A 55,670-nucleotide genomic window follows, 5' to 3' on the forward strand; every position below is an offset into this window, starting at 1 on the left:
TGGTGGGCGCCGCGTCGGCCGCCCTGCTGGTTCGCGACTGGCCATCGATGAACCGCGGCTGGTGCATGATCCGCACGCGGTGGGGCCGCCGCGTGGCCCGAATCCTGCCGGTGCTGGGTCTGGCGGGGCTGGCGACGGCGACGCACTACGCCACCGGTGCCAGCGGCGAATTCCGGCACGGCTTGCTGATCGGCGTCGCGGTGGCCGCCGTGATCGTGATCGCCCCGGTCGCGCTGGAGCAGCGCGGACTCGTCGCGCGGGCACTCGCATTGCGCCCGCTGGTCTGGCTGGGAACCATCTCCTACGGCGTGTACCTGTGGCACTGGCCAATCTTCTTGGCGCTCAACGGCGAACGCACCGGGTGGTCCGGGCTGCCGTTGTTCGCCGCGCGGTGTGGGGCCACGCTGGTGGCGGCCGCGGTGTCGTATTGGCTGCTCGAGCAACCCATTCGGCGCTGGCGACCGGCGCGGGTGCCGTTGCTGCCGCTGGCGGCCGCGACCGTGGCCAGCGCCGCCGCGGTGACGCTGCTGGTGGTTCCCGTGGGCACCGGGCCAGGCCTGCGTGAGGTCGGTCTGCCGCCCGGCGTCTCGGCGGTCGCGGCGGTCTCGCCGTCGCCGCCCGGGGTGAGCCGGCCGCGGGATGCCAACCGGCCGTTCACCGTCTCGGTGTTCGGGGATTCGATCGGCTGGACCTGGATGCACTACCTGCCCCCGACGCCGGGGTTCGCGTTTCTCGATCACACGGTCATCGGATGCAGCCTGGTCCGCGGGACCCCGTACCGCTACATCGGCCAGACGTTGGAGCAACGGTCCGAATGCGACGGCTGGCCGATCCGCTGGTCGCGGCAGGTCAGCCAGGACCAGCCGGACGTCGCGCTGCTGGTCATCGGCCGCTGGGAAACGGTGGACCGGGTGAACGAGGGGCAGTGGACCCACATCGGCGACCCGACCTTCGACGCCTACCTCAACGGCGAGCTCGAGCGGGCGCTGACCATCGTCGGTGCCACCGGTGTCCACGTGGTGGTCGCCACCGTCCCCTACAGCCGGGGCGGTGAAAAACCGGACGGCCGCCTGTATCCCGAGGACCAGCCGGACCGGGTCAACCTGTGGAACACCATGTTGCGCAAGACCGTTAGCCACCACCCGAACGTCGCGATCCTCGATTTGAACAAGAAGCTGTGCCCCGACGGTGTCTATACCGCCAAGGTCGACGGCATCAAGGTGCGCAGCGACGGTGTCCACCTCACCCCCGAAGGGGTGAAGTGGCTGACGCCGTGGCTCGAGGAATCGCTGAGGTAGCCGCTAACCGCTTGTGCGGCAGCTGATCTCCATGCTGTCGCTGTCGCGAACCTGGAAGTTGAAGCTCACATAGCCGTTGTCGGGGTTGCGCACCCGGTCCAGATACGGCTGGGTGTCGGCAGAATTGGTGTTGTCGGCCACGACCAGCACCCCGGGCGACAGCCGCGGCTCGAGCAGCTCGATGATCGGCAGGTACAGGTCTTTCCAGCCGTCGAGCAAGACGAATCCGACCGGCCCCGGCAAATCCGCCAGCGTGGACAGCGCATCGCCTTCGAGGATGGTGATGACGTCGTCCAGGCCGGTCTCGGCGAACGTCTGCTTGGCCGCGGCGATCTTGGTGTCGCTCAGCTCGGTGGTCACCACCCGGCCGGTGCCGTTGTCGCGCACCGCGGCGGCCAGGTGAAGGGCGGAAATGCCGAAAGACATACCGAATTCGACGATGGTGGCCGGTCGGGTGGCCCGGACCAGTGAGTACAGCAACCGGCCGGCTTCCGGTGTCACCGGGATGTAGAACTCGCTCATCGCCTCGGCCCGCTCCTGGGCGGTCATCGGCCGATCGAAAGTTCCGCGCCGCTCGCGCAACAGCGACATCTGGTTCTTCGACTCGGCATACATGCGGTCGAGCACCGACGCGACCCGGGCATCCTGCAACGTTGTGGTCATGGCATTCGAGCCTAGGCGGGCAGCCTGAGCGCGCGCTGGGAGTGCGGCGGTGGGCGTCAGCGATCGGTTATGCGTTTGACGAGGCTGCGACCGCGGTGCCACTATGGACTCCGCAAGCACCTCGGTAGGTGAGGCGTCTGCATGGATACAGGCCACTGACCCCGAACGTCGAGAGACGCCCCGGGTCAGGACAGCTCTTCCCGGACTAAGGGTTGAGCCCAAGTGGCTTCTGGACGGGGAGCGATCCCAAGCGCGGCGAAGCCGAACGCAGCGGGTCGCGACCATCGGTAACGTCCGGATACGCCGTGCAGTGCCGAAGCTCCGACGAGAGGGGTGCGGCGCGCGGTTTATGCCGTGGGTCATTCCTGCCTCTCTCGTTTTTGGTGATGTAGTGACACCCGCGTGTGTCTTGGCCGTGAGGAGGTGAGGGCGAGATGAGTCCCGGCGATAGTCCCTATCCGAAATCCGTCTTGTCCCGATCCGGTTCCGGCATTTCCTTCACCGCCTGACCTCGCCCGGTCCCGCGCGGCTGAACCGCCATGCCGATGCCGATCGGACCCTTCGGCAGGAGAAAATCATGGCTTTTGTTGTTACACACCGTTTTTCCGTCGCTTCCAGGATGCGTGGACGGTCCATGCTTCGTGCTGGCCGGTTGTTGGCCAACAGGTTTCACCTGCGGGCCAGCCTGACTCCCCAGGAGCGGGCCAACCTGTACGTCTCGAGGATGCCGATCGCGGTGGTCACCGCGTCGCTTGGTGGGCACGCCTCGGGCTCGGACAGCAACCACCGTTGAGCCGTTCCGCAGGCCCTCGGCGGCGGACGGTATAGCGTCGTCCGCCGCCGTGGGCGCGTCGAGCGCCGCAACCGCGACCGCCCCCTAACGTCACCGCGGCGTGAGAACCGCTCGAGATAGCGAGGATTCGATGACTTCGATCCAGACCGGCGGCGGCCGCCGGGCACCGGCGCCCAGCCGGACCACTGCCACGCCGGAAAGCGCACCCTCCGGTGCCGAAGACGCGACCGTGCTGGATGGCGCGCACGCCGGCGACATCGTCGGTGCGTTCGGGCGCATCCGGCGCGACGGGACCGTCGCTCACGGGGCGTTCAGCGGACGCTGGCGGCGCCTGCGGACACTGGCGGTCATCACCGGTCCCGGGCTCATCGTCATGGTGGGCGACAACGACGCCGGTGGCGTCGCGACCTACGCGCAGGCCGGCCAGAACTACGGCATGGGCCTGCTGTGGACGCTGGCCCTGCTGATTCCGGTGCTGTACGTCAACCAGGAGATGGTGCTGCGGCTGGGCGCGGTGGCACGGGTTGGCCACGCGCGCTTGATCTTCGAGCGGTTCGGCAAGTTTTGGGGCGCCTTCAGCGTCGGCGATCTGTTGATCCTCAACGCCTTGACCATCGTCACCGAATTCATCGGTGTTTCACTGGCTCTCGGCTTCTTGGGCTGCCCGCGGGCCGTCGCCGTCCCGGCCGCCGCCGTCCTGCTGTTCGCCGTGGTGGCCGGCGGGTCGTTCCGCCGCTGGGAGGGGTTGATGTTCCTCCTGATCGCGGTGAATGTCTTGATCGTCCCGATGGTGGTGCTGGTGCATCCGGCCCCGAAAGCCACCGTCGCCGGCCTGATCCCGCAATTTCCAGGTGGGCTCAACTCGACGGTGCTGTTGCTGGTGGTCGCGATCGTGGGCACCACCGTCGCGCCGTGGCAGCTGTTCTTCCAGCAGTCCAACGTGGTGGACAAGCGCATCACCGCCCGCTGGATCCCCTATGGCCGAGCGGATTTGGTGATCGGGATCGTCGTGGTCATGGTCGGCGCGACGGCGCTGATGGCGGTGGCGGCGTTCGGCTTGGCCGGCACCGCCGACGCGGGTCACTTCACCGACGCGGGCGCGGTCGCCGCCGGGTTGTCCACGCATCCGGGCCGCGCGGTCGGCGTGCTGTTCGCCATCATCCTGCTGGACGCGTCGCTGATCGGCGCCAACGCCGTCGGGCTGGCGACCACCTATGCGGTCGGTGATGCCATGGGCAAGCGGCACTCGTTGCACTGGAAGATCAGCGAGGCCCCCCTGTTCTACGGGGGCTACGCGCTGCTGCTCGGGTGTTCGGCGGCGGTCTCCTTCAGCCCCGATCACATCCTGGGCCTGGTGACCCAGGGCGTGCAGGCCCTCGCCGGTGTGCTGCTTCCCTCGGCGACCGTCTTCCTGGTGCTGCTGTGCAACGATCGGGCGGTGCTGGGACCGTGGGTGAACACGGTGCGGCAGAACATCATTGCGTGGACCATCGTGTGGTGTCTGGTGCTGCTGTCACTGGCATTGACGGCGACCACCTTCTTCCCCGGTCTCGCCACGGGCACCATCGAGGCGGGCCTGGCGGCCGGTGCGGGGGTCGGCATCGTCGGCGGCGCGGTGATGATCGTCGCCGGGCGGCGACACCGGAACCTGACCGAGGCCGAGGCGATCGTGCGCACGCTCGGGGGCGGCCTGGATCCCGGGGAGGTCGACGAGCTCGACGATGCCGCGACGCTGACGCGCGCCGAGCGCCGCGCGATACGCCGCCAGGACCGCGCCGGCTGGCAAACCCCCAACCTCGCGTTGCTCGATCGGCCGGCGATGTCGCCGATGCGCCGGGCGGGGCTGTTCACGCTGCGGGGTTACCTGGTGGTCGCGGTCGCATTCGTCATCATCAAGATCGTGCAGGCCGGCGTCGTCGGCCCGGCCGCCTCATTGTGAGTTGGTCGGCAGCAGAACGATTTTGCCGTGGGTGTGCCGCCGCTCGAGCTCGGCATAGGCGTCGGCGACCCGGTCCAGCGGGTAGGTCGCCGCGATGTCGAACTCGATGGCGCCGGACACGATCAGCTCGGCCATCTCGGCGAGCACCTCGGGTGTCGAGGCCTCCATGCTGCCCTCGGTCTTGGCGCCCACTTCGCCGGCCTTCTGGAAGGAGATGATGGTGTCGATCCGATCGGGCGCCACGCCGAGATCGACGGCCAGTTGGACATAGTCCGGGCCGAACAGGTCGATGAAGGCGTCGATTCCGTCCGGCGCCGCGGCACGCAGCCGCTCGGCGAGCCCGTCACCGTAGGCGATCGGGATAACGCCCCGCGCGCGCAGCCAGTCGGCATTGCCGGGCCCCGCGATGCCGAGCACTCGGGCTTGACGCAGGGCCAGAAGCTGCACGACCAGGCTGCCCACCCCGCCCGCGGCGGCAGACACCGCGATCGTCTCGCCCGGTTGCGGCGCCACCGCACGCACAGCCGCATAGGCCGTCGCGCCGACCACATAAAGCGAACCCGCTGCCTCCCAGCCGAGTTGGGGAGGCTTGCGGATCAATTGGCCCACCGGAACCGCGGCGTGCGTGGCGTGGCTGGACCGGCGCATGCTGAATCCCAACACCTCGTCGCCGACCGAGAACTCGGTGACGCCGGCCCCCACGGCGGTGACGACGCCGGCGAGGTCGCTGCCCTGGCCGGAGGGGAAGGTGGCCGGGAAGATCTCGTGCATCGCCCCGGTCCGGATGCCGGCCTCGCCGGGGTTTATCCCCGCGGCTCGCACTTCGACGACCACCTCACCCGGGCCGGGGGAGGGCATCTCGATGTCCGCCACGTACAACACCTCGCGTCCCCCGTAACGGTCGAACCGTACTGCGCGCGCCGCTACCGCCGTCATACCGATCTCCTTTCGCGCGAGGATCCCGTTGCCCACGCCAGCATAGGCGCGTCAAAGTGCTACCCACCGGGTGGCGAGTGGGCATATGTTCGTAGGAAGCCTGGTGTACATCACCATTTCGCCTGCGGCGTAGGGAGCCGCGGTGAAGGCCGGATACCGATGACACGTGGGAGGGACACGCGTGGGAATTGATCGGATCGGCATCGCCGCCGGTGTCGTTGCCGTCATCGTGGTGGGGGCCGCAAGCGCCGGCTGCGGGGGCGCCGACAAGACCGCACAGCCGTCGTCGAGTTCCTCCGCGTCGACCACTTCGAGCGCGGTCACCGGCCCGCCGTCGGCACAGCCCTCGGATTACGGCTCCTTGTTGATCAAGCAGAACGACGTCGGGGGCGGCCTGACCGCGCCCCAGTCGCCCATGCTCAACCCCAACAACGCCCCGGGAGTCGCGCAGCTGTTCGCCAACGCCGACAGCAGCCGCCGGCTGTGGGACACCATCGTGATTACCGCCGACCCGCCGGCGGCAGCGGCCGAATTGGCCACCACCCAAGGCAGTTACAACGGCAAGGTGAACGGGAACTGGCAACCGCTTGCCGTCGGGGCCAACGGGGTCACCATATCGGGGATCTCGCCGGACAACTCCCAGGCGATGACCGTGTTGATCTTCACCGAAGGCAAGGCGCTGGTCACCCTGGAATTCGACAGCGCACCCAACGACCCGACCGATCCGGCGGTCGCACTCGACATCGGCCGCAAGCAGGATGACGCGATCAAACACGGGCTCCCCGGCTGATTCGGGTGTCGTTACACCAGGCCCAGTAAACCCAGATCCGCGACGTACTTATCGATCAGCGCCGCCGACAGATGCGGAATATCGTGGTCTGCACCGATTTTCGCGGCCCGCACGGCGTCGCGGAACACGTCGGTGGGGGCCGGCGCGCCGCGCAGCGGTATCTCCGGTTTGCGGTAGGCGTCCAACAACGGCAGTACCGAAAGCTGACGCTGCTTGTCCGGCAACGCGCGGATGGCCGTGGTGAATCGGGTCAACCATTCGTCGTAGTCGTCGATGCGGCGGATGTCGTGCCCGGCGGCGATCAGCCAGTCGACGAACACATCGAGGGAGATGCCGTCGTCGTGCGGGTTCATCACGTCGAAGGACCGGTAAACCCCGGAAGTATCAGCGGCCGTGGCGATCTGCTCGCCGAGCGTGGTCACCGCTTCGGCGACGAAGTCGGCGGGCAGCCCGTCATAGTGGGCCACCGCTCGGTTTCCGTGCGGATCGGCCTGGTAGAAGGAGCCCGGTGCGATGCCGGTGATCAACAAGCTGAACAGCAGCCGGGTGAACGCATCCGGCACGTTCAGCTGGCCGGCATACCGGCTGTGCGCCAGGATCATGTCGGACCGGAATACGGCGACCGGCAAGCCGCACAGGTCGTGCGCCTCGCGCAGCAACACCTCCCCGGCCCACTTGCTGTTGGCGTAGCCGTTGGCGTAGCTGTCGTCGACCGGCCGTACTGCGCTGACGGCGCGGATGTCACCGTCCTCGGCGAACGTGGCCGGATCGACCGACAGGGCCACCGCGACGGTCGACATGTACGTGACGGGTTTGATCCGCGTCGTGATGGCCAGGCGAATCAGCTCGGCCGTCCCCACCGCGTTGGGACCGAAGAGTTGGTCGTAGGGCAGCACGTGGTTGACCAGCGCGGCCGGGTGCACGATCAAATCCACACTGTGCGCCAGGCGCTCCCACGTCGGCTGTGCCAGGCCAAGATTGGGCTCGCCGATATCGCCGACGATGACCTCGAGGTGGTCGGCGGCCAGCGCGCGGAACCGCTCCAGCAGTTGCGGATCCCCGCTGTCGAACACAGCCTCGAGCCGTTTGGCGGCGGCCGAGGTGTCCGCGGCGCGGATGACCGCGATGAGAGTTCCGCCGGTTTCGGCCAGCCGTTCGAGCCACTCCAGGAGGAGGAAACGCCCGAGGTAACCATTGGCACCGGTGAGCAGCACGGTATGAGGTGTGCCCGTCGCGCGCGGCAGCGCCGGGGCCTCGGCCAGGGTGGTGGCGTCGATGAACTTGTCTAGCGTGAGGTCCGAGGCGCGGACTTGCGTCCCGCCCTGACCGTGCACCGTGGCGAAGGTAGGCCGCCGGGATTCCGAGTCACGCTCGGCCTCGACGTATTTCGCGAGCTGACCCAGATCGGTTGCCGGTCCGGTGATCATCCCCACCGGTACCTCGACGTCGAAGATGTCCCGCAACAGGTTGGAAAAGGTCAGCGCCGACAGGGAATCACCGCCGAGATCGATGAATAAAGCGTCCGGTGGCGGGGGGCCGCCGGCCAAGCCCAGCAGCGCCTCGGCCGCGCGGGCGAGTGTCACGATCACCGGCCGGTCGGCCGCGCCTTCGCGCAAGGCGCGCAGTTCGGCCACCCGGTTCTCGGCCAGCTCCGCGTACAGCTGTTCGAGCCGAGCGCCGTAGTGCTCCTTGAGCTTTGGCCGCAGCAGCTTGCCCACGCCGGACAGCAGGCCGTTGTCCTCGCTGAACGGCTCGGTCTCGACCAGGAAGTCGACGGGCACCTCGTAGGACTGCAGCTCGGCGAGTTTGGCCGTCTGGCGTAGCGACTCGCCGAGAGCTGCCTTCAGTCCGTCGGCATCGCCGGCGTACCGCTGCGCGGCATCGTCGGTCGGGACGACCACGGCCAGCAGATAGGGCCGTTCGCTGTTGCCGTAGACGAAGATCTGGCGAACCAGAGCCGCGCTGGAGAACACCGATTCCAGGCGCGCCACGGCGACGAACTCACCCTGGGCCAATTTCAGCACGTTGTTGCGGCGGTCGACATAGGCGAGCCGGCCCGGCTCCAGCTCGGCCATGACGTCACCGGTGCGGTAAAAGCCGTCGGCGTCGAACGCGTTGGCGGTGACGTCGGGTCGTTTGAAATATCCGGGCGTCGCGGTCAGCGACTTCACCAGCAATTCGCCTCGCGGATAGGGCTTGTCGGTGCGGAAATACCCCAACTCGGGGACGTCGATGAGCTTGTAGTCCAGCACCGGCGGCTGGGTGATTCGTCCGTCCTTGGTCACCATGCCGACCTCGGTCAGGCCGTAACCGTCGAGAACGTGGACGTCCAAACAGGTCTCGATGAAGGCGCGCATCTCCGCGGCCAGCGGGGCGGTGCCGCAGAACGCGGTCACCACGCGTCCACCGAGGACCTGCTCGCGCAGCTCGGCCTGCGCCTGAGCCTGCGCGTCGCGGGGTTGCACGCCCGACACCTCGAGACGGTCGACCGCGCTCTGGTAGCGCTGGTAGAGCATTTCCGCCACCCGCGGCACCAGCCCCATTTCGGTGGGGCGCACCAGGTTCCAATCGTCGAACAAGGTCGACAGGTCGCTTTCCGGGACGAAATAACTGGTGCCGCCGGCCTGGAAGGCCGTCGACAGCGGTATCCGGCCGCCCAGGTGATTCAACGGCATGAAGTTCACGTTGATCACCGGCGTGTCCGTGAAGTCGGGCATCAGTTCGGTGGTCCACAGCTTGCAGAGCATCCGCTCGGTGTACATGGCGCCTTTGGGCAATCCGGTGCTGCCCGACGTGTACATGATCATGGCCAGCCGCTCATCGGTGTCGCCGGTGAACATCGGCTCCCGGGGCAGGCTACGTCCGCGCTCGATCACCGCTGCGAGCGTCTCGATGGTCACCGGGATGCCGGCGCCGGCCAGCTTCGCCTGCGCGCGTTCGACCGCCTCGCGTTGGTCATCGACCTCGGGCTGGTAGTCGAACACCACCACCCGCCGCAGCGACGAGGTGCCGAGCACGGCTTCGACAGCGAGGTCGAGATAGCCGACACCGGCGGCCAATACGGACGGCTCGACCTCGTCGACGATCGGCTTCAGTCGTGACGCGGTCGTGTTGTGTTGCAGCGGCACGGCCACCAGGCCGAGATAGCCGCAGACGAGATCGATGGTGAGGTATTCGGCGCTCGCGAAACCCACGGTGGCGACGAAGTCCCCGGGCGCCACGGGGTTGGTGGCGTCGCGTCGCCAGGCGGCGGCGATGGCGCGCACGTCGGCCCACAGCTCGCGGTAGGTCATGGTGTCGAACCGGGGCAGCAGTTGCGCGCTGGTGCGGCCGGTGCCGGGGTCGGTCGTCAAGGCGCGGGCCCGCCACCCCAGTACGGGGCGTTCGGCATAGCCCCGGGCAAAGGTTTCCAGGATCTGCGGCAGCCGCAGGCCGGGTTGGCGTGCCGCGCTCTGCAGGGCGGGGTCTGGCTTGGCGCTTCGGAACTCGTCGTCGCGGGCGTCCAATTCGCTGATGCGCTGGGCTACCTGCTGGCGCGCCGCGCTGATCGGGCCTGTGGAGCCGCCGTTCGCTCGCTTCGCTTCATCGGTCATGGCCCGCCTCCCGTTTCGATCCAGTCGTCTACCGGAACGAACCCCCGCGGGCCAGGCTTCCGTTCACCGGTTGTGACGGTTGTCACACCGCGGCCGTGGCGCGCCAATCAACCCCGACGGCGCCGAAATGCGCGCGGTGCGGCTCAGGCCACGACCTGAATGGGGTCCCCGACGTTCACCTCGTTGAAGTACCAGGCGGCGTTGTCGGGACTGAGGTTGATGCAGCCATGGCTGACGTTGGCGTAGCCCTGGGAATCGACCGACCACGGGGCCGAGTGCACGTAGACACCACTCCAGGTGACGCGCACGGCGTAGGAGGCGGTGATCTTGTATCCCTCGGGGGAGCTCAGGGGGATGCCGATGGTCCGCGAGTCCATCACCACGGTGCGCTGCTTTTCCAGCGCGGTGAAGCTGCCGATCGGGGTGGGACGGCTGGGCTTGCCCATCGACGCCGGCATGGTGCGCAGCACCTCTCCGTCCCTGCTCACCGTGAAGGTGTGCTTGGAAATGCTGGCGACGCCCAGCAGCGCTTCACCGGTGTCGAATCCGGTCGTCATGGCCTGAATGCCCACCGAGACGTGGGTGTGGGTGGGCCAGTACTGGTTCGGGACCCATTGCACCACGGTGTCGTGGACCCACTCGAAGTGTCCGGGCGTGCCGCTGGGCGAGGTCACGTGAATGGACCGCTCGGCCGCGGACCGATCGGCCACCGGGGCGGTGAACGTCACCACCACGGGGTGGGCCACGCCGACCACGGCCCCGTTAGCGGGCAAAACCGAGGCGACGTCCGGGGTGGGTTGCGGTACCGGCACGGCGGCGGTGCTGTGACCGACCGGCCCCACCAGCCCCATCGCCGTGATCGCGACCATAACAAACAGATAACGAACGCCTCGACGCATAGCGTCCACCCTTCGAGATGGTGCGATCAACACACGAATATCCTACTGGTTACCCACTGATGGCCGGTTTCAGCAAACAATGACAGCTCGGCCCGCTCGCCACGGTAACGATCCGATCACCGATCGGGTTCAGTTGCGTCAGGGGCGCAGCCGAGGGGTGTGGACCCGTCGCGGCAACCGCTGGGTCGCGGCGCGCGGACCTGCTTGGCCCACCTGCCGGCAACGCGTTAGCCTCAGCGGGATCGGTGCCGAAAATGCCGAGCCCGGATACGAGGGAGTGCGGGTGCTCTTCCGCCAACTGGAGTACTTCGTTGCGGTCGCTTCCGAGCGGCACTTCGCCCGGGCGGCCGAAAAGTGCTTCGTTTCCCAGCCCGCGCTGTCGGCGGCGATCGCCAAGCTGGAACGGGAGTTGAACGTCACGCTGATCAACCGCGGGCACAGCTTCGAGGGCCTCACGCCCGAAGGGGAGCGGTTGGTGGTGTGGGCCAGGCGGATTCTCGCCGAGCACGACGCGTTCAAATCCGAAGTGGACGCCGTGCGCTCCGGCATCACCGGGACGCTGCGGTTGGGTACCGTGCCGACCGCGTCCACGACGGCGTCCCTGGTGCTCTCGGCGTTTTGTTCGGCACACCCGTTGGTGAAGGTGCACATCCTTTCTCGCCTGGCGGCGAGCGAACTGTACCGGCGCCTGCGCGAGTTCGAGCTCGATGCCGCCATCGTGCACGCGGCGCCCGACGAGGCTCATGACGTGAACGTGGTTCCGCTCTACCAGGAGCGCTACGTGCTGCTGGCGCCCGCGGACATGGTGGGATCCGGCGCGGCGACGATGACCTGGGTCCAAGCCGCCCAGTTGCCGTTGGCGTTGCTCACGCCCGACATGCGCGATCGTCAGATCATCGACAAGGCCTTCGCCGACCATTCCATCGCCGTCAGCCCGCAGGTCGAAACCGATTCCGTGGCATCGCTATTCGCTCAGGCGTCGGCGGGCAACTGTGCGTCCATCGTCCCGCACACGTGGCTGTGGACATCGCCGCTCGGGCCCGACATCCGGGCGGTGGAACTGGTCGATCCGGTGCTCAAGGCCGATGTCGCCCTGGCCACCAACGCCACCGGGCCCGGCTCACCGATCGCCCGCGCGCTGGCCGCGTCCGCCGGGCAGCTGGCGCTCAACGAGTTCTTCGACGCGCAGCTGCTCGGAGTTACCCGCCGGCGTTGACCGGCCGCGGTGTCGCCGCGCTGGCCGGGTTCAGGTTGGCCAGGTGCCCGCTTTCCACCCCCGCCGCCGGGTCGAGTTCGCAGTCGATGATCGACGGCCCCGCGGAGCCGATCGCCTCGCTCAGCGCGGCGCGCAGCTCCGACGGGTCGGCGACGTGATATCCCTTGCCGCCGAACGCTTCCGCGAGCAGTTCGTGGCGCGCGCGGGCGTTCAGTACGGTCGGCGCCGGATCCGACGCCGTCGCGGCCGTGCGGGGTGCGGCCTCGTCGCCGCGGTAGACGCCGCCGTTGTTGAGGATGACGACGGTGACCGGCAGGCGGTAGCGGCAGATGGTTTCGATCTCCATGCCGCTGAAGCCGAATGCGCTGTCACCCTCGATCGCGACCACCGGCTTGCCGGTCTCGACGGCCGCGGCGATCGCGTAGCCCATCCCGATGCCCATCACGCCCCAGGTGCCCGTGTCGAGCCGGTGCCGCGGCAGCTCCATGTCGATGACATTGCGGGCCAGGTCGAGCGCGTTGGCCCCTTCGTTGATGATGTACACGTCCCGGTTGTCCTGCAGGACAGAGCGAATCGCACCGAGGGCGTTGTAGAACCGCATGGGGTGCGGATCGTCGGCCAGACGGTCGCGCATCTTGGCGTCGTTGCGGGCGCGGCGCTCGGCCAGCTCGCGCGTCCACTCCGGTGGCGCGGTGATGGGCCGCACGGCCACGCCGTCACACAGTGCGGACAGCACCGAGCCGATGTCGCCGGCCAGCGGCGCATCGATCCGCTGGTTGCTGTCGAACTCGGCGGCGGCGATGTCCACCTGCAAAAATTTGGCGTCTGGGCTCCACTGCGGCGAATCCCCATGACCCAGCAGCCAATTCAGCCGGGCGCCGACCAGTAGGACCGCGTCGGTGCGGGCGATCGCCAGCGAGCGGGCGGCCGCGGCCGACTGGGGGTGTGAATCGGGCAGTAGGCCCTTGGCCATCGACATGGGCAGGAACGGAATCCCCGTCGACTCGACGAACCGACGAATCACGTTGTCGGCCTGGGCATACGCCGCGCCCTTGCCGAGCACGATCAGCGGCCGCTGCGCGTGTGCCAGCACGTCCAGCGCGCGTTCGATCGCCTCGGGCGCCGGCAGCTGCCGGGGCGCGGGGTCCACGACCCGCCAGATCGAGTCCGCCCCCGCGACGGCGTCCATGGCCTGGCCCAGCACCTCGCCGGGGATGTCCAGGTAGACGCCGCCGGGCCGCCCGGAGACCGCGGTGCGAATGGCGCGGGCGATGCCGCGCCCGATGTCCTCGATCCGGCTGATCCGATAGGCGGCCTTCGCGAACGGCTGCGCGGCGTTGAGCTGGTCCAGGTCCTGATAATCGCCGCGCTGCAGATCCACCAGCGCCCGGTTGCTGGAACCGGAAATCTGAATCATCGGAAAGCAATTCGTGGTCGCATTCGCCAGGGCCGGCAGCGCGTTGAGGAAGCCGGGTCCGGACGTCGTGAGGCACACGCCGGGGCGGCGGGTGAGGAATCCGGCTGCGGCGGCGGCATTTCCGGCCGAGGCTTCCTGCCGGAAACCGATGTAGCGGATTCCGGACGCCTGCGCGACGCGGGCGAGGTCGGTGATCGGGATGCCGACGATGCCGTAGATGGTCTCGACACCGTTGGCCTTGAGCGCATCCACCACCAGGTGAAAGCCGTCGGTCAGGCGTGTCGGCTCGGGCGCCGAGCTTCCGGATGCCGAAGCTGTGGACATGTGACGACTCCTCGGATGCGTGCGGTCGGCGGGCTCGACGCGCCGGGCGGGTACTGCTGTAGCCCTCACTGTGGCCCCAGCGCACATCGCGTGTCCAAGACGAAGGCACTATCCGGCGATTCGCGTTGTCTATCGTGCCAGCTCAACGGCCCGTCGTGGCGGTTCGATAGCCGCCGGTTATCGATCGTGAGCGAATCGATATTGGACGGCCCGGAAGCCCGCGCGGCAGGGTGGGCAGCGGTAGAAGAAGTGGAAGGAGCACGGTGATGAGGTCTGAGGCGATTGGCAGCAGCCAGGGCTCGACGGAATCCGCCAGCCCCCGTCTGGCCGACCTGGTCGAGGCGGCGGCACGCCGGTCGCCGCAGGCGCGGGCGTTGGTCGTCACCGCCGAACGCACACCCGTGAACTACCGCGACCTGATCGGGCTGGTCGATGATCTGGCCACCCGGCTGCAGGCCGGCGGCCTGCAGCCGGGGGATCGCGTCGCGCTGCGCGCAGCCAGCAACGCCGAATTCGTCGTCGCACTGCTGGCGGCGTCGCGCGCGAACCTCGTTGCGGTTCCCCTGGATCCGGCTTTGCCCCTCGCCGACCAGCGCGCCCGCAGCGATGCGGTCGGTGCCCGGGTGGTGCTCGTCGACCAACCCGGCGACGCCGACTGTGACCAGGCGGCACCCCCGCGGTGGCCCGTCGCGGTGACGGTCGGGCCTGACGGCACCGCCCCGGCGGTCACCCTGGACGTCACCGCGGCGCCCCGGCCGGACGTCTCGACACCGGAGGGCCTGCGCGACGACGACGCCATGATCATGTTCACCGGCGGGACCACCGGAGTGCCCAAAATGGTTCCGTGGACCCGCCATAACATCGCCGCCTCGGTGGCGGCCATCGTCGCCGGGTACGGGTTGGGTCCGCGCGACGCGACGGTGGCGGTGATGCCGCTCTACCACGGCCACGGACTGCTCGCCGCCCTGCTGGGCACCCTGGTGTCCGGGGGAGCGGTGCTGCTGCCCGCGCGCGGGAAGTTCTCCGCGCATACGTTCTGGGATGACATCGAGGCCGTCGGCGCCACCTGGTACACCGCCGTCCCGACGATCCATCAAATCCTGTTGGAACGCGCGCGATCCGAGCAACCGGACCGCACGCCCGCCCTGCGGTTCATCCGGAGCTGCAGCGCGCCGCTGACCGCCGAGACCGCGCAGGCGCTGCACGACACGTTCTCGGCACCGGTGGTGTGCGCATTCGGGATGACCGAGTCCACCCACCAGGTGGCAACGACGGCCATCGGCGGCGCCGGGCATAGCGAAAACCCCGGTGCCACACCGGGTCTCGTGGGCCGCTCGACCGGTCCGGAAATCCGGATCGTCGGGCCGGACGGTCAGGCGCTGCCCGCGGAGGCCGTCGGCGAAGTCTGGCTGCACGGCCCCACCGTGGTGCGCGGTTACCTCGGCGACCCGTCGATCACCGCCGCCAACTTCACCGAAGGATGGCTGCACACCGGGGACCTGGGCACCCTGTCACCGGCCGGCGATCTCGTCATCCGCGGCCGGATCAAGGAGCTCATCAACCGGGGCGGGGAAAAGATTTCACCGGAGCGCGTCGAGGGTGTCCTGGCCAGCCATCCCGACGTGCTCGAGGTGGGCGTGTTCGGCGTGCCGGACAAGCTCTACGGCGAGGCGGTGGCGGCGGTCATCGTCGCGCGCGGATCGGCGGCGCCGACCCCCGACGAACTGGCGGCGTTCTGCCGCGGCCGGTTGGCCCCCTTCGAGGTGCCGGCCCAGTTCCAGCAGGCCGATGAATTGCCGCACACCGCAAAGGGTTCGCTGGACCGCCGCGCGGTGGCCGCGCGGTTCGGTCGGACGGCCTGACGGGCCAGGGCCCTAGACGGTGGCGTTCACCCTGGCTGCCGCGGATTCCGGCATCGGTTCGTAACGGGCGAACGACCGGGTGAACGACGCCGCGCCGTGCGCCAGCGACCGCAGGTCGATGGCGTACCGGGTCAGTTCCACCTGGGGCACCTCGGCTTTGACCACGGTGCGTTCGTTGCCCGCGGTGTCGGAGCCCAGCACCCGGCCGCGCCGGCTGGACAGGTCACCCATCACCGCGCCGACGTAGTCGTCGGGCACCAGCACCGAGATCTCGTCGATGGGCTCGAGCAGCGCAACCCTGGTTGCCGCCGCGGCCTCCCGCAGCGCCAGCGAGCCGGCCATCTGGAACGCGAAGTCCGACGAGTCGACGCTGTGCGCTTTGCCGTCGAGCAGCGTGACGCGGATGTCGACCACCGGGTAGCCCGCGTGCACGCCCTTCTCCATCTGGGCGCGCACACCCTTCTCCACACTCGGAATGAATTGGCGCGGCACCGCCCCGCCGACCACCTTGTCGACGAACTCGAATCCCGAACCCTCCGGCAGCGGCTCCACCTCGATGTCGCACACGGCGTACTGCCCGTGCCCGCCGGACTGCTTGACGTGGCGGCCATGGCCTTTTGCCTTGCCGCCGAACGTTTCTCGCAGCGGGACCCGCAGTTCCACGGTATCGACGGTGACCCCGTAGCGGTTGGCCAGCGCGTCGAGCACCACGCCGGCGTGCGATTCGCCCATGCACCACAGCACGATCTGATGCGTCTCGGAGTTCTGCTCGATCCGCAGCGTCGGATCTTCGGCGGCCAGCCGTCCCAGCCCCATCGACAGCTTGTCCTCGTCGGTCTTGGCGTGCGCCGCGATGGCGACCGGCAGCAGCGGCTCGGGCATGGTCCAGGGCTTCAAGACCAGGGGTTCGGATTTGTCCGAAAGCGTGTCACCCGTCTCGGCGCGGCTCAGCTTCCCGATCGCGCAGATGTCACCCGCCACCACACTCGCCGCCGGGCGCTGCTGCTTGCCCAGCGGGAAGGACAGCACCCCGATGCGCTCGTCCTCGTCGTGGTCGGGGTGGGCGTGGCCGTTACCGTTGGCGGCGCCGAAGAACGACGCAAAATGGCCCGACACATGGACCGTCGTGTCGGGCCTGATGGTGCCGGAGAACACCCGGACCAGGCTGACCCTGCCCACGTACGGGTCCGACGTCGTCTTCACCACCTCCGCGAGCAACGGCGCGTCCGCATCGCACGTCAGGGTGGCGTGCGGCGCACCGACCGCCGTGAAGACCTCCGGCAGCGGGTGTTCCCGCGGCGACGGGAAGCCGCGCGTGGCGACCTCCAGCAATTCCAGGGTGCCGACGCCGCTGCTGCTGCAGACCGGGATCACCGGAAAGAACGAGGCCCGGGCGACGGCCCGCTCCAGATCCGCGATGAGCACGGATTCGTCGATGGCCTCGCCCCCGAGATAGCGATCCATCAGCGACTCGTCCTCGGACTCCTCGATGATTCCTTCGATCAGGGCGCCGCGCGCTTCCTCGATCTGCTCGGCGTCGGAGGGATTCGGCGCCTGCACGGCCCGCGTGCCGTCGGTGTATTCGTAGCGCTTCTGCGACAGCAGTCCGATCAGGCCGCTGCAGTTGGGCAGGCCGGTGGGCAGATACAGCGGTAAAACTTTGTCGCCGAAGGCATCCTGCGCGGCGGCCAGGGCTTCGGCGTAGTTCGCGCGGGTGTGGTCGAGCTTGGTGATCACCACGGCGCGGGGCATACCGACCTGGTTGCATTCCTGCCACAGCGATTTGGTGGGCTCGTCGACGCCCTCGTTGGCCGCGATCACGAACAGCGCGCAGTCCGCGGCCCGCAGTCCGGCGCGCAACTCGCCGACGAAGTCGGCGTATCCGGGGGTGTCGACCAGGTTGACCTTGACGCCGTCGTGCGACAGCGATGCCACGGCCACACCCACCGACCGTTGCTGGCGGATCTCGGCGTCGTCGTAGTCGCAGACCGTGCTGCCGTCGGCGACCGAGCCGCTTCGGGTCAACACACCGGCGGCGACCAACAGGGCTTCTACGAGTGTGGTTTTGCCGCCCCCGGACGGGCCCACCAGCACCACGTTGCGGATTTGGTCCGGACCGTCGGCGGTGGGGGCGTTCCCCGCGCCTTGGGAAGTATTTGTCCTGTCGGCCATGACTTTCCTCCAGATGCCGGGACGCACCGTTGCTGACCTCGCTAGCACCTAACTAGCTACCATTCACCCAACTTCGGTAGACCACAAGACCGTCGGGCCAGATCGAGTGGTGCGCGCGCCGCGACGGTTCGGGGCCCCGATCAGTAATGCCAGCCGGACCAACGCCGCACCGCCACCGCTATAACCGGTCCGTCCAGTGAAACCGATTGATACTGGGGGTATTTCGCGCGCAGGAGCCGGTAGCCCAGGTCTGCGGCGTCCCCGTCGGTGTGGATCGTGGCGACACCGTCGGCGCGCGCCCACCACAGCTGGGTCCAGTCGTCGGCGTAGTGATCGACCAGCAGGCTCACGCGCGGGTTGCTGTCGATGTTGGCCAGGCGGCGCAGCCGCCGCGTCGTTTTCGGTTTCGCGTCGACGGCCGTGTACACCACGTCGGAGCCGTCCCGGGCGTCGGTGGCGACCGCGAAGACCACCGGCACGACGTGTGGTTGCCCGCCGGGGGCAACCGTGGCCAGTCGGGCCACCGGGGACTCGGTGAAGCGGGCCTTGGGGTCGAATTCGCCCACCGGGCCAGCTTAGGACGAGCGGGAAGTATGCACCGGAAGCCGACGAGCCTCGTCAGACCTGACACATGTCGTGCATAGCTATCTGCATTACGGTTATATACACACAAATGTGCCGCCAAGAGCTTGAGGCCGGGACAGTTTGTTCTCTACCGCAAAGCAGGAGGGTGACACCGATGAGCAAATCGCACCGCCGCGCCGTCCGGTGGTCATGGTTGGTCAGCGCGCTGACCGTGGTCGGGCTGGGCCTCGGCTTGGGAACCGGTGTGGGTCTTGCGCCTGCGGTGGCGTCACCGTCGAACCTGGCGCTGGATCGGTACACCGATCGTCCCCAGGCGCCGCTGGATCCGTCGGCGATGGTGGGTCAGGTCGGGCCGCAGGTGGTCAACATCGACACCAAGTTCGGCTACAACAATGCGGTGGGCGCCGGAACGGGCATCGTCATCGATCCCAACGGCGTGGTCCTGACCAACAACCACGTGATCTCCGGCGCCACCGACATCAGCGCATTCGACGTCGGCAACGGGCAGACCTACGCCGTCGACGTGGTGGGCTATGACCGCACGCAGGACATCGCGGTGCTGCAACTGCGCGGCGCCTCCGGCCTGCCCACCGCCGTGATCGGCGGCGAGGCCACGGTGGGAGAACCCGTCGTCGCGCTCGGCAACGTCAATGGGCAGGGCGGCACGCCCAACGCGGTGACCGGCAAGGTCGTCGCACTGAACCAGAGCGTCTCGGCGACGGACACCCTGACCGGCGCTCAGGAGAGCCTGGGTGGCCTCATCCAGGCGGACGCGCCGATCAAGCCCGGTGACTCCGGCGGGCCGTTGGTGAACAACGCCGGTCAGGTGATCGGCGTGGACACCGCCGCCACCGACAGCTACAAGATGTCCGGCGGTCAGGGCTTCGCCATCCCCATCGGACGCGCGATGGGCGTCGCCGGGCAGATCCGGTCGGGCGCCGGCTCGAACACCGTGCACATCGGTCCCACCGCGTTCCTCGGCCTGGGCGTGATGGACAACAACGGCAACGGCGCGCGGGTGCAGCGGGTGGTGAGCACCGGTCCCGCCGGCGCCGCCGGCATCGCGCCCGGCGACGTCATCACCGGCGTCGACAACGTCGCGATCACCGGCGCGACGTCCATGACCGAGGTGCTCGTTCCGCATCACCCCGGCGACGCGATCACGGTGCACTACCGGTCCAACGACGGCGGTGAGCGCACCGCGAACATCACACTGGCGGAGGGTCCGCCGGCCTGACATCCACGCCGGCGAGACCCCGCGGGGAGTCAATTCATTTGTCACCGGGCGTGTTTCGTCACAAGCGTGTGGGCGTGATTCCGAAAGTCGCGCCTAGGGTACCCGTGGCATCGTGGATTTGATGAACGACGCAAGAGAAGCTGTCGAGCACCATCCCGAGGGGGGCAGTCACGTCCAGGACGGCGTCGTCGAGCACCCCGACGCCGAGGATTTCAACAACGCCGCCGCGCTGCCCACCGACCCCACGTGGTTCAAGCACGCCGTGTTCTACGAGGTGCTGGTGCGGGCCTTCCTGGACGGCAACGCGGACGGGTCCGGTGACCTGCGCGGGCTGCTGCAACGACTGGATTACCTGCAGTGGTTGGGCATCGACTGCATCTGGCTGCCGCCCTTCTACGACTCGCCCCTGCGCGACGGCGGGTATGACATCCGGGACTTCTACAAGGTGCTGCCCGAATTCGGGACGGTCGAGGATTTCGTCGCGCTGCTCAACGCCGCGCACGAGCGCGGGATCCGGGTCATCACCGACCTGGTGATGAACCACACGTCCGACTCCCACCCGTGGTTTCAGGAGTCGCGGCACGACCCCGACGGCCCATACGGCGACTTCTACGTGTGGAGCGACACCAGCGAGCGCTACACCGACGCCCGGATCATCTTCATCGACACCGAAGAGTCGAACTGGACGTTCGACCCGGTGCGCAAGCAGTTCTATTGGCACCGGTTCTTCTCGCATCAGCCGGACCTGAACTACGACAACCCGGCCGTGCAGGAAGCGATGATCGACGTGCTGCGCTTCTGGCTCGAGCTGGGCATCGACGGGTTCCGGCTCGACGCCGTGCCCTACCTGTTCGAACGCGAGGGCACCAACTGCGAGAACCTGCCCGAGACCCACGCCTTCCTCAAGCGCGTGCGCAAGGTCATCGACGACGAATTCCCGGGACGGGTGCTGCTGGCCGAGGCCAACCAGTGGCCGGCCGACGTCGTCGAATACTTCGGCGACGCCACCACCGGCGGTGACGAATGCCACATGGCATTTCATTTCCCGCTGATGCCGCGCATCTTCATGGCGGTGCGCCGCGAATCTCGCTTTCCGATCTCGGAGATCCTCGCCCAGACGCCCGAGATCCCGGACATGGCCCAGTGGGGGATCTTCCTGCGTAACCACGACGAGCTGACGCTGGAAATGGTCACCGACGAAGAGCGCGACTACATGTACTCCGAGTACGCCAAGGATCCGCGGATGAAGGCCAACGTCGGCATCCGCCGCCGGTTGGCGCCGCTGCTGGACAACGACCGCAACCAGATCGAGCTGTTCACCGCGCTGCTGCTGTCGCTGCCCGGCTCGCCGGTCTTGTACTACGGCGACGAGATCGGCATGGGTGACGTGATCTGGCTCGGCGACCGGGACGGCGTGCGCACGCCGATGCAGTGGACGCCGGACCGCAACGCGGGCTTTTCCAAGGCGAATCCCGGGCGGCTCTACCTGCCGCCCAGCCAGGACTCCGTCTACGGCTATCAGGCGGTGAACGTCGAGGCCCAGCGCGACACCAACACGTCGCTGCTGAACTTCACCCGGACGATGCTGGCGGTGCGGCGCCGCCATACGGCCTTCGCGATCGGAACGTTCGAAGAGCTCGGCGGCTCGAACCCGTCGGTGCTGGCGTTCGTGCGGCAGGCATCCGACGACGGCGACACCGTGTTGTGCGTCAACAACCTCTCGCGCTTTCCCCAGCCGATCGAATTGAACCTGCAGCACTGGAGCGGGTGCACGCCGGTCGAGCTGACCGGGCACGTGGAATTCCCGCGCATCGGCCACCTGCCCTACCTGCTGACACTGCCGGGACACGGTTTCTACTGGTTCCAGCTGACCGGATGCGCGGAGGACGCATGACGACCCCGCGCCCCGCGACGAGGCAGACTGATGCGCATAAGGAGGAGTGGCCCAAATGACTCAGCCAGCCAAGCTGCCGTGGTCTGAGTGGCTTCCACAGCAACGTTGGTACGCCGGACGTAACCGGCAACTGTCGCGCGCCGAGTCCAGTGTTGTCGTCCCGCTCGACGACGACCTCGACCTGGTCCTCGTCGACGCCGACTACGCCGACGGTTCACGCCACCGGTACCAGGTGATCGTGCGATGGGATGCCGCACCGGTCTCCGAGTACAGCAGCGTCGCCACCATCGGTTCGGCCGACGACCGGACCGGGTTCGACGCGATGTACGACGCGGAGGCGCCGCGGTTGCTGCTCTCCCTGATCGACTCGTCGGCCGTGCGCGACGCGTCGGGCGCCGAGGTGATCTTCGCCAAAGAGCCGGGCGTAAAGCTCCCGCTGGAGGCGATGCCGCACGTCTCCGACGCCGAGCAGTCCAATACCAGCGTCATCTTCGACCGCGACGCCATCTTCAAGGTGTTCCGCCGCGTCAGCAGCGGCATCAACCCCGACATCGAGCTGAACCGCGTCCTCGGCCGGGCCGGCAACCCGCACGTCGCGCGGCTGCTGGGGACCTACGAGATGACCGGCCGCGACGGCGGCGCCGACGCGGCGTGGCCGTTGGGCATGGTCACCGAATTCGCGGCCAACTCAGCGGAGGGCTGGGCGATGGCCACCGCCAGCGTTCGTGACCTGTTCGCCGAGGGCGACCTGTACGCGTACGAGGTCGGCGGCGACTTCGCCGGAGAGTCCTACCGGCTTGGCGAGGCCGTGGCTTCCGTGCACGCCACCCTGGCCGAGACCCTCGGCACCTCGCAGGCCGTATTTCCGGTGGACAACGTGCTGGCGCGGCTGTCCGCGACCGCGGCCCTGGTACCCGAGCTCGAGGAGCACGCGGCGACGATCGAGGAGCGGTTCGCCAAGCTGGTCACCGAGACGATCACCGTCCAGCGCGTCCACGGCGATCTGCACCTGGGCCAGGTGCTGCGCACGCCGGAGCGCTGGCTGCTCATCGATTTCGAGGGCGAGCCGGGGCAGCCGCTCGAGGAACGCCGCGCACCCGACTCGGCGCTGCGCGACGTGGCCGGCGTGCTGCGCTCGTTCGAGTACGCCGCATACGGGCCACTGGTCGACCAGGCCGACGACAAGCAGTTGGCGGCCCGGGCCCGCGAGTGGGTCGAGCGCAACCGCACCGCGTTCTGCGACGGCTACGCGGCCGCCTCCGGCACGGATCCGCGCGATTCGGCGCAGCTGCTGGCGGCCTACGAGCTCGACAAGGCGGTCTACGAGGCCGGTTACGAAGCGCGGCACCGGCCGGCCTGGCTGCCGATTCCGTTGCGCTCCATCGCCCGTCTCACCGCCGCCTAGCGCGTCGCCGTCTCTGGCCCGGCCTCGCGCGCGCTGCGCGGGCCGCGACGGTCTGACAGCATGTGCGTGTGCCGAACGAGATCAACAACAGTGAAACACGGTTGTCGTGGGTCCTGGCCGTGCTGGCCGGGATATTGGGGGCGACCGCCTATACGCATTCCGCCGGATACTTTGTGACCTTCATGACAGGCAACGCCCAGCGGGCGGCGCTCGGGTTCTTCCGCGGCGACGTGGTGCTGTCGATCTCGGCGGGTGTGTTGATCGTGTGCTTCGTCGCGGGCGTGATCATCGCGTCGGTATGCCGGCGGCATTTCTGGGTGGCGCACCCGCACGGGCCGACGGTGCTGACGACGTTCAGTTTGGCGGCGGCGACCGCGGTCGACGTCGTCGACGAGGGCTGGACCGAGAACCTGCTCGATTTCGCGCCGATCATGTTGGTGGCGTTCGGGATTGGGGCCTTGAACACGTCGTTCGTCAAGGACGGTGAGGTGTCGGTTCCGCTGAGCTATGTCACCGGCACGCTGGTGAAGATGGGTCAGGGCATCGAACGCCACATCGCGGGTGGGACGGCCGCGGATTGGCTGGGCTACTTTCTGCTGTTCGCCAGCCTGGTGCTGGGCGCCGCCGCGGGTGGCTTCATCAGCCTGTTCGTCAACGGAACGTGGATGCTGGTGGTGGCCACCGTGGTGTGCGCGCTGACCACCGGCTACACGTACTTCCACTCCGACCGCCGGGCCCTGCTCAAGGAGGCCTGAGGAAATAGCATCGGCAGTAGCGCTGACCGGTGCGCTACTGCCGATGCTGGCTTTTTGGCCTCAGGCCGCGGGAGGGCTAGCGGCGGGGGCGCTAACCGGTGCGGCGTTGACCGTGTTGAGGGTTTGCAGGATGTCGGGCTTCATCGCGACCAACTGCTGGTTCCAGTAGGGCCACGAGTGCGTCCCGTTGGCCGGGAAGTTGAACACACCGTTGCGTCCGCCCGCGGCCACGTAGTTGTTCTGGAACTGCTCGTTGGTGCGTAGCGTCATGCCTTCCAAGAACTTGGCCGGCATGTTGTCGCCGCCGAGGTCGCTGGGCGTGCCGTTACCGCAGTAGACCCAGATGCGGGTGTTGTTAGCGACCAGTCGCGGAATCTGGACCATCGGGTCGTTGCGCTTCCACGCCGGGTCGCTGGACGGCCCCCACATGCTGTTGGCGTTGTAACCGCCCGCGTCGTTCATCGCCAGCCCGATCAGGGTTGGCCACCAGCCCTCGGACGGGTTGAGGAAGCCCGACAGTGCCGCGGCGTAGGGGAACTGCTGCGGGTAGTAGGCCGCCAGGATCAGCGCGGAGCCGCCCGACATCGACAGCCCGACCGCGGCGTTGCCGGCCGGCGAGACCTGCTTGTTCGCCTGCATCCACAGCGGCATCTCCTGGGTCAGGAAGGTCTCCCACTTGTAGGTGTAGTTCTGCCCGTTGCCCGAGGACGGCTGGTACCAGTTGCTGTAGAAGCTGGACTGGCCGCCGACCGGCATGATCACCGACAGGCCGGACTGGTAGAACTCCTCGAAGGCGGGGGTGTTGATGTCCCAGCCGTTGTAATCGTCCTGCGCGCGCAGGCCGTCGAGCAGGTAAACGGCGTGCGGTCCGCCGCCCTGGAACTGGACCTTGATGTTGCGGCCCATCGACGGCGACGGCACCTCGAGGTATTCAACCGGAAGCCCCGCCTTGGAGAAGGCTCCCGCGACGGGGGAGCCGCCAGAGGCAACGGCAAGGCCGGACAGCAGGGAGGCCCCCATAGCCGCGATCGCCAGTCGGCGCGGCATGGTAGCCGCTGCGCCACGCAACTTTTCGAAGAACGACATAGCTCTCTACCCATCCCAACTTTCATCTGCCGCAGGGTGCGGTCGAATCTGTTCTCGGGGAGTCAAACACAGCGGGAGGGCCGAATTCGTTTGTCGCGGCCGGGATGTCAGATCGCGGTTAGCTAACGATTGGGCCTCGCGCGGAAATCGTCACGGTCGGGTCACGATCGGCTTTCGGAATCATGCGCCCACCTTGCGGTCCGGTAGCGCGTGCGCTATCGCCTTCCGGCGGATCAGGCCACCAAGCGACGCAAAAGCGTTGACGCCGTGACGATTCCGAGCACCGCGGCCACCACCAGCACCAGAATGTCCGCGGGGTTGAAGGGGGTGCCGATCAACAGCGCGCGCAGCGCGTTCACCTCGTAACTGAGCGGGTTGACCTTGCTCAGCACGTGCAGCCACGCCGGCATCACGTCGACCGGATACAGGGCGTTGGAGGCGAAGAACAAGGGCATCGTGATCGCTTGCCCGATCCCCATCAGGCGGTCACGGCTGCGGACCAACCCGGCCAGCGTCATGGACAGACAGGCGAAAAAGGCGGCGCCGAGCATGACGATGGCCATCGCCGCCACGATCCGCAACGGATTGACCGTCAGGCCGACACCCATCACGTACGCCAGCGCCAGCACGCCCACCACCTGGGCCACCGAACGGACCCCGGCCGCAAACGCCTTGCCGGTGATCAGCGCCGAGGCCGGCGCGGGCGTCACCATGAGCTTGGCCAGCACGCCGGCGTCGCGGTCCCAAATGATCTGTATCCCATAGAAAATGGAGATGAACAGCGCCGACTGGGCGATGATCCCCGGTGCCAGGAACGCCAGATACGACACCGATCCGGTGGGGATCACATGGAGGTGGCTGAACGTCGTCCCGAAGATCAACAGCCACAGCGCGGGCTGCACCATCCGGGTGAGAAGTTCGGTCCGGTCGTGCTGCAGCTTCTGCAGTTCGACGATCGCGAACGCTCCGATGCGGCTGGCCAACGCGCCGGCCCGTTGCCATCCGTGCGGTGCGCGAAGCAGTGTTGCGGCCCCGGCGTTATCAACCGACACGGCGCGCCACCTTTCTGCTGGAACGAATTTCACGAATCGACCCGTTGGCTTCCGCGGGGTCCGCCTCATCGGCCAGACCCGACGCCGCGTAATGACGGAACACATCCTCGAGCGTGGCGTTGGCAGACACCTTGGCCTTCAACCTGTCGGGCGTGCCGACGGCGCGCAGTTGACCGCGGTGCATCAGCGCGACCCGATCACACAACGCGTCGGCTTCCTCCATGTAGTGCGTGGTCAGCAGCACCGTCATGCCGAACTGGGACTGCATCTTCTGCACTTGTTCCCACACGCCGTCCCGCGCGATGGGATCGAGCCCGACAGTCGGCTCGTCGAGCACCAGCAGCGACGGGCGGTTGACCAACGCCTGCGCCACCTCGAGGCGCCGGACCATGCCGCCGGAGTAGGACGACGCCAGCCGGTCGGCCACGTCGATGAGATCCATGGCGACCAGCGCCTGGTCGACGCGGTCGGCACGCTCGGCGCGCGGCACCCCGTACAGCCGCGCGAACCACGCCACGTTCTGCTTGCCGGTCAATGCGGGCTCGATCGAAAGCTGTTGGGGCACATAGCCGATATTGCTTCTGATGTCGGTGGTTTGACGGCGGGCGTCCATCCCGAAAATGCGCAGTTCGCCATGCTGGACCGGGGTCAGCGTGGTCAGCATCCGGACCATGGTCGTCTTGCCGGCGCCGTTGGGCCCCAGCAGGCCCATGGTTTCACCGGGCCGTACCTGCAGTGTCACGTCATCGACGGCGGTGAACTGGCCGTACCGGTAGGTCACGTTCCTGGCGTCGACCGCCATCGGCAGCGATCCGCTCATGGTCGCCGCTCTCTCATTGTCCGGGTCATCGTGTCGAGGACCTCCAATCCTTTTGTCAAAGCCTCGATTTGGTCGTCGTCAAGCTCGTCGATCACCTCGGACAGCAATGCCCGCCGGGTGGCGCGGGATGCGTCGACGACCTGCTGAGCGGGCTCGGCGAGCCGCAGCTGGCACACCCGGCGATCGCTGTCGCCGGCCGTCCGCACCAGCAGACCGCTCGACACCAGCTTGGTGACCAGGGTGGAGGCGGTGTTGGGCACCAACCCCAGCTCGGCGGCCGCGGCGCTGACCGAGATCCCCGGCCGCCGGCCGACCAGCCACAACAGCTCCGACTGCGACTCGGACAGCCGTGACGAATCGAACCCGCGACCGGCCGACCGGCGGAGTTGACGGCGGAACCTGCCGACCACGCCGAACAGCTCGCCCGCCACATCGGTGCGTGATTTCATATGCACCCATAATACCTCTGTAGCCGAGCTATCTATGTGGGGAAGCTATGTAGCAGGTATGTACCCGTTACCTGGGCAGACGATGCAGCTCGACGTCGGTCAGCGCGCCGGCGTCGACGCGGGCCGTCATGTAGGTGCAGAACGGCTGGCGGCGGCGGTCCGTCGGCGACCCGGGATTGAGCAGTCGCAACCCGGTTTCGGTGGTGGTGTCCCACGGGATGTGGCTGTGCCCGAAGACCAGCACCTCGGTGTCGGGATAGAGCCGCGACATGCGCGTCTCGCGTCCGGTGGTGGCGCCGGTCTCGTGCACGACCGTCAACCGCACCCCGGCCAGGGTCACATCGGCGCGTTCGGGCAGTCGCGCCCGTATCGCCGGGCCGTCGTTGTTGCCCCAGCACCCGACCAGCCTGGCCGCTCGGGCCTCGAGCTCATCGAGGAATTCCGGCGCTATCCAGTCGCCCGCGTGCACGACGACGTCGGCCGCGGCCACCGCGTCCCACACCGGCGCCGGCAGGTCGCGGGCGCGCTTGGGGATGTGGGTGTCGGCAATCAGCAGGAGCCTCACAGCACCATCCTGCGCCTGCGATCATCACCTCCGTGACGGAGCCAGGGCCCCACCGGGTTCGCCATATGCCCCGTCCGGCGCCTCACCCAGTAGAAGCGACCGAACGAGGCGACGCGGACCGAAGGGCCGGAGCATGGAGCTGGCGGGCCGCAACCGCACCCGCATCGGCCACCAGAACCAGCGCCCGAGCAGGGCCGCGATCGACGGTGTCATCAGCGAGCGCACAATCAGCGTGTCGAAAAGCAGCCCGAGACCAATCGTGCTGCCGGCCTGGCCGATCGAGCGCAGATCGCTGGCGACCATCGACATCATCGTGAAGGCGAACACCAGGCCCGCCGACGTGACGACTCCACCAGTTTCGCCCATCGAGCGGATGATGCCGGTCTTCACGCCCGCGCCGATCTCTTCCTGGAACCGCGAGACCAGCAGCAGGTTGTAATCGGATCCGACCGCCAGCAGGATGATCAACCCGAACACCGGCGCGATCCAATTCAATTCGAGGCCGAAGAGGTGTTGCCACACCAGGACAGAGAGACCGAAGGCAGCGCCCAGCGACAGCAGCACCGTGCCGACGATCACCAGGGAGGCGACTAATGCGCGGGTGATGATCAGCATCACGACGAAGATCAGCGTCAGCGCCGCTAGCCCCACGATCAGCAGGTCGTAATGGGAGCCCGATTGGATGTCGCGGTAGATGGCCGCGGTCCCGGCGAGGTAGAACTTGGCGCCGGTCAGGGTGGTCCCCTTCACCGCTTGATGCGCGGCGGTCAGCTCCGGCATGACCGCGGAGATGCCAGCCGGTGTCGCAGGATCCACCTCGTGGGTGATGATGAAGCGCGCGGCCTTCCCATCGGGCGACAGGAAAAGTTTAAGACCGCGCTGAAAGTCGGGATTCTGGAATGCTTCCGGCGGCAGGTAGAAGTAGTCGCCACTGCGGGAGGCGTCGAAGGCCTGTCCCATCGCGCTCGCCATGTCGGTCATCTGCTCCATTTGCGTGATCAGGCCGGAGAAGCTGCTGTGCATCGTAAGTAGCGTCCCCTGCATCGATTGGGCGACGGCGATGATCGGCGGAAACTCGGTCAGCATCTCGGGCAGTATGGCGTCGACGTTGTTCACGTCCTTGATCAGCGTGGTCATGTTCTCGCTGAATTTGTCCACGCCGTCGATCGCTTCGAAGACCGATCTCGAGGCCCAGCACACCGGGATGTTGAAGCAATGCTGCTCCCAATACAGATAGTTGCGGAACGGTCGCGCGAAATCATCGAAGTCCGCCAGATGATCGCGCATCTCGTTCAGCGTGGTCTGCATCTCGTGCATATCGCCGACCATCTGATGCGTCGTGCCGCCCATCTGTCCGAGCAGGCCCTGCATCCGCCGCATCGAGACGATCATGGCGCCGAGGTCATCACCCATCTTCTGCATGTCATCGGTGCGGTCCTTCATGAACTGAATGTTCTGCCGGATCGGAATCGCTTGCGCGCTGACCTGAAACGGGATGGACGTATGCTCGATCGGACCGCCTAACGGCCGGGTGATGCTCTGCACCATCGCGATTCCAGGTGATGCGAAGACGTTCTTGGCGATCCGGTCCAGCATGATCATGTCGCCGCTGTTACGCATGTCGTGATCGCTTTCGACCATCAGGATGTCGGGATTCATGGTGGCGGCGCTGAAATGGCGCTCGGCCGCGGCATATCCGACGTTCGACGGCAGGCCACGCGGTATGTAGAAGCGATCGTTGTAGCTGACCTTCATGCTCGGCATGATCAGGATGCCGACGATGGCTATGACGAGCGAGGTCGCGAACACCGCACCGGGCCAGCGAACAGAGGCGGTGCCGATCCGCCGCCAGCCGCGCGTCTTGATCATGCGTCGGGGGTCGAGCAAGCCGAATCGGGTGGCCACCGCGACGACTGCGGGCGCCGCCGTCATCGCCCCCGCCACAACGACAAGCAGGCCCAGCGCTGACGGGATGCCGAGCGCCTTGAAATACGCGAGGCGTGCCAAGTACAGGCAGAACGTAGCACCGGCGATCGTCAACCCCGAGCCCAAGATGATGTGGTAGGTCCCGCGAAGCATCGTGTAGTAGGCGGTTTCTCGATCTTCACCGGCCTGACGCGCCTCTTGATAGCGCCCGACGAGAAAGATCGCGTAATCGGTTCCCGCCGCGATCGCCAACGAAGACAACATCGCAACGACGAACGTCGAGAAGCCCAGTAGGCCGGAGTTCCCGAGGAGCGCGACCAGCCCTCTGGCCGTGCCCATTTCGAAACCAACCATGACGAGAACCAGAAGCACCGTGCTGATCGAACGATAGGCGATGAACAGCATGATCATGATGACCAGGCCGGTCACGCCCATCATCTTGAACATGCTTTTATCGGCGGCTTCGTTCATGTCGGTGGTCAGCGCCGCGGGTCCCGTGACGTATACCTTGAGCCCCTTGGGCGGATTTGAGCTGTCGACGATCTCGCGGACGGCTTTCACGGATTCGTTGCCTGCGGTGCTGCCCTGATTGCCCGCCAGGTTGAGCTGGACGTAGGCGGCTTTGCCGTCCCGGCTCTGGACGCCGGCGGCGGTAAGTGGGTCCCCCCATACGTTTTGGACATGCTGCACGTGTTTGGGATCGGCCTGCAGTTTCTTCACCAGGCCGTCGTAGAAGCGACGCGCCTCGTCGCCGAGTGGACTGCTGTTCTCCAGGACGATCATCGCGATGCTGTCAGAGTCCGACTCGTGAAACGTTGCGCCGATGTGTTTGGCGGCGATCATTGCGGGCGCATCTTGCGGCGACATGGTCACCGCGTGGTTTCGTGCGACCGACTCGATCGGCGGCACGAACACGTTGAGGGCCACCGTCAGGAGCAGCCATCCCAGCAGGATGGGGACGGCGAACCTGCGGACGAACCGCATGAATTTCGGATGATTGTCGTTGTTGGTGTTCATGCGGCCTTCACCAGACAGGAGGTTTGGGCATGACGCCCGGCCGAGGATCGCTCGTCCTTGAGCTCGCCGTTGACGGTGATGCGGCACCCGATGTCAATGCCGCTGCCCTGCGCCACCAGGCTGGCGATCACTGCGGGCACGGTGGTGGTGATGGTGAGCGTCCACGGCAGCGCGGTGAAGTCGACCTGCTTCGGCTGTGCGTTGTTGTCGAGGTAGTTCACGCTTCCGGTTGTGCCGCTGGGCCCGTAGACCTCATAGGTCACCCGCTTGACGTGCGTGGCTTCGAGCGGCTCGGCGCTGGTGCCGGTCGTGGTGAAGATCGCCTCGGAGCCGAAAACACCGCGGAGCCGGTCGACGGCGATGCCGCCGAGGGCAACCGCCGCTACGACGACAAGCGGCACCCATGCCCGTTTGACAAGCGTGGACATTGACGTTTCCTTCCCTTCGCGACCTGGTCTTTCTGGTAGGAAGTCTCGACCTGGGGCACCACACGCGACAGAGCCATTTGGCCCGCGCCTGGTCGGCGGCGCCTATGCATCGCGCTTGGTCGCGTGATCGGGTAACCGCAGTCTGGTTTGGAACCTAATCAAGTAATACCATACCCCCTAGGGTATCAGCCACGGCGTGGATATACCCCTCGGGGTATGGTATGAAGAAACTATGGCAAACGAAGTTCAAGGCGGTTCTCCGCTGGACCGCGACATCGCCAGACATAACCAGGGCGACATCGATGCCGTCCTCGCCCGGTTGCGTCGGGCGCAGGGACAGCTCGGCGGCGTCATCTCGATGATCGAGCAGGGACGCAGCTGCAAAGACGTCGTCACCCAGTTGGCCGCGGTATCCAAAGCCCTGGACCGCGCGGGTTTCAAGATCATCGCGTCCGGACTGCGGGACTGCATCACGACGTCGCAGGAACGGCCGGCCCTGTCGATCGACGAACTGGAGAAGCTGTTTTTGAGCCTGGCGTGATCGCCCGGCCACGACGAACGGAGGGAAAATGTCTGCGGCACAGAGCGACTCGACCGCACCGGGGGTGACCCTGTGGCTCGACCCGGTGTGTCCCTTCACGTGGAACACCGCACGGTGGCTGCGCTCCGCCGCCGAGAAGCACGGGCTGGCCGTCGATTGGCGGCTGATGAACTTGGCCGTCCTCAACGAGGGCCGCGAAATGTCGCCCGCGCACCAGGACCGGATGCGTGACTCGCAGCAGCTCGGCCGGCTGATGGCCGCCATCGCCCGCGAGCACGGCAGCGCCGGGTTCACCGCCGCGTATTTCGCCTTCGGCGAGCGATACTTCGACCGTTCGCAACCCCTTACCGACTCGCTGATAGCCGACGTGTTGAGCGCGGCGAACCTTCGTGACGTCGCGCCGGCCGCCGTTTCCGATGCGGCACTGGACGACATCGTCAGGAGCGCACACCAGGAGGGGCAGGATGCACTGGGTGAAACCGGCGGCAGCCCGATCCTGCGCATCGGCGAGCACACGTTCTTCGGGCCGGTCCTGACAGGGCTGCCCGACGCCGACGCCGCGGTCGCGCTGTTCGACGCGCTGGCCGCCCTGGCCGCCATTCCGCAGTTCACCCAGCTGCAGCGGCCACGCACCGAGGCCTAGCCGGCAGCGGTGAACTTCTAGGCAGTGGCGCAACGCCGGAAAGAGGAGGAACACATGACGTCAGGATTGAGCACTACGCTGCACACCTCGTTCGAGGACGCGGTGGATCGGACGACGAAGGCACTGGCCGATCAGGGTTTCGGCGTGCTGACCACGATCGACGTGAAGGCCACGCTGAAACAGAAGCTCGGGGAGGACATGGAGAACTACCTGATCCTCGGTGCCTGCAACCCGGTGCTGGCGCATCGCGCGCTGGGCATCCACCGCCAGATCGGCCAGTTGCTGCCGTGCAACGTGGTGGTGCGATCCGACCCCGACGGCGACGCCGTCCTGGTCGAGGCGATGGATCCCCAACTCATGGTCAAGGTGACGGGCGAGGCCGGGGCCTTGCAGGACGTCGCCGACCAGGCCACGGCCAAGCTGCAGGCGGCGATCGGTGCGCTCGGCTAGCCGACTGCCAAGCGCCACCGCTATGGCCGATCGAGTGCGGCGCTAGCCGTCTTGGCTGCGGGCTTCGGCGCCCGACTCGCCGGCGTCGAAAGAATCGTCGGAGCCCGCCGCGCCCACGTACGAGCCATCTTCCTCGCCCGCGGCGGCGCGGGACTGAGTCTGGTGGGTCTCAGCGTCCACGTCTTCCTCGGCCTTGTGGCCCTTGTGATCTGGCATGGTGGCTTCCTTTTCTGTGGAGGCGGAGTTGGCAGGGGGGTTCCCCGGACGGCTCGGATGAAACGGCGACCGTCTGGCGCCGGCATCGGGCCCCGGCGCTATTGTTGGCAGCCGAAATAAAGGAGAACCCGCCAATGCGCACCTTCGAATCAGTCAGCGAACTCGCCGCCGCCGCGGGCGAAGCCCTCGGTCACAGCGACTGGGTCACCGTCACCCAGGAAGACGTCAACCTGTTCGCCGATGCGACCGGCGATCACCAGTGGATCCACGTCGACCCGGAACGGGCCGCGGCGGGTCCGTTCGGCACGACCATCGCCCACGGCTTCATGACCTTGGCTCTGCTGCCGCGGCTGCAGCACCAGATCTACACCGTCAACGGCATCAAGCTCGCAATCAACTACGGCCTCAACAAGGTTCGCTTTCCCGCGCCGGTCCCGGTCGGCTCCCGGGTGCGCGCCCAGAGTTCGTTGGTCAGCGTCGACGACGTGGGTAACGGCGCCGTGCAGGCGACCATCTCGACCACCGTCGAGATCGAAGGGTCGCCCAAGCCGGCGTGCGTGGCCGAAAGCGTCGTGCGGTTCGTCGCCTGAAGCGTTGGGCGTCTTAGAACTCGGCGACGGCGTGTTCGAGCCGCTCGGCCAGGCGCGCCTGCGCTTCGGCCCGTCGGGTCGGTATGTGAGCTGACGGGAAAGGCGTTGTCACCGGCTCGTATTCGCGCAGGGTCCGGCGGGCGACCGTCATCTTGTGCAGTTCGGTGGCGCCGTCGGCGATACCCAGCGACTCGGCGGCCACCAGCATCTTGACGAACGGCATCTCATCGGAGACGCCGAGCGCGCCGTGCAGATGCATGGCCCGCTGCGCGACGTCGTGCAGCACCTGGGGCATGGCCACTTTCACCGCCGCGATGTCGCGGCGCACCTTCTGGTAGTCGTGGTGCTTGTCGATCAACCACGCGGTGCGCAGCACCAGTAGACGGAACTGCTCGATCTGGATCCAGCTGTCGGCGATCTTCTCCTGGGTCATCTGGAAATCGGCCAGCCGGCCGTGCCGGGTCTTGCGTGACACCGCACGCTCACACATCATGTCAAAGGCGCTGCGGGCCAAGGCAATCGTCCGCATGGCGTGGTGGATCCGCCCGCCACCCAGACGGGTCTGCGCGATCATGAACGCCTGCCCCTCGCCGCCGAGCACATGATCGGCGGGCACCCGGACGTCGTTGTAGCGGACGTAGCCGTGGGTGGCCCGCTGTGAAGATTCGGCTCCGACACCGACATTGCGCACGATCTCGATGCCGGGCGTTTCGGCCGGAACGATGAACAGCGACATCTTGTCGTAGGTGCGGGCCTCGGCATTCGTGACCGCCATGACGATGAAGAACGACGCGTGCTTGGCGTTGGTGGAGAACCACTTCTCCCCGTTGATCACCCAGTAGTCGCCGTCTCGGATTGCGGCGGTGACGAATTGGCCTGGGTCAGAACCGCCTTGCGGTTCGGTCATCGAGTAGCAGGAGGTGATTTCGCCGTCCAGCAACGGCTGCAGGTAGCGGGCCTTCTGCTCGTCGGTGCCGAACAGGGCGAGGATCTCGGCGTTTCCGGAATCCGGTGCCTGACAGCCGAACACCGACGGAGCCCAGCGTGAGCGGCCCAGGATTTCGTTGAGCAGCGCCAGCTTGACCTGGCCGAAGCCCTGGCCGCCCAACTCCGGACGCAGGTGTGCGGCCCACAACCCCTGGTCCTTCACCTGCTGCTGCAGGGGCCGCAGGATGGCCATCATCTCGGCGTTCTTCTTGTCGTACGGGTCGAGCGCGACCAGGTCGAGCGGTTCCAGCTCTTCGGCCATGAATTTTTCGACCCAGTCCAGCTTTGCCTGGTATTCGGGGTCTGTTTCGAAGTCCCACACCGTGGCCAACCAATCCCCGGCGCAACGCCGCGCCGGCCTCGTTGATGAAGCCACCCCATCCTAGAGCGAGGCGGCGGAGGTTCAGTCGGCGCTGCGGGTATTGATCACGCGCTGCGCGACATCGATGAGTTTGGTCTGGCTTTCCTGGGAAAGCCGGCGCAGCAACTCGAAAGCCCGCACATCGTCGACGCCGTAGCGCTCCATGATGATGCCCTTGGCCTGGCCGATGCGGTCTCGTGTGGACAGGGCCGATTGCATCTGCCGGCCGTGCCGTCCGGCCATGATCGCCGAGGCGGCATGGGCGGCGAACACGGATCCGATGGTCTCGGCTTCGGTGTCCCACACATTGGCCCGGAAACTGAACAGGTTGAGGGCGCCGGCGGTGCGCTCGGCGGTGTACAGCTTGAACGAGAGGCTGCTGAGCACCCCGTGATCCACGGCGGCCGGCGCGTAGCGAGGCCAGCGCGGTTCGTCACGGAGGTCGTCGGTGCGCACGATCGTTTCTTTGAGGGCGGCGTCGTGACAGGGGCCCTCGCCGAAGTCGTTCTGGAGCTTGTCGAGCTGCGCCACCAAACTGTCGGTGTCCGCGACCGATTCGAACTCGCCGCCCCCCTTGAGCAGCAGCACTCCCGCGATGTCCGTGGCCGGTATCAGCTCCACCGCCGCGGTGGTCACATCGGCGAGGACCCGGTCGAGCGAGCGTGGCGTGGCGATCTCACGGGCGAGCTGGGCCATGCGCGTAGCCAGCTCGTGCCGTGAGGTTGGGTCTAAAGACTCCATAGGGGCGCATTCTGCACGATGTCATCGAAGCCGTCACCCTCGCGGCCCAGAAATTTGCTGTCCCCCGAGTTTGGCGCAAAAGGCCCCGGGTATCCGGCGTCGACAACCCGATCTCGACCCCCCAAGGGAGACACCAGTGTTTGTGCACAACAAAGATCTTCAATTCGAGGTTCGTGTCGATCGACCCGATCCTCGGTTCGCGTCGCTGCTGATGGACCAGTTCGGCGGAGCCAACGGCGAACTCACCGCGGCGCTGCAGTACTTCACCCAGGCGTTCGTGCTGCGGCAGAAAAACCCGAAAATGTATGACCTGTTCATGGATATCGCGACCGAGGAGCTCAGCCACCTCGAAATGGTCGGATCGATGATCACGATGTTGCTCGACGGGCTCAACGACAACCTCAAGATTGCCAATGAAAAATGCGACTGGATGCCGGCGGTGGCGGCAAATGGTGGCGGCCGGGACGGCCTCATCCACTCGGTTGCGGTCAATCCGTTGTTTCTCGTGCTCAGCGGCGGTGGCCCGGATGTCAAGGACTCCGGGGGAAACAACTGGACCGGCGCCTACATCGATGCCAACGGCGACCCGACCGTGGATCTGCGCAACAACGTCGCGGCGGAATCGCGCGCCAAGATCGTCTACGAATACCTCAAGCAGTTCACCGACGACCCCGGCGTGCAGGACACCTTGACGTTCCTGATGACACGCGAGGTGGCGCACTATCAGCAGTTCACAGCGGCGCTCAATGAGCTCCCGGTGAACTTCCCGCCGGGGCAGCTGCCGGGCGACCCGCGGTTCCAGAACGTGGCGTTCAACATGTCCAACGGCGGTGGCGAGTCCATCCGCGGCCCGTGGAACCAAGGGCAGGGCCCCTGGCCCGAGGGCACGGAATGGGAGTACGTCGAAAAGCCCGAAGAACAATGGCTGGGCGGCACCACCCGCAAGAACACCGGCGCCAAGGTGAACCCGCAGGGCTCGCCGGCGGTCAACGCCGAGAAGCCCTTCACCCACGAACAACACGTTCCCACCGGCTAATTGGACATGGGAAGGGCCGGGCCCTGCTTGCCTGGCGCCCGGCCCTTCCCATGTTGTCAGTGCATCTGCGGATCCGGCGGGTTGTCCTCGCCGCGGCCGGTCACGGCGTCGCGGAGGTGGTCGACGATTGCAGCCCCCATGCCCATCGTTTTCAGTACGGCCGGGTTGGGTGGGGTATCGGGGTGCGGCCGGGTAGGGGCGATCTTCTTCGCCGCCTCCAGCTTTTCGCCGATCTTCTCCAAATCCTCACGGCTGAGCACGCTTTCGACCTGCGGCCAGACCTCGTCCTGCTCGTAGGCGATGTGCTCCCGACCCGCCTTGACGAACTCTTGCAACGCTTCGTGGTAATCCGGATCACCCGGCTTACCGTCCTCGAGGCGCTGCAGCAGCTTCTTTCCGGCCTGCTCCTGCTCGAGGGCCTTGTCGACGAGGCCGTCGCCGATCGCGTCGCGCACCGCGGGCCAAAAGAACTGCTCTTCAATGGCTTCGTGCTGCGATTCGGCGATGACGAGGTTGTTCACCATCGTTTCCAGACCGCTCGCCTGGGCGCCCTCGCCCGACGGCGCGCCGTCGAGCGTCTCCAACAAACCGAGCACGCTCTTGTGGTCCTGACGAAGAAAAGTGATTGCATCCATGCGTTGCCTTCCGGGTGGGGCTGCTAGTCGAAGTTGCGTGCGGATACCCGGGGCGGCGGCGCCGAAACGGTGGGCGGCCCGGGTCCGGTCAGCGCAACTTCGGCAAGACGTTGGCGCGGTAGAACTCGATAGCCACACCGGGATCGTCTTGCGGAAAGTGCAGAAACGGGACCGCGCCGGCGTCGAGGATCCCCTGGACGGCCTCGATGTGGCGAGCCGGGTCGGTGCCGACGGTCCAGCCCGCCAGCACCTTGTCGATGGGGTTTGACTCGGCCGCGCGCTGGATCTCGACGGGATTGGGCTGATCGACGGCCCCGGCGGTGAAACGCCACAGCGTGGCGGCCCTGGCCGCGACGGCGTTGTCGCCGACGACCGCGAACAGTTCGGCGCGTTTGCCGAGGGTGGCCACGTCACGACCGACGGCCTGGGCGCCCGCACCGAAGGCGGCCAACAGTTTTGGATTCGTAATATCGTTCGCCTGCGTGATCCAGCCGTCACCGTACTGTCCGGCCAGTTTCGCGCTCTTCGGGCCGGCGGCCGCGACGAAGATCGGTGGGGGCGTCGGCGGAACATCGTAGAGTTTCAGCGAATTCATCTGAAAATACCGGCCGGCGAAGGAGATTCGCGAACCGCTCCACAGTTGGCGGATCAGCTGTACCGCTTCGGCCAGCCTGTCGTGACGCTCGGCGTAGTTGCCGTAGGTGTTCGTGGTGGCCTGTTCGTTGAGCCGTTCACCGGTGCCCACACCCAGAAACACCCTGCCGGGATAAAGGATCGCCAGCGACGCGAACGCGTGCGCCACCGTCGCGGGGTGGTAGCGGTAGGTCGGACAGGTCACCCCGGTGCCGAACGACACGTGGCTGGTGGCGCTGCCGACTAGGGCCAGTGTCAGCCACGGAAACATGGCGTGGCCTTCGTTGTCCTGCCACGGCTGGATGTGGTCGCTGGCCCATACGTGTTGGAAGCCGGCGTGTTCGGCCGCCTGAGCCTGTGCCACCAGCTGGTCGGTGCGGAACTGCTCGTGGGAGAGGACGAAGCCCACGCCCTTGCCCGGCGAAGGCGGCGGTCCGCTGGACTGGCCGTGCTCGGTAGCCGGTTCCGCGCAGCCCTGCGCCCACCCGACGGAACCGAGCACGCCGGCGCCGGCCGCCATCCGTCCCAACGCTCGACGCGAGATGCCGGTCACCGGTTCGGCATACCCGTCACGCCGGGCCTCACACGCACTAGCGTGATGCAGATGACCCCGCAGGTCCGCCCGGCAGTCAAAGCCGATGTCCGCAAGCTGTCACGCACGCTGGCCCGCGCGTTCTACGACGACCCGGTGATGATCTGGCTGATTCCCGATCAGGACAAGCGGATCGCGCACCTGTCGCGGTTGTTCGCGACGATGACCCGCCATCACCACCTTTCCCGCGGTGGCGTCGAGGTGGCCGGCGCGCAGGCGGATATCGGCGCGGCGGCGCTGTGGGATCCGCCCGATCAGTGGCAGGAGACGCCCCGCGGTCAACTGGCGATGACACCGACGTTCATCCGGGTGTTCGGGCTGCGCTCGATGCGGGGGCGTGCGGTACAGGAATTGATGAAAAGCGTGCACCCCGAGGAACCGCACTGGTATCTGGCCGTGATCGGCAGCGACCCGTCGGTCCGCGGCACGGGGTTCGGGCAGGCGCTGATGCGGTCGCGGCTGGACCGCTGCGACGCCGAGTACTGCCCGGCCTATCTCGAGTCGAGCAAGCCCGAAAATGTGCCGTACTACGAGCGTTTCGGCTTCAGCGTCACCCGTGAGATCGTGCTGCCCGACGACGGCCCGAGCCTGTGGGCCATGTGGCGCCCGCCACGGTAGTGACGCGGCCCAATGGCCCGCCGCCCGCGTTTAGGCCCCCCGACACCGCGGGCAACCGGGTGGGCATGAGCGATAACCCGCAGGCCGACGTGGACCCCGCGGACTTCCCCGAAGAGGGCGGCCCGGGTGACACCTTGAACCCGAGTGAAGGCACCGACTCGGACGAATTGCGCAACGACGACGGGGACATCGTGGTCGACCCGCCTGAGGGCTGGAGCGAGGCCGACCGGTTCGGCATGACGGCCCGAGAAGAACGCGAGGGCGAATCCCTCGACGCCCGACTGGCGGCCGAGGAGCCCGACGTGCCCGACGCCGTCGAGCCGGTCGACGACGGTCCCCGGCGCGCGCACCGGGGTCAGATCGACGGCACCCCGGAGGACGGTGACTCGCTCTACGACGTCGTCGACGAGTAAGTCAGTGCTCGGCTGTTTACTCCAGCCGGGCGAATCAGGGCGTGCTTCGCCAACCGGCGATGCCGGTCGCGATCATCCGCAACTGCTTGACCGCGAGCCGGCGGATGTCCTCGGTCGCCTCGGCGCTCTGCGAATCCTCGATGGCCTCCGCGATGACGATCATGGCGTTGACGAACAGGGTGGCCAGCACGTTGAGATCCTCGGTGGTCCACTTGTTCAGGCCGGGGAATCGGGCAAGGTCGGTGGCCAGCTCGGACGTGATCAGCCGGATCTCGGTGCGGATGGCGTAGCGCAGCACCGACAGGCCGCTGTTGCGCTCCCGGCCGATGAGGCGCCAGTGTTCGCGCCTGTCGGCGACGCTGGCGACCAGGATCTCGACGGATGACTCGATCACCCGATTCGGGTCGAGCTTGCCGGCACGGGCGTCGCGCAGGGTGTCGCGCAAGCTCCGGAACGACTCGTCGATCAGGACCAGGCCCAGGGCCTCCATCGATTCGAAGTGCCGGTAGAACGCCGCCGGAACGATCCCGACCTCACGGGTCACCTCGCGCAGGCTCAAGCTGGAGAAACTGCGGTCCTGCAGGAGCTTGAGTGCCGCGGCGATGATGGCCCGGCGCGTCGCCTCCTTGCGCTCCTCGCGCGACTGGCTTTCGCGCGCACGCTCGCGCCCTGAGCCCCGTCCCCGTGAGCTAGGAGTACGGCTGTTCACTGTGTGAACCCTACCACAGCCAGGCATTAAACCCTTGACTGGATGGCCGTCGTGGCCGCACGGTGTACATATGTTCACTCAAACCGCTCAAGTTTCTGGCCGGGTCCTCGCGCGGACGCTTCGGCAGCGCGTGTTGGGTTCAGAGCTCCTAGACCTGCTGACCGGTCCGCACGGCGTCGACCGCTACACCGAACTGGTGGCGCCGACCTGGACGCTGGGCGAAGCCCGCGCCAAGGTGACCGACGTGCGCCGGACCACACCCCGCAGCGTCACCCTGACCCTGACCCCCAACGACACCTTCCTGTCGGCCCACACCCTCAAAGCCGGGCAGTACGTCAACCTCGCCGTGGAGATCGACGGCCGGCGCCACACCCGGTGCTATTCGCCCGCCACCGCCGAAGGCGCCCCCACCCTCGAGTTGACCATCGGCCGCCACGACGGCGGCCTGGTCTCGAACTATCTGTACGAACACGCCCACCGCGGCATGGTGGTCGGTCTGACCGGCACCGGCGGCGACTTCACGTTGCCGGCGCCAGGACCGCGCAGCCCGAGGCGAATCCTCTTCGTCTCCGGGGGAAGCGGCATCACCCCGGTGATGTCGATGCTGCGGACGCTGGTCGCCCGGGGCCACGACGGCGACATCGCATTCGTCCACTACGCGCGCACGCCGGCCGAGGCCTGCTATCGCGACGAGCTGAGCGCCATGCCCGGAGTGCGGGTGCTGCACGGCTACACCCGCTCCGAGGGCGGCGACCTCGCCGGACGCTTCGGCGCGGAGCACCTGGCCGCCGCGATGACGTCCCCCGACGCGGTATTCGTCTGCGGCCCAGCGCCTTTGGTCGATGCCGTGCGGTCGCACTGCGACAACGTCTACACCGAGAGCTTCGTGCCGCCGGCACTCGATGTGCCGGCCAATCCGTCGGGTGGACGAGTCACGTTCTCCGACAGCGGTGTTGACATCGTCGACGACGGACGCTCGCTGTTGGAGCAGGCCGAGTCGGCCGGGCTGTCGCCCGAAAACGGATGCCGGATGGGCATCTGCCACACCTGCACGCGGCGTAAGACCGCCGGCACCGTGCGCAACCTGGTCACCGGTGCGGTCTCGACCGCTCCCGACGAGGACGTGCAGATCTGCGTGTCCGTTCCGGTCGGTGACGTGGACCTGTCGCTGTAGCGGCAGGCCATTCCAGCCCCTGAAAACCTCTGGAGGACAGACAATGTCGAACGCCAAGATTGCCCTGACACCCGAACAGGCCGACGCATTCGGCCGCGAACTCGACGCCATCAAGGAACGCGTGATGGCAGAACTCGGCGAGCAGGACGCCGACTACATCCGCCGCGTCATCAAGGCGCAGCGTGCGCTGGAAGTCGGTGGCCGGGCGCTGTTGTTCGCCGGGTTCCTGCCCCCGGCATGGCTCGCCGGCACCGCGATGCTGGGACTGTCGAAGATCCTGGACAACATGGAGATCGGCCACAACATCATGCACGGTCAGTACGACTGGATGCGTGACCCGGCCATCTCCGGTCGCACCTTCGAGTGGGACACGGCATGCCCCGCCGACCAATGGCGGCACTCGCACAACTACATGCATCACACTCACACCAACATCGTGGGAATGGACCGCGACATCGGCTACGGAATTCTGCGGATGAGCGAAGACCAGCGCTGGCAGCCGTACTTCCTCGGCAACCCGATCTACGCATTCCTGCTGATGGTGTTGTTCCAGTACGGCGTTGCGCTGCACGAGCTCGAAACCGAGCGCATCCGCTCCGGTGAAATCCGGCTCGAGGACAAGCGCGAAGTCCTGCGGGCCATCTGGCGCAAGACCCGCCGCCAGACCCTGAAGGACTACGTCGCCTTCCCGCTGCTGGCCGGACCCTTCGCGCCGTTCGTCTTCACCGGCAACCTCACCGCCAACCTGATGCGCAACGTGTGGTCGTACATGATCATCTTCTGCGGCCACTTCCCGGACGGGACGCAGGAATTCACCGTCGAGGAAACCAAGGACGAGTCACGCGGCATGTGGTACTTCCGCCAGATCCTCGGCTCGGCAAACCTGACGGGCGGCAAGATCTTTCACCTGCTGTCGGGCAACCTCTCGCACCAGATCGAGCACCACCTGTTCCCCGACATGCCCGCGCGCCGCTACGCCGACATCGCGCCCGAGGTGCAGGCGATCTGCGAACGCTACGGCATCCCGTACAACCGCGGTCCGCTGCTGCGCCAGTTCGGCACCGTCGTCCGCAAGATCGTCCGGCTGAGCGTCCCGGACTCGTGGGTGCACAAGTCCGGCGCCGAGAAGTCTCCCGAGCCCGAGCCGATCGCCGCATAAGTCCGCGGTCCGGGCGTTGCCTCGGGCCGGGACAGGGGCACAATGAGGTCCGTGGAATGGACCGGCGCGCGTTACGCGGACACCCCGACCGTGGAGGCCTCGACGTGGATCGACGCCGATCCGGCACGGGTGTGGAGCCTGGTCTCCGACATCGCGCTGATGCCGGCGTTCAGCAGTGAACTCAAGGCCGTGGAATGGGCCGAGGGATCGGACGGTCCGCGGGTCGGCGCGCGGTTCGTCGGACACAACGAGCACGATGCGTTCGGGCAGTGGACCAGCACCTCGCATATCGTGGCCTGCGATGAACCACGTGAATTCGCTTGGGCGGTCGGTGACTACGACGATCCCGCCGCGAAGTGGCGATTCCGGCTGACGCCGCGCGATGGCGGCACCGAGCTGAACTACTGGATGCAGATGGGGCCGGGACGCTCGGGCCTGTCGGTGGCCATCGAATCGATGCCCGACAAGGAACAGAAAATCGTGTTCGTGCGGCTGCGCGAGTTCGAGGGCGCGATCGGGAAAACCCTCGCGGCGATCAAGCGGTTGGCCGAACACGGAGTGCATTGATGCGGACCGCCACGACGGTCGAGTTGTCGGGCACCGGGAGCCAAACCGCCGAGGTCGTGGCCTTCGTCGCCGAGGCGGAGAAACTGGGTCTCGACGTCTGCTGGGTGGCCGAGGCGTGGGGCGCGGATGCGCCGTCGGCGCTGGGCTACTTGGCGGCGCGGACCGAGCGGATGCTGCTCGGTTCCGGCGTGCTGCAGGTCGGCACCCGATCGCCGGTCCTGGTCGCCCAGACCGCGGTCACGCTGTCCAATCTGTCGAACGGACGATTCCTGCTCGGTTTGGGCGCCTCCGGTCCCCAGGTGATCGAGGGCCTGCACGGTGTCTCGTTCAGCCGGCCGCTGGCTCGCATCTCCGAAACGGTCGACATCGTGCGGCAGGTCTTCGCGGGCGGGAAGATCTCCTATGCGGGAAGGGAATTCGAGATCCCCCGGCCCGGCGGTGAGGCGGTGCCGATGCGCTTGTCGACCCGCGCCGAGCACGCCATTCCGGTCTATCTGGCCGCGCTGTCACCGGCGATGCTGCGGTTGACCGGGCGGGTTGCCGACGGCTGGCTGGGCACCAGCTTCGTTCCCGAAGGAGCCGGCGACGCCTACTTCGCCCACCTCGACGAGGGGCTGGCCGCCGCGAACCGCGCCCGCGCCGACATCGACATCTGCCAGGGCGCCGAAGTCGCTTTCGCCGCAGACGAAGACGAGCTGAAGGGCATGGTCGCGGGCCGCAAGAAAGAGCTGGCCTTCAGCCTCGGCGGCATGGGATCGTCGGGGACGAATTTCTACAACCAGGCCTACAGCCGGCAGGGCTGGGCGGACGTCGCCGCCGAGGTGCGGGAGCGCTGGCAGCGCGGCGACCGCGACGGGGCGGCCGGTGTGGTGACCGACGAGATGGTGCTGGCCACCACGCTGATCGGGACAGAGGCGATGGTCTCCGCGCGCCTGACGGTGTGGCGAGACGCCGGCGTGAACACGGTGCGGCTGTATCCCGCGGGCGACACCCTGGACGCGAAACTGGAGACGCTGGGCCGCGCGATCGAGCTGGTCCGCGAGGTCGCCTAGCTACCGCCGAACGTGCACTGGCGGCGGGATTTTCGCCGCTTTTCGCCCTCATTGCACGCTCGGCGAAACCGGAGCATCAGTGCGTGCCGGTCGGGGCGTCGGCGGCCTTGACGAGTCGCACCTCGGGCCGCTGCGGCACGCCGTCGGCCAGGAACCAGCGAAACGCCAGATTGCCACGCGGATAACCCAGCGTGGTAAGCGAATTGGGGTGCTTCGTCGCGCTGTTCGACAAGACGACCGTCACCGAGCCGTCGCTGTTGGTGACGGCGCTGTGGCCGTTGAGGGAGCACCGGGCGTCCTGCGCGCCGAAGGTCGCCATGAACTGGTTCCACACCACCAGGTTCCAGAACCTGCACGACGGCGGCCGGTGCGTGATCACCAGCGCCTCGTCGTCGTCGAGCACGAAGCTGCCGTAGGAGTAGCAGGCGTCACGCGCCGACCAACCGAAGTTGGCGTCCGGCACCTGATAGGGATCGGCGAATGCGTTGGCAGCATGGGCGGTTTCGTGCCCGAGCGCGTGCTGTTCGTCGACCCGGTCTCCGACCGCCAGCGGCACGATCGCGAACATGGTCCGCAGCCAGGTGGCGGCGGCGCGCAGGCTCGCCGCGGTCTCGGCGTCGCCGTGCCGGATGGGATCGGCCTCGTCGAGCGCCTCGATGTGCCACGTCACCGGGCGGCCGGTCAGGGGGTCGGCCTGGTAGTCGCGGGTCATCAGCACGGCCGCGTCCGGCGTGGCGGGAAATTCGAAGGCGAAGTTCCCGTCGGCGTCGACATCGAGATCGGTGTCGCGGACGATCGCGACCACCCGGTCCGACCACGCGCCCGGGGTTGGCTCGTTGTAGGCGGTCACCGAAAAGTACACGCTGTCACCCTTGTTCCCGCTGATCCGGTACCGGCGCGCGGGATCGATGGGGCAGATGAAGTAGTAGGCGTCGGTGTTGTCGCCGCCCCAGCGGCGGTCGCGGCGGAACGGCGTGTTGACCGCGACGAACTGTGGCCGGCCCGGTTCGGGAAAGAGGTAGGTGTCCAGGGCCACGCCCAGAGTGGCGGCGAGCATCCGGTAGCCGTCGGCGACGTGGCGGTCGTCGGTGACCGCACGGTCACCTTGGAGGAATGAGTGACCCAGTTCGCCAAGGGTTTTCAGCAGTTCCTGCCACGCCTCGGTCGATTGGTGCGTCATGCGGTGATTCCTTTCAGGAGCAACCTGGTGGTGCGCTCGACCCACGCATCGTCGAGTTCGGTGGCGCGGGTGAGCAGGGCCACCAGCGTGATGCCGGCGATGGTTTCGGCCAGCTCGGCCGCGGTGACGTCCGGCCGCACGTCGCCGCGTGCCGCGGCCGCCGCCAGCCAGTCGGCGAGGCCGCCGCCGATGACACCGGCGAAGCGCTCCAGCAGCGCCGAATGCAGCGTCGGGTCCGCGGCCAGCTCGCCGATGAGCCCCGGCAGGGCCGCCCTGGCGGCCGGCGTGGTCAGGAAAGCCATTGTGCGGCGGACCATCTCGCGCAGGCCGTCGGCCGTCGACGTGGTATCGGGGATGGCGGTTCCGGCGCCGATCGGGAACACCGCCTCGTGCACCAGGTGCGCCTTGCTGGGCCAGCGACGGTAGATGGCGGGCTTGCTGGTGCCGGCGCGTTCGGCAATGGCGGAGACCAGCAACCCGGGATAGCCGGTCTCGGCCAGCAGTTCGACCGTCGCGCGAAGCACCGCGGCGTCGATCCGGGGGTCACGGGGTCTGCCAAAATCCACTACCATTACGAAACTCAGAGTAACATAAGTCGCCGTGACCGTTCGCCTCGATGACCTCGACCGACCGCGCTTCAGCGCCGAGGGCCAGCAGATCCTGGACATGATGGCCTCGATGGCCGCCCAGTGCCCGTTGGATGCCGACGCGCTGCACGCTCAGGCCAGCGCCGACACCGGCCTGCACGACTTCGGGCCCGACGACTACCGCGAGCGCCTCGAGGTCTACCTCGCCGCACTGCGCGAGATCGACGGGCTGCACGACGCGGGCGTGGTGAACTTCTATGGGCAGCTACTGCAAATCCTCAAGAACCGGTTGTTGTTGACCGACTTGCTGACTCGCCATCCCGAGATCCACGAGATCGAACTGCGTTCACCGGTGGTCATCGCGGGCCTACCCCGCACCGGCACCACCCACCTGCACAATCTGCTCGCCGCGGCGCCGACCTTCCGCACCATGCCGTACTGGGAAAGCAGCGAGCCGTTCCCGATGCCGAATGAGGTTGGTGCCGAGCCGGATCCACGCCGAACCCGGATGGATGTCGCGGTCGGGGTGATCAACATGGTGATGCCGCATTTCGCGCTGATGCACGAGATGACCACCGATCACGTCCACGAAGAGATCCAGCTGCTGGCCAACGACGTGTCCACGATGCTGCTGGAGACGCTCGCCGACGTGCCCCGCTGGCGCGACTACTACCAGGCTCACGATCAGACACCGCACTACGAGTACTTGGCCACCCAGCTCCGGGCGATGCAGTTTCTGCGCGGTGGGCGGCGCTGGCTGCTCAAATCGCCCCAGCATCTCGAACAGGTCCCGGTCCTGGACCGGGTCTTTCCCGACAGCATCGTCGTGTTCACCCATCGCGACCCGGTCCCGGTGGCGCTGTCGATGATCGCGATGATCACCTACTCCGCCCGCATGCACCGCTCGCCGGTGCCGGTGGAGCAGATCGCCAACTCCTGGATCGACCGTCTGGATCAGATGCTGACCGCGCTCGTGCGCGACCGCGACACCATCGGCCCGGACCGCTCGATCGACATCCGCTTCGACGACTTCATGGCCGACGAGCTCGGCGTGGCCGAGCGGGTGTACGCCCTGGCCGGCGAACCGTTCACCGACGAGGTGCGCAGGGCCGTCGGCGACTACCTCGCGGGCCACCGGCGCGGGCGACTGGGCAACGTCGAGACGTCCTACGAAATGTTCGGGCTGAACGAGGGGTGCCTGCGTGAGCGCTTCGCACCGTACGTCGAGCGGTTCCTGAAATAGGCGCAGTGCGCTAGCTTTTCAAGGCATGGTCACCATGCCCGCGCTGGACGGCGTCGAACACAGGTACGTCGAGGTGGGAAGCGGCGTCACCATCCACGTCGCGGACGCCGGTCCGGCCGACGGACCGGCCGTCATGCTGGTGCACGGCTTCCCGGAGAACTGGTGGGAGTGGCACGAGCTGATCGGTCCGCTGGCCGCCGACGGATACCGGGTGTTGTGTCCCGACCTGCGGGGTGCGGGCTGGAGTTCGGCGCCCCGCTCGCGGTATCTGAAGGCGGAGATGGCTGAGGACCTGGCAGGCGTGCTCGACGACCTGCGGATCGCGAACGTGAAGCTGGTCGCCCACGACTGGGGTGGGCCCGCCGCCTTCATCATGATGTTGCACCATCCGGAGAAGGTGACCGGCTTTTTCGGGCTGAACACCGTGGCGCCCTGGGCGAAGTTCGATTTGGCGGCGGTCCGCGACCTGTGGCGGTTCTGGTATCAGGTTCCGATGTTGCTGCCCGTGATCGGGCCCCGGGTGCTCAGCGATCCCCACTGGCGGTTTCTGCGGCTGCTGGGTTCGTGGGTCGGGGGAGGGTTTCCGCTGCCCGAGGAAAGCGTGCGGTTGTACGCCGAGTGCATGCGCCAGCCCGGGCACGCGGAGGCCGGATCACGGTGGTATCGCAGCTTCCAGACCACGGAGATGCGCAGCTGGCTCAGCGGTGAGTACGACGATCGTCGAGTCGACGTACCGGTCCGCTGGTTGAGCGGGACTGACGATCCGGTGATCACTCCGCGGCTTTTGGACGGATACGCCGACCACATAAGCGATTTCGAGGTGGAGCTGGTCGACGGAGTCGGTCACTGGATCGTCGCGCAGCGACCAGATTTGGTTCTGGATCGGTTGCGCGCGTTCATGAAACTCTGAGTCAGTCGACGCCGATGGTGACTTCTGTCGACTTGATGAACACGGTCGCTTTCTGACCGACCTTGAGCCCGAGGTCGGCCGCGGCATCCTTGGTGACCGACGACGTGATGACCTGGTCGCCGCCGTCGAGCGTCACCTTGACCACCGCCATCACCGCGCCGAGGTCGACCTCGGTGATGGTCCCTTTGAGCTGATTTCGGGTTGACAGCCGCATCGCTAGGTCCTCCGTTTCCGCAAAAGCCATTCCGGCGATGAGCCTAGGCCCCGAAAACCGTTCGCGCGACGGCTTTCCGCGTTGTCAGTGCCGGGGACCCAGCAGAGCGACGGATGCATCCACGGCCGGCTCGACGATCTCACGGACGGCCCGACCGTCTTCGACCGCAAGGGCGGTGAGTTCACGCAGACCGCCCAACAGAACCACGGCCAGCGGCGTGGTCAACGGCGGCAGCTGGGCTCGGCGGAATCCCGGACTTGCGCTGAGGTCGATCAGCAGGGTGGACAGCACCTGCAGGCCGCGGCGCTGGACCGGGCGAGCGGCGTCGCCCAGTGACGGCAGTTCCCGGATCAAGCTCAAGGTGATGGCCGGCCGGGATTCGATGTGGGCGACGTAGGCCTCGACGGCCTGGCGTATCTGCTGGTGCCAGTCGGCTTCGGGATCGACGGCGGACTCGATGCGCTGGCCGAGGATTTCGATGTCGACGCCCAACAGTTCCAGGAAACACTCCTGTTTGCCGGCGAAGTGGTCGTAGAACGTGCGCTTGGACGTGCGCGCGTAGCGGACGACGTCGGCGACGGTGCTGGCGCGGTAACCGCGCTCGCTGATCGAGGCGGCGAGGCCGTCGAGCAGCCGCTGCCGAAACGGATCGCCGCCGACGGCCTCATCGGCCGTCGCTGCCACCGCTGATGTCACGCAGGCGCCCCTTTCGGTGAGTGCGGCACCTTGTCAGGCTTGGTACTTCAGAGTACCGTACCCTGGAGATGCCGCGGTACATCGGCGTACCGCGCCGGTGCCGGGGCGGATGTTGGGAGAAGCCATCGTCATGAGCCAGCAAGTCGCGACGCCAACGGCCACCGTCAAATTGCCCCCGGCGGCCCGAATTCCCAAGGTGCTGCAGGGTCTCGGCTTCGCGATGTCGCGGCGCTGGATGATCCAACAGCTGGCGCGCCGGCACGGCGACGTGTTCACCCTGAACCTGCCGATGTATGGGCGGGTGATCGCCGTGGGTGACCCGCAGCTGGCCAAGCAGATCTTCACCACCAGCCCCGACGAGCTCGGCAACATCCAGCCCAACCTGGGCAGGCTGTTCGGTACCGGTTCGGTGTTCGCGCTCGAGGGCGACGAGCATCGGCAACGGCGCCGGCTGTTGGCCCCGCCGTTCCACGGCAAGAGCATGAAGAAGTACGAGAGCATCATCGAAGAAGAGACGCTGCGCGAAATCGCCGACTGGCCCGAGGGCAAGCCCTTCCCCACACTGCCGCCGATGATGCGGATCACCCTAAATGCCATTCTGCGTGCGGTTTTCGGCGCCGAAGGCGCCGAACTCGACGAATTGCGCGAGCTGATTCCGCCGTGGGTCACGCTGGGCTCGCGACTGGCGTCGGTGCCGATGCCCAAACGCGACTATGGCCGGTACAGCCCGTGGGGCCGGCTGGCCGAATGGCGGCGCCGGTATGACCGAGTCATCGACAAGCTGATCGACGACGAGCGGGCCGATTCGAACTTCGCCGAGCGGACCGATGTCCTCGCGATGCTGCTGCGCACCACCTACGAAGACGGTTCGGCCATGTCGCGCAAGGACATTGGGGATGAGCTGCTCACCTTGTTGGCGGCCGGGCACGAAACCACCGCGTCCACGCTGGGCTGGGCGTTTGAACGGATCAGCCGCCACCCCGACCTGCTGTCCGCGCTCGTCGAGGAGGCGGACAACGGCGGCAGCGAACTGCGCCAGGCCACCATCCTGGAGGTGCAGCGGGCCAGAACCGTCATCGATCTCGCCGGCCGCCACGTCTACCCCGAGGTTTACCACCTCGGCGAGTGGGCCATTCCCCGCGGCGATTCGATCATCGTGGGCATCGGGCAGATTCACAGCAACCCGGACGTCTTCCCCGATCCCGACCGTTTCGACCCGCAGCGCTACATCGGAACCAAACCGTCGGCGTTGTCGTGGATTCCCTTCGGCGGCGGCACCCGCCGTTGCGTGGGAGCGGCGTTCGCCAACATGGAAATGGACGTCGTGCTGCGAACGGTGTTGCGCCGCTTGACCATTGAGACCACGGACGCTCCCGGCGAGCGCTGGCACTGCCGCGGGGTCGCGTTCACCCCGAAGGACGGCGGCCGAATTACGGTGCGGCGGCGCTGATCGCGGTTACTGACCGGCCGTCGCGCGCCGCGGCAGTTTCCAGCCCGGACGGATGAAGTGGCAGGTGTACCCGTTGGGATAGTGCTGCAGGTAGTCCTGGTGTTCGGGTTCGGCTTCCCAGAAGTCGCCGGCCGGGCTGACCTCGGTCACCACCTTGCCGGGCCATAACCCGGACGCCTCCACGTCGGCGATGGTGTCCAGCGCGATCCGCTTCTGCTCGTCGTCCAGATAGAAGATGGCCGACCGGTAACTCGTGCCGCGGTCGTTGCCCTGCCGGTCTTTCGTTGTCGGATCGTGGATCTGGAAGAAGAATTCCAGGATCGTGCGGTAGTCGGTGACCGCCGGGTCGTAGACGATTTCGATCGCTTCGGCGTGGGTGCCGTGATTGCGGTAGGTGGCATTGGGGACGTCACCGCCGGTGTAACCGACCCGCGTCGACACCACGCCCGGCTGCTTGCGGATCAGTTCCTGCATCCCCCAAAAGCAACCGCCGGCGAGAATGGCTTTCTGGTTGGTCATGCTTCGTCCTCCTAACCGGCAATAATGACGCCAGGCTACACTCCGCCGATGAGCTGCAATGGTGCCGCGAAATCATGAGCACGCCGAAGTTCTCCCGTAGCGAACTGGCCGCCGCGTTCGAGAAATTCGAAGCGACCGTCGACGCGGCGGCGCAGTCAAAGGACTGGGACGCCTGGGTCCAGCACTATACGCCCGACGTCGTCTACATCGAACACGCGGCGGGCACCATGCACGGCCGCGACGAGGTCCGCGAGTGGATCAGCCGGACGATGGGCAGTTTTCCCGGCAGCCACATGGTCGCGTTCCCGTCGCTGTGGTCGGTGATCGACGAGCCCACGGGTCGCATCATCATGGAGCTCGACAACCCGATGCGCGATCCCGGCGACGGAACCGTCATCGGCGCGACGAACATCTCGATCATCACCTACGCCGGTGATGGCCTGTGGCGTCAGCAGGAAGACATCTACAACCCGCTGCGCTTCGTGCGGGCCACGTTGAAGTGGTGCCGCAAGGCGCAGGAGCTCGGCACCCTCGACGAGGACGCCGCGCGGTTCATGGACCAGTACGGAGGGGCGCAGTGACCACCAAACCCAAGCTCGTCATCGGCGCCAACGGCTTCCTGGGATCGCACGTGACCCGCCAGCTCGTCGCCGACGGCTTCGACGTCCGTGCCATGGTGCGGCCGAACGCCAACACCCGTTCCATCGACGACTTGGACGTCACCCGGTTTCACGGCGACGTGTTCGACGCCGGCGTGCTGCGCGAGGCGATGGACGGCGTCGATGACGTCTACTACTGCGTCGTCGACACCCGCGCCTGGCTGCGCGACACCGCCCCGCTGTTTCGCACCAACGTCGAAGGCCTGCGCAACGTTCTCGATGTCGCCGTCACGCAACCGGACCTGCGCCGGTTCGTGTTCACCAGCACCTACGCGACGGTGGGCCGGCGCCACGGGCATGTCGCGACCGAAGACGACGTCGTGGGCACCCGCGGACTGTCGGACTACGTCAAGTCCCGGGTCCAGGCCGAGAACCTGGTAATGCGCTACGTGGCCGAGGCCGGGCTGCCGGCGGTGGCGATGTGCGTGTCGACGACGTACGGCGACGGCGACTGGGGCCGCACCCCGCACGGCGCCTTCATCGCCGGCGCGGTCTTCGGCAAGCTGCCCTTCACGATGGAGGGCATCGCGCTGGAAGTCGTCGGCGTCACCGACGCCGCCCGGGCCATGATCCTGGCCGCCGAGCGCGGGCGCATCGGCGAGCGATATCTGATCTTCGAACGGATGATCGCGTTGAAAGAGGTGGTCCGGATCGCGGCCGACGAGGCCGGGGTACCGGCGCCGCGGCGCTCGATCTCCGTCCCGATGCTGTACGCGCTCGGGGCGCTGGGCAACCTGCGCGCACGGCTCACCGGCAAGGACGCCGAACTCAGCCTCGCGTCGGTGCGCATGATGCGCGCCGAAGCACCCCTCGACCACAGCAAGGCCGTGCGCGAATTGGGTTGGCAACCGCGGCCGGTCGAGGAATCCATCCGCGAGGCGGCCCGCTTCTGGGCGGCGATGCGAAATGCCAAGGGTAAGACAACGACTCCCGGCTGAACACCACGCCGAGCGGCGTTCAGGGCGCGGCGCGCCGCCTCGCGGACAACTAGCCTCGAGCGGTATGACGACCGCGCGAGTGCCCGTCGATCTCAGCGGCGCACCCCAGACCATGCTGGCGACGCTCTACGCCAAGGCGCTGGACGCCGACTTCGAACACCCGATCCTGCGCGATCGGTACGCGAAGGAGATCGTCGAGCGCATCGACTACGACTGGAAGAAGACGACCATCACCGCGCGGCGGGCGCCGTCGGTGACCACACGGTCGGCGCACTTCGACGAGTGGACGCGCAAATTCCTTGCAGCGCACCCGCATTCGGTCGTGCTGCACCTGGGCTGCGGGCTGGACAGCCGGGTTTTCCGCCTGCAGCCCGGCCCGGGCGTCCAGTGGTACGACGTCGACTACCCCGAGGTTGCGGCGCTGCGCACCCAGCTCTACCCGAGCCGCGACCACTACCGCGTCATCGCCGCCTCGGTCACCGACCCCGCCTGGCTGGCGGACATCCCCGCCGACCGCCCCACCCTGATGATCGCGGAGGGGCTGACCATGTACCTCACCGAGCAGGACGGCACCGCGCTGCTGCGCCGGGTGGTCGACCGGTTCGGTTCGGGTGAGCTGCAGTTCGACGTGTTCAATTGGCTAGGGATCAGGTCGCAATGGCTCAACACGGTGGTGCGGCGGTCGGGAGCCACGCTGCACTGGGCGATCGACGGGCCCGACGACATCCTCAACGCGGTGCCGGCGGCCCGGCTGCTGTCCTGGGAACGATGGTTCGAGTCGGACACCTTCGCGCGGTTGCCGCGGTCGGCTCGAGTCCTCGGCAAGCTCATGTCGCGGGTGCAGGCGATGGCGAACATGTCGCAATACCACCGCTACGCATTCGGCCCGACCGGACGGGAAGGCTTGACCGCGGACGCGCGTTAACGTACTGACAGGCGCCTGAAGGAGGAACCATCATGGCCCACCCGGAAATCAAAGAACCCAACGCGGGGCACCCGATCACCATCGAGCCCACCAAGGGGCGAGTGCAGGTGCGCGTCAACGGCGAACTCGTCGCCGACACCACCGCCGCGTTGGAACTGCGCGAAGCCACTTTGCCTGCGGTGCAATACATCCCGATCGCCGACGTGGTGCAGGATCGGCTCACCCGGACCGACACCAGCACGTACTGCCCGTTCAAGGGTGACGCCAGCTACTACAGCGTGACCACCTCGGCCGGTGACACCGTCGACGACGTGATCTGGACGTACGAGCAGCCGTATCCCGCGGTCGCGGCGATCGCCGGGCATGTCGCGTTCTACCCGAACAAGGCCGACATCAGCGTCTCGGCTCAGTAGGGGACCCAGCCGGGAAGGGCGGTCGCCACCGCGCGGGTCTCGCCGTAGAGGCGCATCGAGACGATCAGCCCGTCACGGGTGTCGAAGATGCACACGAACGGGCTGTCGTACTCGACCCCGGCGGACGTGGTGCCGGTCGCCTGCGCCTCGACCACCACGCTCTCTCCCTCGTTGACACAGCGCACCAGGTCGATGGTCACTTCGAGTTCTCGTTTGCGTCGCTCGATCCCGCGCCGAAACGCCTCCTTGTCGCAGGACGTGCGCGTGTAGAGCGTCCAGTAGGTGAAGTCGTCGCTGAGCAGGGCGAAGCCCTCGTCCAGATCACCGTCGTCGCTGGTGCTCTGCAGGAACATCCAGGCCAGTTCGCCCTGAGGGTCATCGAACGGCGTCATCACAACGCAATATTGACGTGGCACGCAGTTCACGGTCAATCACGGAACGGGGAGTCATCAGGTGCAGAGCGCGCGCACGGTCGTGTTTCCCGGGGCCGTCAGCTTCGGGCACACGTTGGCGCCCCTTCGTCGCGGCCTGGGGGACCCGTGCTTCCGGACCCCCGGTGACGGCTCGATCTGGCGCACCAGCCTGCTGCCCACCGGCCCGGTCACGGCCCGGATCAGCCGCGTCGCCCCCAATGCCGCGCACGCCGTGGCGTGGGGCAGCGGCGCGGAGGAGTTCGCCGAGATGCTGCCCGCCATGCTCGGTCTCGAGGACGACGACTCGGACTTCGTGCCGGGACATCCGACGGTCGCCGCCGCCTACCAGCGGGTTCCACACCTGCGCCTGGGACGAACCGGCCTGGTACTGGAGGCTCTGATCCCGGCGATCATCGAGCAGCGGGTGCCCGGAGCCGACGCGTTTCGCTCCTGGCGGGTGCTGGTGTCGAAGTACGGCACGCCGGCGCCGGGGCCGGCGCCGCACGGCATGCGGGTCATGCCGGACGCGCAGGTCTGGAGACACATCCCGTCGTGGGAGTTCCATCGCGCCAACGTCGACCCGAGGCGCGCGCAGACGGTGGTCACCTGTGCGCGCCGGGCCCCCTCGCTGGAGCGGCTGGTGACGCGGCCGGCCGTGCAGGCGCGCGCGGCGCTCACGTCGCTGCCGGGCGTGGGGGAGTGGACCGCCGCCGAGACGGCACAACGCGCCTTCGGCGACGCCGACGCCGTGTCGGTGGGCGACTATCACATCCCCAAAATGATCGGCTGGACGTTGCTGGGACGGCCCGTCGATGACGCGGGCATGCTCGAACTGCTCGAGCCGATGCGACCGCACCGCCAGCGGGTGGTCCGACTCCTCGAGGCCAGCGGACTGGCGTACGAACCACGCCGGGGTCCGCGGCTGCCGGTGCAGCAAATCCACTCACTTTGATCCGTAGCGTTTTTCACTAGGGCCACCGGGTACCCAACCGGGGCAGTAACCGTGTGTGAACCCCATGGAAGGAAGCTAGGAAACAACCGATGACTCAGTTCACGATTCCGGGATTGACCGACAAGCAGGCGGCGCGGCTCACCGAACTGCTGCAGAAGCAACTGAGCACCTACAACGACCTGCACCTCACGCTGAAGCACATCCACTGGAACGTGGTGGGCCCGAACTTCATCGGCGTGCACGAGATGATCGACCCGCAGGTCGAGGCGGTCCGCGGATTTGCCGACGATGTCGCCGAACGCATTGCGGCCCTTGGTGCTTCGCCGCAGGGCA

56 protein-coding genes and 1 riboswitch (2 of these 57 only partly in view) are annotated in these 55,670 nt (G+C 67.2%); of the genes, 30 read left to right on the forward strand and 26 right to left on the reverse strand.

The genetic code is table 11. The features are described from left to right. Positions 1-1,298, forward strand: the 3' portion of a protein-coding gene (locus tag AC5Y5B_RS16025; RefSeq protein WP_112632030.1) for an acyltransferase family protein. It extends 697 nt beyond the left edge of the window; only the last 1,298 of its 1,995 coding nucleotides appear in the window; its start codon lies off the left edge, out of view; it ends in the stop codon at positions 1,296-1,298. Between the two features lie 3 nt (positions 1,299-1,301). On the opposite strand, the gene AC5Y5B_RS16030 is transcribed toward AC5Y5B_RS16025, so the two are convergent. Next, positions 1,302-1,961 carry an O-methyltransferase gene (locus tag AC5Y5B_RS16030; protein WP_112632031.1) on the reverse strand — a complete coding sequence of 220 codons (660 nt, stop codon included), beginning with the start codon at positions 1,959-1,961 and terminating at the stop codon, positions 1,302-1,304. 113 nt (positions 1,962-2,074) lie between these two features. Continuing rightward, positions 2,075-2,301, forward strand: a riboswitch (M-box (ykoK) riboswitch). Positions 2,302-2,595: 294 nt separating this feature from the next. On the opposite strand from AC5Y5B_RS16030, the gene AC5Y5B_RS16035 reads away from it, so the two are divergent. Beyond that, positions 2,596-2,754 (forward strand): hypothetical protein, encoded by a 159-nt coding sequence (locus AC5Y5B_RS16035; RefSeq protein WP_165821752.1) that lies wholly within the window; start codon positions 2,596-2,598, stop codon positions 2,752-2,754. 130 nt (positions 2,755-2,884) lie between these two features. Next, positions 2,885-4,693, forward strand: a complete 1,809-nt coding sequence (locus tag AC5Y5B_RS16040) for an NRAMP family divalent metal transporter (protein ID WP_500005921.1) — start codon at positions 2,885-2,887, stop codon at positions 4,691-4,693. Here AC5Y5B_RS16040 and AC5Y5B_RS16045 read toward each other — a convergent pair. After that, a complete protein-coding gene (locus tag AC5Y5B_RS16045; protein WP_112632117.1) occupies positions 4,685-5,629 on the reverse strand; it encodes an NADP-dependent oxidoreductase in 945 nt (314 codons plus the stop codon). The genes AC5Y5B_RS16040 and AC5Y5B_RS16045 overlap by 9 nt on opposite strands. Before the next feature lie 181 nt (positions 5,630-5,810). On the opposite strand from AC5Y5B_RS16045, the gene AC5Y5B_RS16050 reads away from it, so the two are divergent. Next, positions 5,811-6,419 carry a hypothetical protein gene (locus AC5Y5B_RS16050; protein ID WP_500005922.1) on the forward strand — a complete coding sequence of 203 codons (609 nt, stop codon included), beginning with the start codon at positions 5,811-5,813 and terminating at the stop codon, positions 6,417-6,419. A gap of 11 nt (positions 6,420-6,430) precedes the next feature. Here AC5Y5B_RS16050 and car read toward each other — a convergent pair whose 3' ends face one another. Together car and AC5Y5B_RS16060 are read right to left on the reverse strand one after the other, a co-directional pair. Then, positions 6,431-10,012, reverse strand: coding sequence for a carboxylic acid reductase (gene car / locus AC5Y5B_RS16055; RefSeq protein WP_500005924.1), 3,582 nt, complete (start codon positions 10,010-10,012; stop codon positions 6,431-6,433). A gap of 143 nt (positions 10,013-10,155) precedes the next feature. Beyond that, positions 10,156-10,911 carry a L,D-transpeptidase gene (locus tag AC5Y5B_RS16060; protein WP_112632034.1) on the reverse strand — a complete coding sequence of 252 codons (756 nt, stop codon included), beginning with the start codon at positions 10,909-10,911 and terminating at the stop codon, positions 10,156-10,158. Positions 10,912-11,194: 283 nt separating this feature from the next. Between AC5Y5B_RS16060 and AC5Y5B_RS16065 the strand changes: the two genes are divergently transcribed. Beyond that, on the forward strand, positions 11,195-12,127 hold the full coding sequence (locus AC5Y5B_RS16065) for a LysR family transcriptional regulator (protein WP_112632119.1): 933 nt from the start codon (positions 11,195-11,197) through the stop codon (positions 12,125-12,127). Here the strand turns inward: AC5Y5B_RS16065 and oxc are convergent. Beyond that, positions 12,111-13,868 carry an oxalyl-CoA decarboxylase gene (gene oxc / locus AC5Y5B_RS16070; RefSeq protein ID WP_500005927.1) on the reverse strand — a complete coding sequence of 586 codons (1,758 nt, stop codon included), beginning with the start codon at positions 13,866-13,868 and terminating at the stop codon, positions 12,111-12,113. The two genes, AC5Y5B_RS16065 and oxc, sit on opposite strands and share 17 nt — an antisense overlap. A 266-nt stretch (positions 13,869-14,134) precedes the next feature. Here oxc and AC5Y5B_RS16075 point away from each other — a divergent pair, with 266 nt between their 5' ends. Then, positions 14,135-15,730, forward strand: a complete 1,596-nt coding sequence (locus AC5Y5B_RS16075; protein WP_500005929.1) for a FadD7 family fatty acid--CoA ligase — start codon at positions 14,135-14,137, stop codon at positions 15,728-15,730. A gap of 12 nt (positions 15,731-15,742) precedes the next feature. On the opposite strand, the gene AC5Y5B_RS16080 is transcribed toward AC5Y5B_RS16075, so the two are convergent. Continuing rightward, complete coding sequence (locus AC5Y5B_RS16080) at positions 15,743-17,902, reverse strand: elongation factor G-like protein EF-G2 (RefSeq protein WP_500005931.1); 2,160 nt, start codon at positions 17,900-17,902, stop codon at positions 15,743-15,745. 140 nt (positions 17,903-18,042) lie between these two features. Continuing rightward, complete coding sequence (locus AC5Y5B_RS16085; RefSeq protein ID WP_500005933.1) at positions 18,043-18,468, reverse strand: TIGR03668 family PPOX class F420-dependent oxidoreductase; 426 nt, start codon at positions 18,466-18,468, stop codon at positions 18,043-18,045. A gap of 173 nt (positions 18,469-18,641) precedes the next feature. Here AC5Y5B_RS16085 and AC5Y5B_RS16090 point away from each other — a divergent pair, with 173 nt between their 5' ends. The 4 genes from AC5Y5B_RS16090 to AC5Y5B_RS16105 all read left to right on the forward strand — a co-directional run bounded on the left by AC5Y5B_RS16090 (position 18,642) and on the right by AC5Y5B_RS16105 (position 23,778). Further along, on the forward strand, positions 18,642-19,724 hold the full coding sequence (locus tag AC5Y5B_RS16090) for a S1C family serine protease (RefSeq protein WP_500005935.1): 1,083 nt from the start codon (positions 18,642-18,644) through the stop codon (positions 19,722-19,724). A 121-nt stretch (positions 19,725-19,845) separates the two neighbouring features. Continuing rightward, positions 19,846-21,618 carry a maltose alpha-D-glucosyltransferase gene (treS, locus tag AC5Y5B_RS16095; protein WP_500005937.1) on the forward strand — a complete coding sequence of 591 codons (1,773 nt, stop codon included), beginning with the start codon at positions 19,846-19,848 and terminating at the stop codon, positions 21,616-21,618. Between the two features lie 55 nt (positions 21,619-21,673). Then, positions 21,674-23,023, forward strand: a complete 1,350-nt coding sequence (locus AC5Y5B_RS16100; protein ID WP_112632040.1) for a maltokinase N-terminal cap-like domain-containing protein — start codon at positions 21,674-21,676, stop codon at positions 23,021-23,023. Between the two features lie 68 nt (positions 23,024-23,091). After that, positions 23,092-23,778 (forward strand): YoaK family protein, encoded by a 687-nt coding sequence (locus AC5Y5B_RS16105; protein ID WP_500005939.1) that lies wholly within the window; start codon positions 23,092-23,094, stop codon positions 23,776-23,778. Between the two features lie 60 nt (positions 23,779-23,838). Here the strand turns inward: AC5Y5B_RS16105 and ag85C are convergent, their stop codons facing one another. From ag85C to AC5Y5B_RS16140, 7 genes are all read right to left on the reverse strand, one after another. Next, the gene (gene ag85C, locus AC5Y5B_RS16110) at positions 23,839-24,864 is read right to left on the reverse strand and encodes a diacylglycerol acyltransferase/mycolyltransferase Ag85C (protein ID WP_112632042.1); all 1,026 of its coding nucleotides are present in this window, start codon (positions 24,862-24,864) and stop codon (positions 23,839-23,841) included. A 233-nt stretch (positions 24,865-25,097) separates the two neighbouring features. Then, positions 25,098-25,916 (reverse strand): ABC transporter permease, encoded by an 819-nt coding sequence (locus tag AC5Y5B_RS16115; protein WP_112632043.1) that lies wholly within the window; start codon positions 25,914-25,916, stop codon positions 25,098-25,100. Further along, complete coding sequence (locus tag AC5Y5B_RS16120; protein ID WP_500005942.1) at positions 25,906-26,736, reverse strand: ATP-binding cassette domain-containing protein; 831 nt, start codon at positions 26,734-26,736, stop codon at positions 25,906-25,908. Before AC5Y5B_RS16120 ends, AC5Y5B_RS16115 begins: the two co-directional genes overlap by 11 nt. Further along, positions 26,733-27,185 carry a MarR family winged helix-turn-helix transcriptional regulator gene (locus AC5Y5B_RS16125; protein ID WP_500005944.1) on the reverse strand — a complete coding sequence of 151 codons (453 nt, stop codon included), beginning with the start codon at positions 27,183-27,185 and terminating at the stop codon, positions 26,733-26,735. The genes AC5Y5B_RS16120 and AC5Y5B_RS16125 overlap by 4 nt, the downstream gene beginning before the upstream one ends. Before the next feature lie 67 nt (positions 27,186-27,252). After that, positions 27,253-27,750 carry a metallophosphoesterase family protein gene (locus AC5Y5B_RS16130; RefSeq protein ID WP_112632046.1) on the reverse strand — a complete coding sequence of 166 codons (498 nt, stop codon included), beginning with the start codon at positions 27,748-27,750 and terminating at the stop codon, positions 27,253-27,255. Positions 27,751-27,774: 24 nt separating this feature from the next. Continuing rightward, a complete protein-coding gene (locus tag AC5Y5B_RS16135; protein ID WP_500005946.1) occupies positions 27,775-30,693 on the reverse strand; it encodes an MMPL/RND family transporter in 2,919 nt (972 codons plus the stop codon). Further along, positions 30,690-31,121, reverse strand: a complete 432-nt coding sequence (locus AC5Y5B_RS16140) for an MmpS family transport accessory protein (protein ID WP_500005947.1) — start codon at positions 31,119-31,121, stop codon at positions 30,690-30,692. The genes AC5Y5B_RS16135 and AC5Y5B_RS16140 overlap by 4 nt, the downstream gene beginning before the upstream one ends. Positions 31,122-31,353: 232 nt before the next feature. Between AC5Y5B_RS16140 and AC5Y5B_RS16145 the strand changes: the two genes are divergently transcribed. From AC5Y5B_RS16145 to AC5Y5B_RS16155, 3 genes are read left to right on the forward strand one after another with little or no spacing between them, the layout of a single operon-like run. Continuing rightward, positions 31,354-31,662: a metal-sensitive transcriptional regulator gene (locus AC5Y5B_RS16145; RefSeq protein ID WP_500005948.1), complete on the forward strand. Its 309-nt coding sequence runs from the start codon at positions 31,354-31,356 to the stop codon at positions 31,660-31,662. Between the two features lie 28 nt (positions 31,663-31,690). After that, entirely contained in the window at positions 31,691-32,305 is a 615-nt protein-coding gene (locus AC5Y5B_RS16150) for a mycothiol-dependent nitroreductase Rv2466c family protein (RefSeq protein WP_500005949.1), read from the forward strand. Positions 32,306-32,359: 54 nt separating this feature from the next. Then, entirely contained in the window at positions 32,360-32,755 is a 396-nt protein-coding gene (locus tag AC5Y5B_RS16155) for a DUF302 domain-containing protein (RefSeq protein ID WP_112632051.1), read from the forward strand. A gap of 42 nt (positions 32,756-32,797) precedes the next feature. Here the strand turns inward: AC5Y5B_RS16155 and AC5Y5B_RS16160 are convergent, their stop codons facing one another. Beyond that, complete coding sequence (locus AC5Y5B_RS16160) at positions 32,798-32,971, reverse strand: hypothetical protein (protein ID WP_165821753.1); 174 nt, start codon at positions 32,969-32,971, stop codon at positions 32,798-32,800. A 134-nt stretch (positions 32,972-33,105) separates the two neighbouring features. On the opposite strand from AC5Y5B_RS16160, the gene AC5Y5B_RS16165 reads away from it, so the two are divergent. Further along, the gene (locus AC5Y5B_RS16165) at positions 33,106-33,561 is read left to right on the forward strand and encodes a MaoC family dehydratase (RefSeq protein WP_112632052.1); all 456 of its coding nucleotides are present in this window, start codon (positions 33,106-33,108) and stop codon (positions 33,559-33,561) included. Positions 33,562-33,574: 13 nt separating this feature from the next. Here the strand turns inward: AC5Y5B_RS16165 and AC5Y5B_RS16170 are convergent, their stop codons facing one another. Next, on the reverse strand, positions 33,575-34,870 hold the full coding sequence (locus AC5Y5B_RS16170) for an acyl-CoA dehydrogenase family protein (RefSeq protein WP_500005976.1): 1,296 nt from the start codon (positions 34,868-34,870) through the stop codon (positions 33,575-33,577). A gap of 81 nt (positions 34,871-34,951) precedes the next feature. Beyond that, positions 34,952-35,650, reverse strand: a complete 699-nt coding sequence (locus AC5Y5B_RS16175) for a GAF and ANTAR domain-containing protein (RefSeq protein ID WP_500005950.1) — start codon at positions 35,648-35,650, stop codon at positions 34,952-34,954. A 136-nt stretch (positions 35,651-35,786) separates the two neighbouring features. On the opposite strand from AC5Y5B_RS16175, the gene AC5Y5B_RS16180 reads away from it, so the two are divergent. Continuing rightward, complete coding sequence (locus AC5Y5B_RS16180; protein ID WP_112632055.1) at positions 35,787-36,686, forward strand: manganese catalase family protein; 900 nt, start codon at positions 35,787-35,789, stop codon at positions 36,684-36,686. A 56-nt stretch (positions 36,687-36,742) separates the two neighbouring features. Here the strand turns inward: AC5Y5B_RS16180 and AC5Y5B_RS16185 are convergent, their stop codons facing one another. Both AC5Y5B_RS16185 and AC5Y5B_RS16190 read right to left on the reverse strand, forming a co-directional pair. Continuing rightward, on the reverse strand, positions 36,743-37,321 hold the full coding sequence (locus AC5Y5B_RS16185) for a hemerythrin domain-containing protein (RefSeq protein ID WP_112632056.1): 579 nt from the start codon (positions 37,319-37,321) through the stop codon (positions 36,743-36,745). 88 nt (positions 37,322-37,409) lie between these two features. Beyond that, the gene (locus AC5Y5B_RS16190) at positions 37,410-38,507 is read right to left on the reverse strand and encodes a F420-dependent hydroxymycolic acid dehydrogenase (protein ID WP_112632057.1); all 1,098 of its coding nucleotides are present in this window, start codon (positions 38,505-38,507) and stop codon (positions 37,410-37,412) included. A 51-nt stretch (positions 38,508-38,558) separates the two neighbouring features. On the opposite strand from AC5Y5B_RS16190, the gene AC5Y5B_RS16195 reads away from it, so the two are divergent. Beyond that, the gene (locus AC5Y5B_RS16195; protein ID WP_112632121.1) at positions 38,559-39,164 is read left to right on the forward strand and encodes a GNAT family N-acetyltransferase; all 606 of its coding nucleotides are present in this window, start codon (positions 38,559-38,561) and stop codon (positions 39,162-39,164) included. A gap of 65 nt (positions 39,165-39,229) precedes the next feature. Continuing rightward, entirely contained in the window at positions 39,230-39,577 is a 348-nt protein-coding gene (locus AC5Y5B_RS16200) for a hypothetical protein (protein WP_112632058.1), read from the forward strand. A gap of 34 nt (positions 39,578-39,611) precedes the next feature. On the opposite strand, the gene AC5Y5B_RS16205 is transcribed toward AC5Y5B_RS16200, so the two are convergent. Next, positions 39,612-40,313 (reverse strand): TetR family transcriptional regulator, encoded by a 702-nt coding sequence (locus tag AC5Y5B_RS16205; protein ID WP_205869050.1) that lies wholly within the window; start codon positions 40,311-40,313, stop codon positions 39,612-39,614. Between the two features lie 43 nt (positions 40,314-40,356). Between AC5Y5B_RS16205 and AC5Y5B_RS16210 the strand changes: the two genes are divergently transcribed. The 4 genes from AC5Y5B_RS16210 to AC5Y5B_RS16225 are packed head-to-tail and all read left to right on the forward strand — an operon-like array spanning position 40,357 to position 44,238. After that, the gene (locus AC5Y5B_RS16210; RefSeq protein ID WP_500005951.1) at positions 40,357-41,460 is read left to right on the forward strand and encodes a ferredoxin reductase; all 1,104 of its coding nucleotides are present in this window, start codon (positions 40,357-40,359) and stop codon (positions 41,458-41,460) included. Positions 41,461-41,503: 43 nt separating this feature from the next. Next, positions 41,504-42,619: a fatty acid desaturase family protein gene (locus tag AC5Y5B_RS16215; RefSeq protein WP_112632061.1), complete on the forward strand. Its 1,116-nt coding sequence runs from the start codon at positions 41,504-41,506 to the stop codon at positions 42,617-42,619. Between the two features lie 42 nt (positions 42,620-42,661). Then, positions 42,662-43,186, forward strand: a complete 525-nt coding sequence (locus AC5Y5B_RS16220; RefSeq protein ID WP_205869051.1) for an SRPBCC family protein — start codon at positions 42,662-42,664, stop codon at positions 43,184-43,186. Continuing rightward, positions 43,186-44,238 (forward strand): LLM class flavin-dependent oxidoreductase, encoded by a 1,053-nt coding sequence (locus AC5Y5B_RS16225; RefSeq protein WP_500005952.1) that lies wholly within the window; start codon positions 43,186-43,188, stop codon positions 44,236-44,238. Before AC5Y5B_RS16220 ends, AC5Y5B_RS16225 begins: the two co-directional genes overlap by 1 nt. Positions 44,239-44,314: 76 nt before the next feature. Here AC5Y5B_RS16225 and AC5Y5B_RS16230 read toward each other — a convergent pair whose 3' ends face one another. Together AC5Y5B_RS16230 and AC5Y5B_RS16235 are read right to left on the reverse strand one after the other, a co-directional pair. Further along, a complete protein-coding gene (locus AC5Y5B_RS16230) occupies positions 44,315-45,418 on the reverse strand; it encodes a DUF1214 domain-containing protein (protein WP_500005953.1) in 1,104 nt (367 codons plus the stop codon). Further along, entirely contained in the window at positions 45,415-45,990 is a 576-nt protein-coding gene (locus tag AC5Y5B_RS16235) for a TetR/AcrR family transcriptional regulator (RefSeq protein ID WP_112632065.1), read from the reverse strand. Before AC5Y5B_RS16235 ends, AC5Y5B_RS16230 begins: the two co-directional genes overlap by 4 nt. Positions 45,991-46,018: 28 nt before the next feature. Here AC5Y5B_RS16235 and AC5Y5B_RS16240 point away from each other — a divergent pair, with 28 nt between their 5' ends. Then, complete coding sequence (locus tag AC5Y5B_RS16240) at positions 46,019-47,248, forward strand: sulfotransferase family protein (RefSeq protein WP_500005954.1); 1,230 nt, start codon at positions 46,019-46,021, stop codon at positions 47,246-47,248. Positions 47,249-47,273: 25 nt separating this feature from the next. Beyond that, complete coding sequence (locus AC5Y5B_RS16245) at positions 47,274-48,158, forward strand: alpha/beta fold hydrolase (RefSeq protein WP_500005955.1); 885 nt, start codon at positions 47,274-47,276, stop codon at positions 48,156-48,158. Between the two features lies 1 nt (position 48,159). On the opposite strand, the gene AC5Y5B_RS16250 is transcribed toward AC5Y5B_RS16245, so the two are convergent. Together AC5Y5B_RS16250 and AC5Y5B_RS16255 are read right to left on the reverse strand one after the other, a co-directional pair. Then, a complete protein-coding gene (locus AC5Y5B_RS16250; RefSeq protein ID WP_112632068.1) occupies positions 48,160-48,372 on the reverse strand; it encodes a TOBE domain-containing protein in 213 nt (70 codons plus the stop codon). An 84-nt stretch (positions 48,373-48,456) separates the two neighbouring features. Continuing rightward, positions 48,457-49,068, reverse strand: coding sequence for a TetR/AcrR family transcriptional regulator (locus AC5Y5B_RS16255; RefSeq protein ID WP_240631684.1), 612 nt, complete (start codon positions 49,066-49,068; stop codon positions 48,457-48,459). A 130-nt stretch (positions 49,069-49,198) separates the two neighbouring features. Here AC5Y5B_RS16255 and AC5Y5B_RS16260 point away from each other — a divergent pair, with 130 nt between their 5' ends. After that, entirely contained in the window at positions 49,199-50,518 is a 1,320-nt protein-coding gene (locus AC5Y5B_RS16260) for a cytochrome P450 (RefSeq protein ID WP_112632122.1), read from the forward strand. A 6-nt stretch (positions 50,519-50,524) separates the two neighbouring features. On the opposite strand, the gene msrA is transcribed toward AC5Y5B_RS16260, so the two are convergent. Then, entirely contained in the window at positions 50,525-51,037 is a 513-nt protein-coding gene (msrA, locus tag AC5Y5B_RS16265) for a peptide-methionine (S)-S-oxide reductase MsrA (protein ID WP_500005956.1), read from the reverse strand. Between the two features lie 74 nt (positions 51,038-51,111). Between msrA and AC5Y5B_RS16270 the strand changes: the two genes are divergently transcribed. The 4 genes from AC5Y5B_RS16270 (at position 51,112) to AC5Y5B_RS16285 (ending at position 53,972) form a co-directional block, all read left to right on the forward strand. Beyond that, complete coding sequence (locus tag AC5Y5B_RS16270) at positions 51,112-51,618, forward strand: nuclear transport factor 2 family protein (protein ID WP_112632071.1); 507 nt, start codon at positions 51,112-51,114, stop codon at positions 51,616-51,618. Then, positions 51,615-52,634 (forward strand): NAD-dependent epimerase/dehydratase family protein, encoded by a 1,020-nt coding sequence (locus AC5Y5B_RS16275; protein ID WP_500005957.1) that lies wholly within the window; start codon positions 51,615-51,617, stop codon positions 52,632-52,634. The genes AC5Y5B_RS16270 and AC5Y5B_RS16275 overlap by 4 nt, the downstream gene beginning before the upstream one ends. A gap of 79 nt (positions 52,635-52,713) precedes the next feature. Then, positions 52,714-53,559: a class I SAM-dependent methyltransferase gene (locus tag AC5Y5B_RS16280; RefSeq protein ID WP_500005977.1), complete on the forward strand. Its 846-nt coding sequence runs from the start codon at positions 52,714-52,716 to the stop codon at positions 53,557-53,559. A 32-nt stretch (positions 53,560-53,591) separates the two neighbouring features. Further along, entirely contained in the window at positions 53,592-53,972 is a 381-nt protein-coding gene (locus AC5Y5B_RS16285; protein ID WP_112632073.1) for a DUF427 domain-containing protein, read from the forward strand. On the opposite strand, the gene AC5Y5B_RS16290 is transcribed toward AC5Y5B_RS16285, so the two are convergent. Then, positions 53,966-54,367, reverse strand: coding sequence for a nuclear transport factor 2 family protein (locus AC5Y5B_RS16290; protein ID WP_500005958.1), 402 nt, complete (start codon positions 54,365-54,367; stop codon positions 53,966-53,968). The genes AC5Y5B_RS16285 and AC5Y5B_RS16290 overlap by 7 nt on opposite strands. 58 nt (positions 54,368-54,425) lie before the next feature. On the opposite strand from AC5Y5B_RS16290, the gene AC5Y5B_RS16295 reads away from it, so the two are divergent. Both AC5Y5B_RS16295 and AC5Y5B_RS16300 read left to right on the forward strand, forming a co-directional pair. After that, positions 54,426-55,337, forward strand: coding sequence for a DNA-3-methyladenine glycosylase family protein (locus AC5Y5B_RS16295; RefSeq protein ID WP_112632075.1), 912 nt, complete (start codon positions 54,426-54,428; stop codon positions 55,335-55,337). Between the two features lie 89 nt (positions 55,338-55,426). Then, positions 55,427-55,670 carry the 5' end (the start) of a Dps family protein gene (locus tag AC5Y5B_RS16300; RefSeq protein WP_500005959.1) on the forward strand. Its footprint extends 305 nt past the window's final position, so 244 of the gene's 549 nt are visible here — the first part of the coding sequence; its start codon is at positions 55,427-55,429; the stop codon falls past the right edge of the window.

It is taken from the genome of Mycobacterium sp. NGS33 (assembly GCF_059812885.1).

What these genes read in the sequence shown, in the direction of transcription:
- AC5Y5B_RS16145 (WP_500005948.1), top strand. Translation starts at nt 31,354, where the DNA reads ATGGCAAACGAAGTTCAAGGCGGTTCTCCGCTGGACCGCGACATCGCC.
- AC5Y5B_RS16135 (WP_500005946.1), bottom strand. Translation starts at nt 30,693, where the DNA reads ATGAACACCAACAACGACAATCATCCGAAATTCATGCGGTTCGTCCGC.
- AC5Y5B_RS16175 (WP_500005950.1), bottom strand. Translation starts at nt 35,650, where the DNA reads ATGGAGTCTTTAGACCCAACCTCACGGCACGAGCTGGCTACGCGCATG.
- oxc (WP_500005927.1), bottom strand. Translation starts at nt 13,868, where the DNA reads ATGTCCACAGCTTCGGCATCCGGAAGCTCGGCGCCCGAGCCGACACGC.
- AC5Y5B_RS16150 (WP_500005949.1), top strand. Translation starts at nt 31,691, where the DNA reads ATGTCTGCGGCACAGAGCGACTCGACCGCACCGGGGGTGACCCTGTGG.
- AC5Y5B_RS16185 (WP_112632056.1), bottom strand. Translation starts at nt 37,321, where the DNA reads ATGGATGCAATCACTTTTCTTCGTCAGGACCACAAGAGCGTGCTCGGT.
- AC5Y5B_RS16250 (WP_112632068.1), bottom strand. Translation starts at nt 48,372, where the DNA reads ATGCGGCTGTCAACCCGAAATCAGCTCAAAGGGACCATCACCGAGGTC.
- AC5Y5B_RS16285 (WP_112632073.1), top strand. Translation starts at nt 53,592, where the DNA reads ATGGCCCACCCGGAAATCAAAGAACCCAACGCGGGGCACCCGATCACC.
- AC5Y5B_RS16090 (WP_500005935.1), top strand. Translation starts at nt 18,642, where the DNA reads ATGAGCAAATCGCACCGCCGCGCCGTCCGGTGGTCATGGTTGGTCAGC.
- AC5Y5B_RS16195 (WP_112632121.1), top strand. Translation starts at nt 38,559, where the DNA reads ATGACCCCGCAGGTCCGCCCGGCAGTCAAAGCCGATGTCCGCAAGCTG.
- AC5Y5B_RS16045 (WP_112632117.1), bottom strand. Translation starts at nt 5,629, where the DNA reads ATGACGGCGGTAGCGGCGCGCGCAGTACGGTTCGACCGTTACGGGGGA.
- AC5Y5B_RS16215 (WP_112632061.1), top strand. Translation starts at nt 41,504, where the DNA reads ATGTCGAACGCCAAGATTGCCCTGACACCCGAACAGGCCGACGCATTC.
- ag85C (WP_112632042.1), bottom strand. Translation starts at nt 24,864, where the DNA reads ATGTCGTTCTTCGAAAAGTTGCGTGGCGCAGCGGCTACCATGCCGCGC.
- AC5Y5B_RS16270 (WP_112632071.1), top strand. Translation starts at nt 51,112, where the DNA reads ATGAGCACGCCGAAGTTCTCCCGTAGCGAACTGGCCGCCGCGTTCGAG.
- AC5Y5B_RS16205 (WP_205869050.1), bottom strand. Translation starts at nt 40,313, where the DNA reads ATGCCTGGCTGTGGTAGGGTTCACACAGTGAACAGCCGTACTCCTAGC.
- AC5Y5B_RS16080 (WP_500005931.1), bottom strand. Translation starts at nt 17,902, where the DNA reads ATGGCCGACAGGACAAATACTTCCCAAGGCGCGGGGAACGCCCCCACC.
- AC5Y5B_RS16060 (WP_112632034.1), bottom strand. Translation starts at nt 10,911, where the DNA reads ATGCGTCGAGGCGTTCGTTATCTGTTTGTTATGGTCGCGATCACGGCG.
- AC5Y5B_RS16220 (WP_205869051.1), top strand. Translation starts at nt 42,662, where the DNA reads ATGAGGTCCGTGGAATGGACCGGCGCGCGTTACGCGGACACCCCGACC.
- AC5Y5B_RS16235 (WP_112632065.1), bottom strand. Translation starts at nt 45,990, where the DNA reads ATGGTAGTGGATTTTGGCAGACCCCGTGACCCCCGGATCGACGCCGCG.
- AC5Y5B_RS16200 (WP_112632058.1), top strand. Translation starts at nt 39,230, where the DNA reads ATGAGCGATAACCCGCAGGCCGACGTGGACCCCGCGGACTTCCCCGAA.
- AC5Y5B_RS16120 (WP_500005942.1), bottom strand. Translation starts at nt 26,736, where the DNA reads ATGAGCGGATCGCTGCCGATGGCGGTCGACGCCAGGAACGTGACCTAC.
- msrA (WP_500005956.1), bottom strand. Translation starts at nt 51,037, where the DNA reads ATGACCAACCAGAAAGCCATTCTCGCCGGCGGTTGCTTTTGGGGGATG.
- AC5Y5B_RS16140 (WP_500005947.1), bottom strand. Translation starts at nt 31,121, where the DNA reads ATGTCCACGCTTGTCAAACGGGCATGGGTGCCGCTTGTCGTCGTAGCG.
- AC5Y5B_RS16160 (WP_165821753.1), bottom strand. Translation starts at nt 32,971, where the DNA reads ATGCCAGATCACAAGGGCCACAAGGCCGAGGAAGACGTGGACGCTGAG.
- AC5Y5B_RS16225 (WP_500005952.1), top strand. Translation starts at nt 43,186, where the DNA reads ATGCGGACCGCCACGACGGTCGAGTTGTCGGGCACCGGGAGCCAAACC.
- AC5Y5B_RS16165 (WP_112632052.1), top strand. Translation starts at nt 33,106, where the DNA reads ATGCGCACCTTCGAATCAGTCAGCGAACTCGCCGCCGCCGCGGGCGAA.
- AC5Y5B_RS16030 (WP_112632031.1), bottom strand. Translation starts at nt 1,961, where the DNA reads ATGACCACAACGTTGCAGGATGCCCGGGTCGCGTCGGTGCTCGACCGC.
- treS (WP_500005937.1), top strand. Translation starts at nt 19,846, where the DNA reads ATGAACGACGCAAGAGAAGCTGTCGAGCACCATCCCGAGGGGGGCAGT.
- AC5Y5B_RS16040 (WP_500005921.1), top strand. Translation starts at nt 2,885, where the DNA reads ATGACTTCGATCCAGACCGGCGGCGGCCGCCGGGCACCGGCGCCCAGC.
- AC5Y5B_RS16260 (WP_112632122.1), top strand. Translation starts at nt 49,199, where the DNA reads ATGAGCCAGCAAGTCGCGACGCCAACGGCCACCGTCAAATTGCCCCCG.
- AC5Y5B_RS16210 (WP_500005951.1), top strand. Translation starts at nt 40,357, where the DNA reads ATGTTCACTCAAACCGCTCAAGTTTCTGGCCGGGTCCTCGCGCGGACG.
- car (WP_500005924.1), bottom strand. Translation starts at nt 10,012, where the DNA reads ATGACCGATGAAGCGAAGCGAGCGAACGGCGGCTCCACAGGCCCGATC.
- AC5Y5B_RS16100 (WP_112632040.1), top strand. Translation starts at nt 21,674, where the DNA reads ATGACTCAGCCAGCCAAGCTGCCGTGGTCTGAGTGGCTTCCACAGCAA.
- AC5Y5B_RS16035 (WP_165821752.1), top strand. Translation starts at nt 2,596, where the DNA reads ATGCTTCGTGCTGGCCGGTTGTTGGCCAACAGGTTTCACCTGCGGGCC.
- AC5Y5B_RS16075 (WP_500005929.1), top strand. Translation starts at nt 14,135, where the DNA reads ATGAGGTCTGAGGCGATTGGCAGCAGCCAGGGCTCGACGGAATCCGCC.
- AC5Y5B_RS16125 (WP_500005944.1), bottom strand. Translation starts at nt 27,185, where the DNA reads ATGAAATCACGCACCGATGTGGCGGGCGAGCTGTTCGGCGTGGTCGGC.
- AC5Y5B_RS16245 (WP_500005955.1), top strand. Translation starts at nt 47,274, where the DNA reads ATGGTCACCATGCCCGCGCTGGACGGCGTCGAACACAGGTACGTCGAG.
- AC5Y5B_RS16155 (WP_112632051.1), top strand. Translation starts at nt 32,360, where the DNA reads ATGACGTCAGGATTGAGCACTACGCTGCACACCTCGTTCGAGGACGCG.
- AC5Y5B_RS16230 (WP_500005953.1), bottom strand. Translation starts at nt 45,418, where the DNA reads ATGACGCACCAATCGACCGAGGCGTGGCAGGAACTGCTGAAAACCCTT.